This window comes from Synechococcus lacustris Maggiore-St4-Slac, from assembly GCF_024345595.1.
Lineage (GTDB): Bacteria > Cyanobacteriota > Cyanobacteriia > PCC-6307 > Cyanobiaceae > Synechococcus_D > Synechococcus_D lacustris.
Window position 1 is genome coordinate 1 of the sequence record NZ_JAGQBK010000015.1, and the last position, 44,787, is coordinate 44,787.

Here is a 44,787-nt window from a genome sequence, read left to right on the forward strand (position 1 = left end):
ATTGGCGCAACAAGAGTCCTTTCACTGCCTGCACTCCGGTACTATTACAGAGAAGCGGGGCGTGGCGCAGCTTGGTAGCGCGGGTGCTTTGGGAGCACTAGGTCGCAGGTTCGAATCCTGTCGCCCCGATTGATCAAAGTTTTAGTGGCATGCTTGCTGCTTTCAATAGTCTGAGGCCTATAAAAATAGTTGACAACGTTCAATTTTTTGTTAAGATAAATGAATTATGTAATCTCCCTTCCCATTGTGCGAAGAATTAACAAAATTCCAATAATTCCGATTGTTAATTTCACTAATAAAAGTAAGCACTCTGCCTCCCTTCAAACCTCTCAGAATGATTATACTCGCGAATTTTATTTTTTTAATATTGACCAATTTATATTCTTATGACGTATAATCCGTGGAATAAATATCAGGAGCGTTTTCCGATTAGTGAAGAAACTTCTTCGCGTATTGCTGCCCTAAATTCTAGTATCCAAAATCGTTCTGCCCATTACATCGGCTTTCCGAATAGTCGCATTTTGTCCAACCTTCCGTTGGTAGATTTCTTAAAGTATAATATAAATAATATTGGTGATCCCTTTCATCCGAATTCTGGCATCAATACCTGTGATTTCGAGCAGGAGGTTATATCTTTTTGGTCTGCTGCCCTTCATTTGGATCCAGCAAATGCCTGGGGGTACATAACCAATGGCAGCACCGAGGGAATAATGTATGGAATCTCTCAGGGCCGTAACCGCTATGAAGATGCTGTTCTGATTTTTACTGAACATTCCCATTATTGCCTGCTTAAAATAGCTAATCTTTTGAGGCTTCCATATAGGTTAGTGCCAAGTAGATCAGACGGAAACCTAGATCTTGAAGCGCTTGAAAGCATACTTATTGAACTTGGTGGTAAACCTTTTATAATTAACTTAACAGTTGGAACAACTTTTCACGGTGCGATCGAATATCCCCAAATTGTTCTTGAACTCCTAGAGAAACTCCACCTCAATGAGTTTCATATCCATGTTGATGCTGCCCTATACGGTCCTATGCACTGCTGGATTCCCGAGGCGCCCTTATTTGACTTTCGCCTTCCTATTCACACACTTTCATTTTCTGGCCATAAATTCCTAGGAGCACCAATTCCTTGTGGAATTGTTCTGGGATTCAAGAACCGTGTGGTGCCGTTCGCAGGAAGCGCAGAATACGTAAACAGCATGGATACAACATTGTCTGGATCTAGAGATGGCTTAAGTTCTATTTTATTGTGGTTAGTAATTCAACAAATTGGTGCTAAGGGCCTTGCTGAGCTTGCCTACGAATCATTGGATGCAGCATCCCTGCTTACATTGCGTCTGGAAAAGCTGGGGATATCAGCCTATTGCCATGATAAAAGTTGCATTGTGGTATTTACAAAACCAAATGAATTTCTTCAAAAGCGCTGGCACCTTGCAACCTTGGCAGATCTAGCCCATATTGTAACTGTTCCTGGTGTTTCATCTGAAATGACTGATCTGTTTATTGAAGAATACCTTGAAAGTAGATCCAGTACCCCAGAAGTTCAGGAAGGGATCCTGAATTTACAATTACCTACACCCACACTTCTGCATTGATATGTTAACTCCTTCTTCAAAACCTCGTAGAAATTGGAAGCCAGCGATTGAAGGTATCCTATTTACTCTTGCTTGGCTCACCCTAACCAATATCACCATCTACTTTATCTATGTTCGAGCAGTGGAGGCCGTTAAGGAACAGATTCGGGAGGGGCTTCTGCGCAATGTGAGCGCTGCAGCAACTATGATCGATGGTGATCAACATAAATTGTTTACCTCAAAAGCATTTAAAAATGATCAAGGATATGTAAATTTAATCACCCGCCTAGAGCGTGTCCGTAAGGCATCCAGCGACGTGAAGTATGCATATACAAATATAATTCAGGGAGATAAAGTGTATTTTATCGCCAACGGTAGCCCCCAGGGTGACAACGATAAAGATGGTCGTCCTGATGAAGCGCCCCAGTTGATGGATCCCTATCCAGACGCTGGTTTGGCGCTTAGGGATGCTTTACGTTTTCAAAAACCAGCAGTTGATAAAGAGCCTTATACGGATGCTTGGGGTACTTTCTACAGCGCCTATGCACCCTTCAAAGATTCAAGAGGGAAATTTGTAGGAACCCTCGGCATGGACCTTGAGCTAGTAACCCTAAAGGCAAGATTGGTACCTATTGGTGTAGCTGCACAACGGGCGGCCCTCACATCAGACATCTTAGCAATACTATTTGGAGCTGCTGTTTGGTTTTTCCGCAGCCGCAATCGTATCCTGGAAGAACAACGTATCTTAGCAATTGGTGAAAAGAGTAAGGTGGAGTTGGAGCGTATTCAGGAAAGATCTTCCTCCGCTATCCAGCTTGAGGCAATAGCAACCAAGATGGAAAATAAAACTAAAAACTATGCATCAGCCCTTATTCGCTATGCCCGTGCTCGCCAGGGAATTCGCTCATCCAGTGCTGAAAATTTTGACCCAGCCGTGTTGATTAAATCGGCAATTCCTCCAGATATTTCCATCCAAGTATCTTCCGAGCTGCCAACACTGATTTGGGGTGACTCCAAGGAGTTAGATCTAATCATTAAATCTTTATGCTATAGCACCACTACTGCAACAATTCTCCCATCCTTGGATGAGATTAAGCTTTCCGTAAAGAATGAACAATTGAATAATATTGGTTTGGCGGTGAATATTCGCTTTTCTGATTTTACTAGCGCTCAGGAATCAAGGGCTGTTCTTATAGCAGATAGAGATCATCCCGAACACGTCTTTGATGAAAATTCCTTGCAATTTGCCACTTGTGTTGAACTAGTTCGTGCCTTAGGTGGCACATTATCTCACGAGCAGATCACTGAAAATGTAGAAGTTGTTTCACTAATTCTTCCCTTTAATAAATTTAAGGAGGTCTAAACCATCAACCAATTTCAACAACAACCAATTGATCGGCGATCACTAAATGCCGTATTCATTCTCATTCTAGCTACCGCAGTGGTGCAGGCTGCTGTGGGATATAACACGGTGCTATTTCCTGTAAGCCTGGAGGCCTATGGGTTCAACAAATTCCTGATTGGCCTCTGCCTAGCATTCGAGATGGGAGCGGTTATTTCGATTATTAATTGTATCGACTGGATACTTGGCAAATTTGGCCTTGTGGGCACCTTTGCATTGGCCACTGGAGTGCGCTTGGTAGTTCTGCTGCTTCTAGCTAAAACGCAAAATCTTCCCCTTTGGTGCATGGGTGTGTTTTTCTTTGGTATCTGCACCTACATGTGTTTGATCTCCCTCCAAACATGGGTAAATGCCTTATCGGTTGGACGATTTCGTGGCTTGGTGAGCGGCTGCTACAGCTCTGCTTTATCACTTGGAACAGCAAGTGGTCCTATCCTATTCAACACGTTTGGATCAGCAGGAGGAGGCAAAGCATTTCAGGGAAACATGATCATTGTGATTGTTGCCTTGCTGGTAATTATTCCTTTGCTTACTCAACAGCCACGCTTTCTAAGTCAAGGTCGTTTGCGTATTGGCTACGCGATCCGCATGGCTAAAGTTCCTATGCTTTCATCTTTTGTTGGTGGAGTTACATTCTTTGGTCTTCCGGCATTTCTTACACTTTACGGAATGATGAACGGCTTGTCTGTTCAACGTGCTTCCCTTCTTCTTACAGCCTTTATGCTTGGTTCAGTTAGCTTGGGACTTCTGATTTCGAGTTTTTCAAACCGTAGCAATAGAACCTTCGTAACCATACTTTGCGTACTTGTTGGTGTGCTCTGTGCTGTTTTCTTACCCCTTGGAATATACAATTACGTTATAGCTTTGTGCCTTCTTTTTGTTTGGGGAGGTGCTGCTGGAGGAATTTATGCTACCGGATTGTCTGCAGTTGCAGAACTTTTTAGAAAAGAAGATCAAGTTTCCGCAAATGTTGCCTACTCTATCCTTGATAATGTTGGTGGAATTATTGCCGTACTTTCAATTGGCTTCTTGATGAGTTCAGGTATTTCTGATGGTATCGTTTATGTAATTGTTGCTACTGCCCTATGCTATTTTATTTACTGTTTAGCCCAATTAATTAATACAGAACATATGGCTTAATATCCTTTGCTCATTATTGCTCCTTAACTTTTTCATTCCATCTTCTATAACTTAATAAACAAGTTATGAATTCCCGCCAACCTAAATCAAAATTCCGTCTCCCCCCCACCCTTAGGAAGCCATGGAATATCTCAACGCTAGTAATGGCAGTTGTGGCTGTTTTGTTAATTCTTTTGGCAGTTTTATCCGTAGATAATATTAGCTATAAAACTGGCGACTATCTTGCATTCACAGGCAGTAATAAATCAGGCTTACTTGAGCAAAAAAGCCGGCTTACTAAGCTTTTGAAGCGCGACCATAAGGGCTATGAACGTAGTGATATTAAAACATCTGTAATCGCTCAGCCTGATCCAATGAAGATTAAAATGGGCTTTTATGCTATTAATAATTACAATATTAATCTTCAAAGTCCTTCATTTGAAAGTTCTGGTTATTGGTGGCTCAAATGGGGCGATGACCTTCAAGCATATTTAACAGAAAATAACCTAAAAATATGGAAGGTTTTAACACCTGTTAATTTGATTAATATACCGCAATATGCAGAATCAGTATTTATTCCCACCGGTAACAGTAAGCCTAAACTTATGGCGGATGGAAACTGGTATTTAACTGGTACCTACAGTGGTGAGTTTTTTATTGATCGGAGTGATTTTCGTCGCCACCCTTTTACTACCCTTAGCCTTCCGATCATGATCGAAGCAGATGATGTGGTGTTGAGCAGTAATAAATTAGAAATATTACCGGATGTACAAGGATCTGGAATCGGACAATTCATTGATTCCAACCTTGGTTGGATTAATCAAGGTTGGACATTAGCTTCCTATAGGCACCACTACAACACTGATTTTGGCTTTGGTGAAGGCGCTTCTGATTTTAGTCAATTAGTATTTGAGGTTAAATATAGTACAAGTTCATGGTTGTCCTTCTGGAAGGTATTAGTACCTCTTATGATTGTTGTGGCGATGATAGCCGGTGCTACTAAGCTTGAGACAACACACTACGATGTGCGCCTTACACTACCTGTTACTGTTCTACTTACTTTAGTTTTCTTGCAGCAAACCCATGATGCTAATTTGCCTCAACTCCCCTACCTTACCTTCTTAGATGAGGTTTATGTTGTTTCGTATATTTTAACGCTTGGATCATTTGTGATGATGTTATGGGCCTGCCGTAGATATTATCAGGCCCTAAAGATAGAAGATGTTGATGCACGGGAAATTGAACTGAAAAAGCTTGATAAATCAGACGATTATTGGCCTACTTATGTAATTGGGAGTGGAATGATTGCCCTTATGATCTGTTGGTTTACGGGCTGATTGGAATATTAATGAGCGGCTTGCATTCGTTTTACTGCGGAAGTAAGCACATCAAGGGAGATATCCTCCGCCGACATCGGATCACCATATCCAAATGGATTATCCAGATCAGAAATCAAGCTTATCAGGAATATCATCATCAAACTAATTACCACAATGAAAAATATTGCCTCATGCAGTCTTGTGTTTTCCATAAGTATTAATCCTCCACATAAAAGCCCAATTGCTGCATAGGCCAGCCAGTAAACTAATTTTACAAATGATGTTTCCCGAATTGTTTCAATTCGATTTACTAGCTTTAAGATAGCTGCCATTTCCCCTAGTAGTCTTGCTTTTAGAGGAGGGTCTGATTTGAGTAAAATAGCTGCTTTAACAACGGCCCTATGGCAAGGATAATAATGCTTTAACAAATCAGAGGTTGAAACCCGATTCAACAGCCATTCAACAATTGTTTCAGCAAAAAATGTTATCTCGGTAACTGCAAAATATCCATCGCTATCTGGATATTGTATTGAAATTGCCTTAATTTCCAAGCTTAGTACTTCCAATCCAGTTGCCAGTTCAGCTGGTAATTTCTCGCTCTCCTTGTAATCAGCAAGTACACCGTTAAGTAAAAAACCCAATAGGAAAACTGTTGACGCTACCAATGTTGTAAACAGTGGATTCAGCTGAATCACCTCCCACCCAAATCGATGGACTGCCACTTTGGCGGCAGCTATGAGTGCCACCAGTGAAAAAACGCGCAGTAGTAGTTTGATGCGTTGAAGGCGGGCCTTACGGAGGCGATTAGCGCCAAAACGTTCGAGATTTCCCAATGCAAACATGTGATGGCGTTTAAATTAACCTATAGATTAGAACCAAAAAGCCATTAAAAACTGCTTTCTACATTCATTATTTGCGCTTACTTCTGGCAGTCTTTTCTGTGACGCTTATGACCGAGGCCTAAGGATCTTGCTCCCGGCGCCGAAACTTCAATACACCTTGAGCTTATTCAAGGAAGAGTTGGATTACTTGAATAAGGGCTGGGCTGCTCACGTATCCCCGGTGAGCGGTAGCTGCTAAGAAGGATGTCACCTTTTGGAAGCGTTTTTTGCCTCCCTCGCAATGGTTACTTGGAGGCTTGTTTGCTGGGTTGCTATTAGTTCATTAATCCAAATCAAATCAGGCTGTTTCCAGCAACGAATTGATCTGCTCCAGCGTTTGGGATTTGCAATGCGGTGCTGCTGAATGGCAGTGTGGGGTAATCAGGCCGGTTTGAACCTTTGCTGGCAGAGGTGGAAGGCAAGCCAGACGTGCGAAACTTGGCTTATCCAGGTTGAACAGATGGAGATTGGTCTATGACCATGGCTCTCGCTCCCAACCAGCTCGCCGCAATCGCCGCTGCATGCAGTCAGCACCATGTGGCACTCCTGCATGCCTTCGGGTCTGTTCTAAGGCCCGATTACCGCCCCGGCAGCAGCGACATTGACTTACTGGTGGAGTTCGAAGATCTCCAGCCCACAGACCTTGTTGAGGCCTACTTCGGCCTTGAGCAACAACTCACCGAGAGCATGGGCACCGCCATTGATCTGGTGATGGCCACGGCCGTACTTAACCCGATTGTGCGCGCTGACATCGAAGCCTCGAAGCAGCTTATCTATGCGGCGTGATATCAAGGCATTTCTGATCGATGTAGTTGAGGCAACCGATGCCATCCTGGAAGCTGTCAACGGCATCAAATTGGATGATTACTGCAACAGTCGCCTCATTCGCTCCTCCGTCGAACGGGAGTTTATCATCATTGGTGAGGCGCTAACTAATCTTTCCCGCCTGAATAACGATTTATTCACCAGGATTCAAAACGCACAGCGCATCATCAGCTTTCGCAACAAACTCACGCACGAGTACGTCAAGGTCGACAACACCCTTGTTTGGGGTGTGATCCAGAGCTATCTCCAGCCCCTGCGATCAGCCTGTGTTGCCCTGGCCGCTGAATCAGATCCTGGAGCCGATTGACCGATAGCCAAAGCAGAAGCCATTGATGATGAACTGGTCAGCTATCGGTAACTGATGTTCGTAAAGCGTGAATTGCTTTTTTTGATCATGTGCCGTTTGGCGCCAGCGGTCTACCTGTTCTGCAAATAAGCCGCGTTCCCTGCAGCACTCCAGCTATCCGGTATCTATCAGCAAAGTTGTCCGCCTGTGATGCCGTGCGAGGCAACAAGTTGAATATAAACTGCTTCCTGCTCATGGCACAGCGATATCCACGTGAATAGACAATTAATGAATTATTTCTTATAATCATTTACTGGTTAGCTGTTTTCTTTGGCTTATTCAAGATGATTTAGTACTGTTTCAAACTTCGACTGATTTTGCTGGTTTTGGATGATTTATTTTTACAATTTCTGGTTGTTGCCATTTTCTTATATGTCTACTCCAGCGCTTGGGCTGCCTTCTTTTCGCTTCTTCATAGGTGTTATGTCTTATCTCGCAAATATCAACAGATTCGCTGGACTGCGTGTACTGCTAAACCAAAGTGCCTTTTCCTTTTTCTGTAGTTCCGATCCGCCATGCTTGGTGCATCTAATCCATTTGCATACTCTGCTGCTTGGCGCCATTGAGCAAGTTGCCCGTGGTAAAGACCTCTTTCTCTGCAATAGGCACCTAGATCAGCTGGCAGGTACTAATTCCCCTTCTCGTTTCCATAGGTGCCTCCAGCTTTAAAGCGTTTGACGGCTAATACCTGTAGCCCTTGAAAATTAAGTAATTGTTTTACAGCTAGCCGGACTCATCCGCTTGCGAATTTCACCACGAAATTTGGCGTCGTAAATCGGTCTCATTGTTCATCGGTTGTACCCTCTTGTTATTTCTTTGGTACAAGCGGACTTCTTTGCTGATATTGGGGGGGTGGCCACCAGCGGCAAACACACCATCCTGGATCGCAAGGACGCACCCGTGAGATAAAGCCCGCGCCGCAGCGGCTGCAGGGCTCCCTCCCGCAGCCATTCGCTCACCTTGTCGCTGGGGCGCCTGTAACCGCTGAGCACCTCATCCAACGTTTCGCGTGCCAGTGGCACGGCGCCAAATTCCTGCAGCGGATGGGACAAACCGCTGGATTTATACCGGGCCCTGCTTTTTTCTTGGGGCATAATCGGATTCTATCCGATTTTCTAACTTTTTTTGATCATGTGCCGTTTGGCGCCAGCAGCGTTGGACTGGGGCCTTAATCGTCCTAATCAGGCCACAGTGCCCTTGAGCTTGAAGTTAAAGCTCACGATGTTGTCATCGAAGTCTTGGTCACCGCCACCATTTAGATCCTCCAGACCAAGAACACCAGATCCCAACACCCGGAAGTGGTTGAGATTGTCGCTATTGGCGGAGCGGAAGGAGAAGAAGGTGTCGCCGGTTTGGGCGACGGTGGCATAGGGAGCTAGCAGGCCAGATTCGTTGAATTCCGCAATGGTGTCGGTGCGGGTGGCGCCGTTGGCCACCGCCAGGGTGCCAAAGCCATTGAACAGGTTGGTGCTGGTTAATGCGGCGGCCTTGTAACCGGCGGAGCCGGGGGTGATCAAGGTGTTTGTGACGGGATCGAGCACAGCGCCATCGGCCCGCTGGATGCGGTAGAAACCAATGGTGGTGTCGTAGTTGGCCTCCCGGGCGAGAGAAACGGTGGAACCTTCGAGGGTGCGACCTTGCAAGCCGGTGAAATCAAGGATGGGAGTGTCTGCCATCTGGCTGGAGATCAGATCGCCAAGGCCGGCGATGGCGCTCTCATTCAAAAGGCTGAGGGCAACGGTGTTGCCTCCCTTGGATGCCGTGGCAGCGGTGTCTGTTGATTTGCTGAGATCGAGGGTGCGGAAGCTGCTGCCAAAGCCCTGGAGGGTTGTGTTTTTAGCTAAGAGACTTTCCAGGGTGGTGTCTACCACTTCAAAGAAGACCAGCTTCTGGCCATTGATGAGGTTGATGTCCCGCTGGAATTTCATCCCCGTCACGTTGGGGGTGTCGCTGCTTTCCAGGTTGGCCAGCAGGATGGTGCCGCGATCGCGCACCAGCTCGTAGGTGAGGGTGTCGAATTTTTCATCGGCATTTAGGGCCACATAGCCGATTTGATTCACGGAAGCGGCCTTAGCGGTGAGGGTGGCGCGCACCGTTAATGCAGCAGGTGAGGTGCTGTCGGTGGGGTCTGCAACGGTGAGGCTATTAGCCGAGGCCGTGAAGATTGCATTGAGATCAACCACACCGGCGCTCGAAGAATCCACAACCACGCCATTTTTGTCGCCGTACTTGTCGCCATAGCCACCATCAACGAACTGAAGATCGGCCGTATCGGCGGAGCCATTGCCATCGAGGTCATAGAAGCGGGCACCGGCCTTTTTGGTGGGGTCGTAGGTGAAGGGCGTAGCCACGGGTGCTGCTTGGCCGATAGGGGTGCTGTACACAAAATAGGCCAGTCGTTTTTTGGTGGCTCCGGTGGTTAACTCCAGGCCATCTAAGAGCGGATCAAGATCAGTATTGGCGCGGGCCGTATTGGCCCCTGGCGAAGAGAAATCCACATTGAGGCTGAAGTCGAGTCCCGTTTGACCGATTTTCAGTTTTGCAGACTGGTTAACCAGGCTCGGAGGTGCCTGCATCCGGTTGAAGTTAACGTCTCCGCTGATTTGGCCCGAGCTCGGGCGCAATTGGGGCTTAATAACGGTGCGATCGGTTTTGGTGTACTCAACCGTGATAGCTGGAGCTGTTGGAAATGTTGTATCACCTGTAATCGTGAAATTACTTGTAGCAGCACTTGTATTACCTGCGCTATCAGTTTCTTTTACATTGAAATTATAAGTAGTAGCATTTGCAATTGTTGCTGTATATGTCCAATTGGTAGCAGTTACAGTTGCATTGCCAAGCAATGTAGATCCGTTATAATTGCAACGCTGCTACCTGATTCATTGGTGCCAGCAAGTACAAGACTGCTATCATCTGTTCTCGCACCAGATGCAAGTGCGCCTGCAATAGATCCAACGTTATCTGTTATCGATGTAATATTAGCTGTTGGCGCAACTGTATCACCTGTAATCGTGAAATTACTTGTAGCAGCACTTGTATTACCTGCGCTATCAGTTTCTATTACATTAAAGTTATAGGTAGCAGCATTTGCAATTGTTGCTGTATATGTCCAGTTGGTAGCAGTTACAGTTGCATTGCCAAGCAATGTAGATCCGTTATAAATTCCAACGCTGCTACCTGATTCATTGGTGCCAGCAAGTACAAGACTGCTATCATCTGTTCTCGCACCAGATGCAAGTGCGCCTGTAATAGATCCAATGTTATCTGTTATCGATGTGATATTAGCTGTTGGCGCAGTGCCATCAATCACCAGCTGTGCATTAGCCGCTAGTGATCCAGTGGCCCCAGGACTGGCAAGGGTGAGGACAGCATCATTGCCGGCAGCATCTTTTATTGTGCCGCCATTAAGAGTAAGTGCAGAACTGGAGAGTTGATCGAGATCAGCTGAAACATCACCGGCTTGAACGGTGTATTGGAAGGAGAGGGTATTGCTGCTGCTGCCGGAGATGTATGTGGCGTAGCGATCTGTAATACCGGTTTCCAGTTGGAGCTGTGGAGTGCCGTCAGTATTGTTAACCAACACCGCTTCTTGGAAGCCAACAGTGATGGTGATTACGGAACCGATCCCGTAGCTGCCTTCGCTGCTGCTGTTGTCAACTCCGGTAACAGCTGGCGCTTTGGTATCAACGCTGTAGTTGGCGGTGGTGGCGGTTACGCCTGTATTACCAGCGATATCGGTATAAGTACTAGCAAGGCTGAGGATATTTGTGGGATCTTGTATGGCTGCGGATGGCGTAAAAGTGCCAGTCCAAGTGATGTTATCGCTGGATGTCATCAGTGAGAGGACACCGTTTTGAGCGGTGATATCAGCGGCGCTGCTAAAGCCGGTTACCGCTTCTGAGAAGACGAGGGTAACGGTTGCGGTATCACCAATTGTGAGAGCGGAATCAGAGAGTGTGAAGGAGCTAACGGCTGGAGCAATGGTATCAACGGCGTAGTTGGCCGTTGTGGCGGTTACGCCTGTATTACCAGCGATATCGGTATAGGTATTAGCAAGGCTGAGGATATTGGTGGGATCTTGTATGGCTGCAGTTGGCGTAAAGATGCCGCTCCAAGTGATGTTATCGGCGGAAGTCATTGCCGAAAGTGAACCATTTTCAACGGTGATATCAGCGGCGCTGCTAAAGCCGGTTACCGCCTCTGAGAAGACGAGGGTAACGGTTGCGGTTTCACCAATTATGAGAGCGGAATCAGAGAGTGTGAATGATCTAACGGCTGGCGGGGTGAGATCGATGGTTGCGGTGTAGGGGGTGCCGGCGGGGGACTGGTTGGCGGCGGCATCGGCAACTCGGGCCGTATAGCTGAGGTTCTGGTTATTGGTGAGGGTACGGCTATCGACATAGCTCCAGCTGGTGCCGGAGACAGTGGCGGTGCCAAGGAACATGCTGCCGTCGTAGATCCGAACGGTTTCACCGGTGGCCAGGGCCGTGGAGAGGGTGCCGCTGATCGACAGGGAGGTGTCGTCGGTGGTGCTGCCTGGGTTGACGGTGCCGTTGGTAATGCCGACGTTGTCGGTAATGGCGCTAACTGCCGCGGTGGTTGTCGGAGCCGTTGAGATCAGTCCAGGCATGCCCGGATCGTCGATGATGCCATTGACGAGGCCGTCAATATCACCACCAGCGGGGTCGCCATCGGTATAGGTCAGGACGATCTGATCAATGAGTCGATCACCGTTGAGGTCGATCAGCTCTGCACCATTGTCGTAGGTGTAGGGATTGCCGTCGGCGAGGAATTCAAACCAACCCCCTGTGCCGTTATTGGCTGATGGGTTCCATTTGGTGTAGGTATTCATCGCAAGGCCATTGCCTGGCAGAAGGATCACCTGCCGTACCTGATCTCCCGGGTATGGATCACTGCCGTCGGCAAGTGCGGGAGCTAGATCGATAAACCTGTCGAGTCGTTCTTGGGTGCCGTTGTCGATGCTTTCCAGCCGGAATGCCAGGGGGTCGTAGGGATAGCTCACGACGACACTGCCGCTCTGACTGCTCCCGGCTGTTGTGCTGACGATCACGGATGGAACAGCTGATGAGCCATTCCCAGTTACGGCAAGCTCCTCTGGTTTAAGGACTTTGACATTGACGATCCGCACATCGCTGTCGGCCTGCAGCGACGTAAAGCTGTCGGGCAAAGCCTCTGTCGGATTAGAAGAGGCTGTTTGGAAGTTTCCTTTGCTGACCCACGGCACGGAGGCCACGTTGGGTTGCCAACTGTCAGGAATGCCGTCGTTGTTGAGATCTCCCGGGGGTGTGCTGCGGCCATTGGTGGCTGCATCCTCAACAGTTTGGGCAATTCCATCTTGGTCAAAGATATCCAGCGCCTGATCCGTGATGTTGATCACGGCCAGGGTTAATGGCTTCTTGGTTTGATTGCCGCGGGCATCGGTTGCTACCAGCGTGAAGGGAATTGAGAGATTGCCGAGGAGCTGGTTAGCAGCATCCCGGTCAGCGAGCTGGATGGGCTTGAAGAAAGAGAAGCTACCGCTCGTGGGGTTGATTTGAAGCTGGTTGGGATCTACATCTTGCAGGCTCCAAGTGACGGACTGATTGGCTTTGAACTGGGCGACCAGGAGTGCACCTTCATTGGCGCTGATGATCTGATTGGTGGGTAGATCAAGGATTACCGGTGGTGTGGTGTCTACTCCGGTGGCGTTAAAGGTCTGGTCGAGGATGGCTGTGTTGCCGGCGAGGTCAGTGGCTTTGAGCAGTAGCCTGTTGCCGGCTGCATAGAGTTTTTGCAGCACTTGGCGTCCAATGCTGAGGCTCCAATTGAGTGGGTTGCTGGCGTCACGGGTGGCCAACAATCTGTTGTTGTTGATTTCCACCGTGACCGCCTGGCCAGCCTCGAGGCCCGCCGTCGTGCCTGTCAGCGTGATCGGATTAGCATCGGGATTGGCAGCCGCCGAACCCCACTGCTCTTCGGTTGGAGTCGTAACGGCCAGCACGGGCGCTGCCGTATCCACCGTAAAGTCGCTCGTGCTGCTAGCACTATTGCCGGCTTGATTGGTCAACGCCAGGCCTACCGTATAGCGGCCATCAGTGGCGCCATAGGCCGCTAGCAAATCGGCCGGAACCGGCAGGCTCCAGGCTCCCCCCGACACAACGGCGCTCAAGCTGCGGCTGGCAAGCGATCCTGCTCCAGGCAGCGTCACCTGCACGATCTGGCCGTCCTCAACGTTGCTTACCAAGCCCGAGAGGATCGGCTCCAATCCACTGCTCAGCTCAGTAGCATTGATAAAGGAGTCCCCAGCCATGGCCGTGGACCTAAACACTGGCGGACCGGCGTTGATGACAAAAGACTGGCTGGCGGAAACCAAATTTCCGGCACCATCACGGACACTGGCACGCAGGCTGTAGTTGCCACTATCCAAGCTGCTGAGGTCCAGGGCCGGAGTCGTCCAGCTGTTCGTCGAGAGCAGAACTGAACTGCTGAATGTCGGCGTGGTGGCCTTCTCAGCCAGCACATCAATCACCACGCTGGCGCTGGGATCACTCAGCACATTGGCGACCGTTCCAGAAATCGTTACTGCTGCCGCCTCAGCAGGATTGAGCAGGTTATTACCACCAACCCCATCGACAGGCGAGCTGATCGTGATCGCTGCCGAACGATCAAGCGTGAGCGAGCCGCCGCCAGTGGCACGATTGCCAGCCTGATCAATCACGGTTGCCGAAACACTGAAGGCGCCCTCATTGGGCAGCAAGAAGCGTCCAGCATCCAGGGCCAAGCCCCAGCTGCTAGTGCCGTTGCTGCTGCTCGGCGCCACCAACTGGCTGACGCCATTGACGCTAACCAGCGTGGTAACGGCATCACTGCTGGCGCTGCTGCTGAGCAGTACACCGGCAGCCAACTCAGCGGCGTTGAGGGTGGCCGCGCTGTTGATTGCACCAGCGAACTGGCCCGCAAACGATGGATCGAGGAAACGCACAGCTGGCGCCGAACCAACGAACAACTGCAAATCAACGATCGGAGGCGTCCTATCGACCGACACCGTTTTGCTGGCAGAGAAGGGGTTGCCGGCCGCATCGCTGCCGCTCACGGTCACGTTGTAGGGGGTGCCATCGACCCAGCTCAACGCCGGCACGTTGAAACTGAAGGCTCCTTGGCTCACCGAGCCGGATGAACTGCTGTAAAGCGTTGACGTGCTGCTACCACTACTCGAGGTAATCGCCAAATTGACAGAAGCACCATCCTGCACATCCGCAGTCACGCCACTGATCGTCAGGGCTTGGCTGCTCTCGGCGAGGTTGATCCATGAATCAGTGGAGATCGTCGCCAGAGTCACCAGCGCTGTGGTATCCAGCGTGAGGCCGTAATTAGCAGTGCTGAGATTGCCAGCCAAATCACTCACCGCCAGGCCCAGGTTGATCGATCCATCGCGAAGGGTCCGCAACTGGCTATCGCTGAATTGCACCTGCCAATTGCCATTAGTCACTACGCTGGCGCCATTGAAGCCGCCGAGGCTCGCATCCACTTGCTGACCGTCTTCTGCATCAGTGGTTCCCTTGATCGTTAGGCCAGCAGCAACCTCTGCCTTGTTGAGCAGGCCACCACCGGAAAAGAAGGGGTTGTTACCGGAATCGGTAATCGGATTGCTGAGGGTGGGTGGATCCCGATCGATCGAAATATCCTTGGTTCCTAGGGTGCTGCTGCCCTGCTTCAGGGTCAGCGTGTAGGACCCCGTGCCATAGGCATCCAGGCTGGCTTTGGGCACCACTGCGCTCCAACTGCCATCGCCCTGGGCCGTGATCGTGGCCAACAACACAGGGTTATTGGACGACCCAGTATTGGACGACCCAGTATTGGAGGACCCAGTAGGCGAGATCAGTACCTCCAACTGTTGCCCCGCCACGGCCTGGGACACCGTGCCTTTGACCTGAATGCCGTTGGGGTTGGTGGCCTCCACCAGGCTGAGACGGTCATCACCGGCCACACGGCTAAAAGCACCGACCCGATCCACTTCAATACTGCCGCTCGCAACTGCCCCCACAGCAAGCGGATTACCAACGGCATCGGTAATGCCGGTGCCATTGCTCTTCAGTTGGAGCACCAGACGGCCCAGGCCACTGATCTCGCTCACTGTTACATCAAAAGTTGCAGTTACACCCTTAATGGGATTCACGGCCTGCACGTTGCTCAACGAGCCGATGGCCGTACCCGTTGCCGTGAGCCGGAAGTCGGTAGCATCGACATTGCTCACCGGCTCTGAGAAGGTGACGCGGAAGGTTTGCACCGCGCGGTTACTTTCACTGCCTGCAGCCACCTTGATGGTTGCCAGCCCCGGCAGCACACCATCGACCAACACAGCGGAGCTGCTGATGGGTGGCAGCGTACGGTCGACATCGACCCGCATGCCGTTGTCAATGTTGGTGAGGCTGCTGAACTCAGGCAAGTTCAAGCTGGTAGGCAGTCCGATGCCGCTGGAGCTACGCAGATCACCGTCAGCGACGGTATGAGCAAAGGAAAGTTGCTCACCTGCGGCGTAAGTGGTGATGGCATTGCCTGGCGCGCCCTCTAGACCAGCATTGACGCTGCGGTTGCCATCGAGCTGCAATGTCAGGCTCGGCAGACCGCCAGCGGGATCGAGGCTAATGGCCCGATCAAAGCTGATGGCGAACTTGAGCACGGAACCGCCTCCATAGCTGCCATTGGCCGGGAGCTGGACGCCAGTGATCCGGGCCACGTCCGCCACCGGATTGACATCCACCGTCACCGCCACCGGTGTGCTCGACACCAAACCGGAATTAGCACCGTTGTCGCGGGCCAGCACCGTGAACGCCGCCAAACCATTGCCATTGACATCCTGATCGGGTGTCCAGAACGCTTTGGTGTCGGCGTTGATGGTGTCATTGCTACCTGCCGCCCAGGCCGTGGCGGTTTCAACGCTGCTGCCCAGGCGCAGGCTGCCGCTGGTCACCGCTTTCACCACATAGGCATTCACCAGACCATCCACATCGCTGGCGTTGGAAACAGCCGCCAGGGTCTCAAAACTGATCTCAGCGGCGGTGTCTTCCTCGGTGCGGACAACACCGGTGCCCAGGATCGAGAAGGTGGGTGCATCGTTCACCGGCGTGATGGTGAACGTGCCCGCTGCCACGGCGCTCGTCGCCTGGCCGCTGTCGCTGACCTGCCACTCGATGGTGCGGCTGGTGCTGGTGGCGGTGGGGTTGTCGCTGCTGCTGGCGTAGGTGACCGCCCGCAGGGCCCTGAGCAGCTGGATCAGGGTTGGTTGCGGCGCGTTCTGATCGGTGCTCGGGGTGAGCGTGAGGGTGAAGTTATCGGCATTCCAGCTGCCCTGCACACCGGTATCGCCACTGACCTGAGTGCTCAGTGCCAGGACATCGCCGGTGGTGAAACCAGCGCTAATGCGCACCGTGGCCGAGCTGAAATTGGTGCTATCGGCATCGCTCAGGGTCAGATCAGGGTTGAGGAGTAGGGCGGAATCACCCTCGCGGTAGGCGAGTGGCAACGTCGCTGTTGAGCTGATCTCAGGGGCGTCGTTGATGCCATCGACGAGCAGACCAGTGGTGGAGGCAAAGCCCGGCAAGGTGAGGGTGCTGTTGACGGGTAGGCCGTCATCGATGCTGGTGATCTGGCCGCCATTGAGATTGAGGGCTGCTGCAAGGCTGATCCCGCTGCTATCGAAATCACCGCCTCGGACGATGTACTGGAACAGCAAGGTGTTGCTGCCAGTGCCGCTGAGGTAACTGGCGCTTGCGCCGCTGCCGGTATCGAGGGTGATCGGCAGCAATGGGGTGCCATTGCTGGTGTTATTGCTGATGTTGACCGTGACATCGACAGCACGATCAAATTCGACTGAGAAGACCAGATGATCGCCCGTGCTGTAAATCCCATTGGCAGGCAAGCTCACCTTGGTGATCACCGCAGCATCACTCTGGTCGGCGACCACGTTCACCAGCACGGTGCGCGGCGGCACCGACACAGCACCGCTGTTGTCGCGTGCCACCACGGTGAAGGCACTCAGGGCACTGTTGCCTGTGCCGTTGGCATTGGCGACAGGGGTCCAATAGGCTTTGGTGCTGGCATCGATCTGGGCATTGCTCGTGGCGTTGTAGGGCGTTGCTGTTGCCAGCGTGGCGCCGAGCAAGAGAGAACCACTGAGCAGTTCTCTGACCTCGAGAACCGTGACGGTGCCATCCGCATCAGCGACCTGGCCCTGGGCAGAACCGTTGCCAATCAGATCGCTATAGCCGATGGTGACGGTCTGATCTTCTAGGCCATTCACTACACCTGCAGCAAAGACGGTCAAGGTGGGGTTGTTATTCACCGCCGTCAGATTGACGGTGGTGGTCGTCAGCGTGCTGCTGGCTGGAGCGGGGGTGCCGACATCCGTCACCTGGAGGCTGATGGTGCGGGAGGAGCTGGTGGCGGTTGGGTTGGCGTTGGTTGTGCTGTAGCTCACGGCCCGCATGGCCTTCTGGTAATCGCCCAGCGATGCATTGCCGCTGAGGCTCAACACACCGGTTGCAGCGTTGTAAGTGGCGGTAATGCCGCTGACGTTGATCGGCAGGCTGAGGACATCGCCGGTGGTGAAACCAGCGGTGATGGCGATGGATGCGGCGCTGATCTGGGTGCTATCTCGATCCGTTAGGGTCAGATCAGGGTTGAGGAGTAGGGCGGGATCACCCTCGCGGTAGCTGAGGGGACCCCCAGACAAGGTGCCGATCTGGGGTGCCTGATTGACCGCCTGCACGGTGAGCGTTGTGGTCAACGCGGTACTGGAGGCCGTACCAGTGCTATCGGAATTGCCATCACTCACTACCCACTGGAAGCTCCGGGTCTCGCTGGCCGCACCACCGGTGGGATCGTTATTCGTGCTGGAGAACACGATGCTGCGCAGCGTCTGGTCGTAGTCCGCCAGCGATGCCGATCCCGTCAACCTGAGGACCCGGGTATCGCTGTTGTATTGCCCGCTGATCGACGATGTCGCTGCCGTGAAGGCCAGGGTATCGCCAATGCGACCAGTGCTGATCGTGACGGTCGCACTGCGCAACTGCAGATCATCGGCGTCGCTGATCGTCAGGCCAGGTGCCAGCGCGGTCGCAGTACCGGCCTCGTTGTAGGTCGGAGGGGCAGAGGGTGCACCACTGAGCAGCGGCGCATCCGTCGCCGCTGCAATCGTGATCGTGGTAGCGGAAGGAAGAGAATGGCCCAGGATGCCGCCGCTGGCACCGTCACTGTTGGCATCGGTGATGCTCCAACTAACGGATCGGGTGGCGCTCTGCAGGGTGGGATCGTCGGAGCTGGAGCTGTAGGTGACCGTGCGCAGGGCGGCCTGGAAATCAGCCAGCGATGCTGTGGCGTTCGAATTCGCCGGGGTGAGCAGCAGAACACCTTGGTTGCTGTTGTATTGAGCGCTGATCGTCGACGGTGCCGCGCCACCAAGGGCCAGCACGTCACCGGCCGTGGCGGGAGAGATCTGAACACTGGCGCGGATCAGTGCCGTGTCGTCGGCATCACTGAGGCTGATACCAGCGTTGAGAACCACCGCAGTGCCGCCTTCGCTGTAGGCAACGCTTGTGTTGCCCGATCCGATCGTGATCAGGGGGGCACTGTTCACCGCTTGGATCGACAAGGTGCTCGTTGCCGTCCCGGTGGCGGCGCCAGCCGCATCGGAATTGGCATCGACCACACTCCAACTGATGGTGCGATTGGGCGCAGCGCCATTGGCGGTGAGCTCGATGTTGCTGCTTGAGAAGGTCACCGCGCGCAGGGCCTCCTGATAGGCCGACAGCTCAGCTATCCCGGTGAGGCTCAACACACCGGTGTTGGTGTTGAAGCTTGTAGTGAGACCTAAATCACTCGCCAGGGCGGCATTGAGGCTGAGGGTGTCACCGGATTGGCGGTTGGCACTGATGGTGACTGTGGCACTAGCGAGCTCGGTGTCATCGACATCGGCGAGGCGGAGAGTGGGGGCGACAATAACGGCGTTACCGCTTTCCGTGAAGGAGGCGATGGTGCCTGGGGTGATCCCTGCTGCATCGGCAACAGCGGTGATCGTGAGGCTGCGGTATGCCGAGCTGGTGTTGTAATTGGTGCTGTTGCTATCGGCCTCAAGGAACCAGCCGATCGTGCGGGACGGGGTGATTGCCGTGGGGTCATCACCGCTGCGGAACTGTACCGATTGGAGGGCGCTCTGGTAATCAGCAACGGAGGCCGTGCCACTGAGGGTGAGGGTGGCATTTTCACTGTCCCACTGCGCCGTGATGCCGGCGCTATTGGATGGAAGAAGTAACTGATCACCACTGCTGTAGCCCTTCGAGATTTGAATGCGTGCCGTACTGAGGCTGCCGAATCCGCTGAGGCTGAGGCCACTTCCTAGGGCCTGATCGCTATTTTCCGTAGCAGTGATCGCGTTGAGATTGCCCTGCAGGGTGACGCCGTTGACAAGCAGGGTGGCGTTGCGCGTTGCGCTGCTGAAGGCCGTCGTGCCCCCATTGCCAGTGGTGTCAGCCGTGCTGCCATCGCTGCCGCTGGTGGTATCCCAGGCGCGAAATGTCAGGCTACTAATCACATTGCCGACGGTGGTTGCATCCGGCAGATAGCGCAATTGGGCGTTGGCATTCAGCAGGCGCGCCGCGCTATCGCTGGGTGTGGTGATGTCGCTCCAGGTGGTGCCGGAGTTAGTGCTGAACTGCCACTTGCCGCTGTCGGTGAGGGCGCCATTACTGCTGTTGGTTTTGCTAATCCCCGTGATGGCAATTCCAGCGGCGCCGCCGCTGTCAACATCGGCGACGGAGCCGGCCAGCAGATCGGCGACGCTGATCACATCGCTTGCTTGTGAACGCACGGCGGAAGGGAGCTTGATCGTCGTGGACTCCAGCCAGCTGGGGGCATCATTCACCGCAGTCACACTGATGTTGGCCGTGTTGCTGTCGCCGCTAGAGAAGGCCGTGCTAAATCCTGTTTCAGATGTATCAACGAGGGAGCCAGCTGTACCACTGCTCCGGTCCCAGGCGCGGTAGGTAAAACTGGCGCTGGTGGCGTTCTCGCCATCCGGGAGGAAACGAACCTTATCGGTGGAGCGCAGCAGTAGGGACTGCTTGGTAGACAAGCCACCCATCGCAGACCAGCTTGACCAGTTGTTGTTGTCATTAAGACTGTATTGCCATGTGCCGTTGCCGCTGCTAAGGCTGGTGATGGCAACACCTTGAGGTGCTGAGCCGCTATCGGGATCACTGATCGTGCTGCTTAGAATGAAGCTCGAAATCAGCTGACCTGCATTGCTCGCCGCATCTTCGGTGATTGAGGTCAGGCTTGGCGTGGCGCTGCTGAGAGTGGGCGCGTCATTGCCTGCCTGGATGGAGAGATTAAAGGTCTTGCTGAAGGTGATATCTGTAACTGTGGGACTGCTGTATTCAACGAGGTAAGCTCCAGGGGAGTTTGTGTTTTCAAGGTCATTCCATTGTCCATCAGCAGACCTAATCTGAGCGTAATCCTCCTGTTGATATCCCGTTAGCACTTGAGTATAGATTCGATTTCTGTCCCAGAACTCGTCCCACCCGTTTGCGTATGAGATGTCTGTTCGATATATTCCTGCGCCCCGATTATTGGGCTCTCCGCTATCCCAGTTGGCGTAGCTGCCCCCCACGGGGCTGCCGTTGCTGGCGCCACTCCAGAAGCTTGTCCCCGCTTCTGGGCCTGTTTCCCATTTCCAAGCCCCCTCGGAGGTGGCATCAGAAGCGCCAATCCAGGCATTGGCAGGAATCAGATTGTAGAGGTACGTGTTTTCCGCGCCGCTGGTGATCGTGGCCAGGTATCCGGTGATGCCGTTGTAGATCCGGGCCGCTGCTGCCGCTTTGGCTGAGGTCCAACTGATGCCGGAGCTGCTCACATACTCATAGAAGTGCGGCAGGCCATTGGCATCGCGCCGCACGAACATATTGTCTGCAAGCATCTCAACCTGAACCACCCTGGGCTGACCGTTAAGCGTGGTGGTGGGGTTATTGATGGCATTGCGATAACCCACATTGCGCAGCACCTCTTGCCAGAAGGCCTCCGATTTGGCCGAGGTGGTGGACAGGTCGAGAACTCCGACAGTTTGGTTGTACTTGACGGTGACCGTTGCCGTCGTTCCATCCGCAGTGATGCTGCGGGTGCTGGTGAGGATTGTGTCGCCACTAACCACAGACGAGCTGGGAGTGGAGGAGCCCTGCAATTCGAGCCGATCTTCCGCCGAAACCAGGCCACTGTTGATCAATAGCTTGACGGCGCTGCGGGTCTGGGCGCTGTCAGGGTCGTTGAGGGTGAGGCCGGCATCGAGTAGCTGCAGGTCGTTACCAGTTACACCATCCAGATCCAACTCCTGATAGGTGATTGCGGCGGCGGTGATGTTGGTGCTGGTGGTGGTTGCGCGCGACAGGCTCAGGGTGAGGGGATCATTGACCGCAGTCACACTCACCGAGGCCGTATTGGTTGAACTCGAAAAGGCAGAGGCTCCCCCCGTGCTGGTGGTATCCACCGTGCTACCCACCGTGCTGCCATCGCTGCCGTCCCAGGCGCGGAAGCTGAGGGTTGCGCTTTCGCCATTGGTGCCATCGGGCACATAGCGCACCTGGGTCGTGTTGGCGAGAAGTAAGGCGTTGGTGGTGGCCAGGGTGCCAAAGGCCGTCCAACTGGTGCCGTTGTTGGTGGAGTACTGCCAGGTTCCGAGGCCCGTGGCCGTCTGAATGGCGATGCCGATGTTGGCGTTGACTGTTTCCTGGTCGCTGGCACGGTTGCTATTGCCACCCAGCAAATTGGCAACGGTGACCCCGCTGGTGGCGGTGTCTTCATCCACCCCGGTGTAAGTGTAGGTCCCGTTAATCGTGCTGAGAACAGGGGAATCATTAACCGCCGTTACGATGATCGAAACAGGAACGGCTGTGGGCGATGTCAACCCAGCGTCGTCGAGGGCTTTGACCTGGAAGGCTCCGGTGACGGGGTTGCCGTTCAAGTTGGCGAAAGGTGTCCACACCGCCTTGCGGTCAGCATCAATGCGGTTGTTGGTTGCTTGATGCCAGGCGCTGCCGTTAATCGAGAGAGTGCCTTTGCTGGTGTCGACAGTGGTGACGACAAAACCGACCACACCACCGCCGGCATCCGTTTCATTGGCGGCGCCAAGCAGATCAGCGAGGCTGAACTGGAAGGTCTGATCCTCGCTTGCACCGCTCAGCGCGTTCACCAAGGTGAGAGTTGGTGCCGCATTACTGGCGGTGACGCTGTAGATGGCCGTCACCGGCGTGCTGACAACACCGTCGCCCAGACTGGCGTTGATGGTCGCTGAGCCATCGGCAGTGGCGACAAAGGAACCGGCTGCCAGTGCTGTATTGATCGCACTAACGCTGCCGCTCAGTTGGATGCCGGTTGTACTGGGATCGGCATCGGTGAGGCCGCGGAAGTTGCCGCTGCTTGCACTCAGGCTAAGCGTGAGGGTCTGATCAGTGTCAGCGTCATTGACGCTGATGTAACTCAGGCCATCGGCCACACCCGTGGTGAGAGCACGGCTAGTGCCTGGCGTGCTCAGCGTGGGTGCGCTGTTGAGCTTGGTGGCCAGGAAGCTGTAGGTGGCTGTGGCAGCTTGCGTGCCGCCATCCTCCAGGGTCAGGTTGATGCTGGCACTGCCGGCAATGGCTGCTGAGAAGGTGGCATTCACCAGGGCCGTATTGATCTGGGCGGCTATGCCAGTGAGCTGAATGCCAGCTCGGTTGGAATCGGCGTCACTGAGGCCAGCGATGGTTCCATTGACAGGCGATAGGGTCAGCGTCAACGCATTGAGGTCGATATCAGCAACGGTGAAATCAACGAGAGCGGTGCTGACGCCGGTATTGACGGCGGCTGCAGTCGTAGGCACACCGCTGATCGTGGGCGCGTCATTCTCCGCCGCCACGATGATCGAAACAGGTACATCCGTGCTTGATGTCAAGCCAGCGTCGTCGAGGGCTTTGATCTGGAAGGCAGCGGAGACGGGGTTGCCGTTGCTGTTGGCAGCTGGTGTCCACACCGCCTTGCGGTCAGCATCAATGCGGTTGTTGGTTGCCGCATCCCAGGCGCTGCCATTAATCGAAAGAGTGCCTTTGCTGGTGTCGACGCTGGTGACGACAAACCCGACCACGCCACCGCCGGCATCCGTTTCATTGGCAGCGCCAAGCAGATCAGCGAGGCTGAACTGGAAGGTCTGATCCTCGCTTGCACCGCTCAGCGCGTTCACCAAGGTGAGAGTTGGTGCCGCATTACTGGCGGTGACGCTGTAGATGGCCGTCACCGGCGTGGTGATAACACCGTCGCCCAGACTGGCGTTGATGGTCGCTGAGCCATCGGCAGTGGCGACAAAGGAACCGGCTGACAGGGCCGCATTGATCGCGCTAACGGTGCCGCTCAGTTGGATGCCGCCCGCGCTGGGATCGGCATCGGTGAGGCCGCGGAAGTTGCCGCTGCTTGCACTCAGGCTAAGCGTGAGGGTCTGATCAGTGTCAGTGTCATTGACGCTGATGTAACTAAGGCCATCGGCCAGCCCCGTGGTGAGAGCACGGCTAGAGCCAGGCGTGCTGAGGGTGGGTGCGGTGTTGGCCTTGGTGGCCAGGAAGCTGTAGGTGGCTTTCGTCACCTCATCGCCACCATCCGCCAGTTGCAAGCCAATGCTCGCTTCGCCACCGGTGCTAGCCGTGAAGGTGGCATTAGCCACAGCTGCATTAATCTGCGCGGCTGTGCCAGTGAGCTGAATGCCAGCTCGGTTGGAATCGGCATCCGTGAGGTTGCCGATGGTTCCATTGACAGGCGATAGCGTCAGGGTCAAGTCACTGCTGTCGAGATCAGCCACGCTGAAATCCACCAGGTCGCTGCTCACACCCGTGTAAACAGCGGTAGAAACGGTGGGCAGGCCGCTGATCGTGGGCGCATCATTCACCGGATCCACGTTGACCTTCACCACCACGGGGGTGATCGACTCGCCATTGCTGTTGTCTAGGGCGACCACCGTGAAGGCGCTGAGGGCATTGCTATCCATGCCATTGGCATTGGCGGCCGCAGTCCAGTAGGCATTCAGGGTTGGGGTGATCCGGTCATTGCTGCCGGCTAGCCAAGGCTGGGCACCCTGCTCCGAGGTGCCCAGCTTGAGCGTGCCGCTACTGATCGCCTTCACCACAAAGCCTTCGACGCTGCCACCTTTGTCGGCCTCATCGGCGACAGCCGTGAGATCAGCGAAGGAGATCGCATACGGCTGATCTTCCTTGGCTCCGCTGAGGGTATTGATCAGGGTGAGGGTGGGTGGTGCATTGGTGGCGGAGAAATTGGCGGTGCTGCTGATCAGCGGTGCCAGGCCATTGCTGAGGCTCAGCTGCAGGTTGGAACTGCCCGAGGCCGCTGCCTTGTAGCGGGCATCGTTGAGTTGGCTGTTGATCTCAGCTGCGGTTCCCTTGAGCTGAATACCACTGGCAAGGCTGTCGCCGTCAGTCACGCCGTAAAGGGCGATGCCAGCAGCTGGATCACTGATCGTCAGCGTGAAGGTCTGGGGATTGCTGTTGGCATCGGGATCGGTGATCGATAGGAAGCCCAGGCTTTCGCCAAAACCGGCACTGATCGAGCGGGCCGAACTGCTGGCGGGGTTGGTGAGAACCGGATCACTAACCGCACGGAATAAAAAGGCGCCTTTGCCTGTCCATGGTCCAGTCTGGGAGCCATTGACTCTGGAGCCATCATCCAGAAACAGTCTCACTGGGACCATACCGGGGGCAGTCGATTGCAGCGTGATCGCTGGATCGGCCAAGAGGGCATTGAGCTGGGCCAGTGTGCCCGTCGCCAACCAGGAACTGGTGCTGTTGATCACGAGCGTGGCGCCGCCGCTATGGGCGCCAGCGCTGAGGCCAGCCAGGCTGGCCTTGAGCACCTGGAGACTCAGCTGGGTGGAGGTGCCGTAATCGGCCAGATCCAAATCAGCAACGCTAATCGGCGTGCTGCCCAGCAGGCTCTGCAGGCTTGTGGCCACACCGTGGCGTAAGCGCCCAATCGTGCCGACTGGCGGAACACCACTGAATACGGCTGGATCATTCACCGCCGCCACGCTGATCGTGGTGCTGCCGAGGCTCGAGCTGGTGCTGCCCGTAGCCAGATCAAAGCTCAACCCATAATTGCCATTGCTATTGCTGGCGGCGGTGAAGTTGAGAACCTCACTGGTTTGCAGATAGTTATTAAGGGCACTGATAGTGCCCACCAGGGTCAGTTGGGCGCTATTGCTGCCACTAACCGTGACCCCCGGGCCATTGCTGGCGCTGAGGCTGCCGCTGAGGCTGGTGCCTTGGCGCACCGAGAGGGTCAGGGTTTGCAGCGCCTCGCCGCTATCGGGATCGGCCAACACCAGGGCGCCCAGGTTGAGCGGCGCCGTGGTGTCCTCCGTGGCGGCGATCGAAGTGGGCAGGTTGCTGATGGTGGTGGCGTCATCGCTGGCGACCACCGCAACGCTGAAGCTGGCCGTGGCCGTGGCATTGGCCAAACCGCTGCCGTCGTTGGCCGTGACACTGATCTGGCGCGGCGTGGTGTCGGGGTTATCGGAGCTGTTGGAGTAGCGCACCGCCAACAGGGCGGCCTGGAAATCGGCAAGGGTGGGCGTGGCGTTAGCAGCGGCCTTAATCAACAGCGAACCACTGGAGGCGTCGTAGGCCGCGGTTAACCCGCTCGGCGTGTTGGCCAAAGCCAGCAGATCACCGGCTTGCCCGTTGGTGATCGCCACCTCGAGCGATTGCAGGCTGTTGTCCGCGTCGCTGACGCTGGCGCCAGGCCCCACGATCGCCATGGGGCTGCCGTTTTCGGTATACGAATTGGGGGCATTCGTGGGATCCAGATTCAGCTGGGGGGCAGCGTTGGCCGCAACCGTGCTGCTGCTCGTGAGGGTTGGTGAGAGGGCAGCCCTCAGCGCGGGGCCAGTTGGACCCAGCCGCTCGGCCTTCAGGGCCAAAGCCAACGTGGGGCTGGCGCTGGGGTTGGTGGCGGTGAGCTGCAGGGCACCGAGATCGATGCTGCCGTCGCTGCCAATGGCGTTGCTGTCCAGGGTGATCGTGGTGGCGCTGCTGTCGCTGTCGACCAGGCTGCTGCCACTGGCGAGCGCCAGCGCGCTCACGACCCCACCCAGGGGGACATCGCCCGCGCCGGTGAGACTGAGTTGCACGCTTCCAGCGGCCAACCACTGCTTGTCGATCACGCCCGAGGCATCCACACCCACCAGGCGCAGACCACTCAGGCTGCTTGCCACGCCCGACTTCAGGGTTGTGGTGCTGGGGCTGCCCTGGATCTCGAGTTTGGTCGCTACGACATCGGCCAAGATTGGCTGGGTGGCTGGGCTGCTGAGGCTGCCGGCGGTGGCTTTTAACGTGAACGATTCACCATCGGCAGCGGCCTGATAGACCAGGCCCGTGAAGGTGGCAACGCCATTGGTGAAGCTGGCGGTGAGGTCACCGGTGCTGCCAGCTTTTTCCAAGCTGCCCGAACCGGTAGCCACCAGCGTTACCAGGCCGGTGGCGGTGGTGTCGACGTTGCCGGAGGCATCAACCGCTTGCACCTCATAGCGATTACCACTGCCGCTCACCACTGCAGATGGGGCCAAGATCTTTAAGGCCGTGGCGGGCAAGGCGCCAAGGGTCAGCGTGAAGGCCTTGCTGGCCTCGGAAATGCCGTTGGTGGCCGTCACGGTGAACGGATAAACGCCACCGCTGCCCACCGCCGGGGTGCCGCTGAGCAGGCCGGTTGCGGCGTTGAGGCTGACACCTTCGGGCAGTTTCCCCGAGCTGACGGAGAAGCTTGGGGCGGGATAGCCGCTGGCAGTGAAGCTGAAGCTGCCGGCGCTGCCGGGATTGAAGCTGCCGCTGGCGGCGCTGGTGATCACGGGGGGCGCGCCCACATTGGCCCTGAAGGTCTGGGTGGTGCTGCCGGCGCCGTTGCTGGCTTCGAGGGTGACGGTATAAGCGCCGCCGTCCGCCGTGGGGGTGCCGCTGAGCACGCCGGTGCTGCTGTTAAGCGTCACGCCGGCGGGGAGGGGGTTGCTGCCGGAAGCCAGCCCGTAGGTGACTGCCGTGGGGTAGCCGCTCGCGGCAACGGTGAAGGTGCCCTCAGTTCCCGCGACGTAGCTGGCACTGTTGACGCTGGTGAACGTAGGCAGGGCGTTAACGGTGAGAGTGTAGCTCTGGCTGGCATTGACACCGGAGCCGTTGCCCGCCGTAACGGTGAAGTTATAAACACCACCGCTGCCTGCTGCCGGAGTGCCACTCAACTCACCAGTGCTTGTCAGGGTCACACCGGTGGGCAGGGGGCCATTGGTGCTGAATCTGGGGGCGGGGTAGCCGCTGGCGGTGAAGTTGAAGCTGCCGGAAGTGCCTGTTTGTACGGTTTTGCTGGCCACGCTCGTGATGGCGGGTGCCTGATTCAACGTCAGCTTGAAGTCCTGGTTGGTGCTTCCGGCGCTATTGGTAGCGGTGATGATTAGGTTGCTGACGCCGCCGGTGCCCGCCACGGGTGTGCCGCTGATCACTCCGGTGGTGGCGTTGAGGGTTAGGCCGCTGGGGAGGGGAGTAGTCCCAGACACGGCGTAGGTGGGCGCGGGGTCCCCGGTCGCAACGACGGTGAAGGGCTTCGCCGTGCCCACGGTGAAGGTGCTAGCGGCGCCGCTAGTGAACGAGGGCGCCGAGCTCCCTTCCACCACCAGGTTGAAGGTCTGCGAGGCGGTGCCCGCCGGGCTGGAGGCCGACAGAATGAACGGGAAGGTGCCCTTGCTGGTGGGGGAGCCGCTCAGCACGCCGGTGGTGGCATCGAGGGTCATCCCCGCAGGCAAACTGCCCACCGTTAGTTCATAGCGGGCGCCCACAGCCTGGGCGCCGAGGTTGGCAAAGAAGGGCAGATTCGCCTTAGCCGAAAATGCCGAATTGGCCGGGAAAGCGGCAAACGCCGGGTCGCTCACCAGGGCCGATTGCACGGTGGCAAAGCTGCCGGTGGGGGCGCCGGTGCCGCCAGCATTTGTGCTGCCCCAGGCACTGATCGAACCGTCGGCCTTCAGCGCCGCAAAGGCAGTGTTAGTGGAAAAGACCTGCGTGAAACCGGTGCCGGTGGGTGCGTTGCTGCCACCGTAGGCAGAACTGCCCCAGGCGCTGATCGAACCGTCGTCCTTCAACGCCGTGAATGCGTTTTTGTTGGAGAAGACCTGCGTGAAACCGGTGCCGGTGGGTGCGTTGCTGCCACCAGCACCAGCGTTGCCCCAGGCACTGATCGAACCGTCGGCCTTCAGCGCCGCAAAGGCTGCGAAATTACTTGCAGACTGGCCGGACCCCGCGCTGTACACAGCCCCGCTGCCCACCCTCTGGTTGGGCAAAATCACCGAAAGTGGCTGTTTCACCTCCAGCGCATACGCCTGGGCCGTAGACCCCACCGCGCTGGTGCTGGTGACGGTGAACGAATAGGTGCCCGCCAGGCCGGAGGGCGTGCCGAACAGGAAACCGGTGGCCGGGTCGAGGGACAAGCCACCCGGCAGGGCGCCGGCGGTGATGCGGTAATAGGCTCCCTGGCTGATGGCGCCCACCTGATAGGCCGCCGGGCCGGCGCCACCGTCGGGGCCGATCGGTGTGCGAAGGTAGGCCGTGGGCAGGTCGCCGGTGGTGCCGGATTGCTGGTACGGGATCGCTGCCCGTGCCGAGCTGACCGTCAGGCCCGTGACTGTGCTTATTGGCGCGCCGGCGCCGCCGTTTACGGTGTTACCCCAGGCCCTCACGCTGCCATCGATTCTTTGGGCCACGAACGAAGTATTGGTCGAGTAAACCGAGGTGAAGCCGGTGCTCATTGACCCCTTACCCCTGCCGCCAAAGTTGGAATTGCCCCACGAGACGAGCGTGCCATCGTTCCTAAGGGCGGTGAACGCCTGTTCGTTGGAATAGATCTGGGTGTAGCCGGTGGCCGATGGCGAGCCCTCAAAGCTGGCGACGTTACCCCAAGATTCAATGGTGCCATTTTTTCTTAGGGCCGCGAAAGCGCTTTTGTTGGAATAGATGGCGGTGAAGTTGATGCCCTTGGGGAAGTTGGTCGCGCCGCCGTTGCTGGTATTACCCCAGGCCGTGAGGGTGCCATCAGATGTCAGCGCGGCGAATGCCGACCCGGTGGCCGCAACGCTGATGAAGTTGCTGCCGCCGGTGAACGGATTATCGCCGGTGTTCGTGGAGCCCCAGGTGGCGATGGTGCCATCGGCGCGCAGCGCCGCAAAGGCGTTGGGGTTGGCATAGATGGCGGTGTAGCTGTTGTTGGTGGGCGCACCGGTGCCGCCAGTGGTGCTGTTGCCCCAGGCGGTGATCGAACCGTCCGACTTCAGCGCCGCGAAAGCGCTGGCGTTGGAAGTGATGGTGACATAGCCGGTGCCGGTGGGCGCGCCGGTGCCGCCATTGCCGGTGGCGCCCCAGGCGACCAGGCTGCCATCGCTCTTCATGGCCACCATGGCTTGGCTGTTGGTGAAGATCTGCGTGTAACCGGTTCCTGTGGGTTCGCCGGTGCCGCCCGCTAGGTCAGCTCCCCAGGTGATGATGCTGCCATCGGCCTTCATGGCGGCGACGGCTGAGCCATTGGAACACAAGCGGGTGAAGCCGGTGCCGGTGGGCGCGCCCAGTGCGCCGTAATCGGTGTTGCCCCACGCCTTGATGGAACCATCGAAACGCAGCGCGGCGAAGGCGCGTGAAGTCTGGGCGATCAGCACATAGCCAGCCTCGGTAGGCACGCCACTCGCCCCGAAGCCGCCATAGGTGCGGTCACCCCAGGTGGTGATCGTGCCATCGGGCCTGAGGGCGGCGAAGGCGCTCTCGTTCAACCCCTGGGTTCCGCTGCTCAGGGTATCGATGCTGGAATACTGGCCAGTGCGCTGGTTGGGCAGCGTGTTGTCGCTCACCTTGATGGTGAAGGTTTGGGCCGCCACGCCCTTGCTATCGCTGGCGGCCAGGGTGAACTGGTAGTTGCCGGGGGTGGTGGGCGTGCCAGTCACACTGCCCTTGATATCAAGATTCATACCGGTGGGCAGGGCACCGGCGATCAGCGCGTAATTCACCGTACCGGGCACAGTCGAAGTCGCGCTCAGGTCGTAGGTGGCGGCTTGGCCGACGGCGTAGTTGGCGTAGCCGATCGGTTTGGTTGGGTTGAAAGTGGGGGCCGCGGCGGAGGTGCTGGCAGCCATAACCGTCAAGGAATAGGCCTGGCTCGATTCGCCGCTGGCGTTGTAGGTGGTAACGGTGAAGTTGGAGGTGCCGGTTTTGGTGGGCGTGCCTTCCAAAAAGCCGGTGGCGACATTGAGGCTGAGTCCGTCAGGCAGACTGCCGCTGGTGATGGCGCTACCCAGGCCAAGGCCCATGTTGGCGCCCACCTGGTAGCCCGCCACGCCATTGATTCCAGCGGCCTGGGTGGCCAGCGGGGTGCCGATTCGGGCAGCCGGCAGGTTGCCGGTCACGCCGAACTGGCGGGCGGGAACCACTGCGGTGGCGTTTTGAATGGATGCGTACGCCACCAGAGACGAGCCGCCATCCATACCTGTACCCCAAAGAGAAACAGTGCCATCGGCCTTCATGGCAACGAAGCCCGCTTGGCGGCTGAAGATCTGGGTGTGGCCGGTGCCGGTGGGCGAGAGACTGCTGGTGGGGCTGTAGTAGCCACCCGAGGAGGCTTTACCCCAAACGGTGATGCTGCCGTCGGCCTTCATGGCGGCGAAGGCATCTCTGTTGGAGTAGATGGTGGTGAAGCCGGTGCCCGTGGGCACGCCGGTGCCACCGCTATCGGTGGTGCCCCACGAGACGATGGATCCGTCGGCCTTCAGCGCCGCGAAAGATCCGAAGGTGGAAAAGACCTGGGTAAAGCCGGTGTCTGTGGGTGTGGCGAAGCCAATGGTACCCGAGGCGCCCCACGAGACGAGGGAGCCATCGGTTTTCATGGCGGCAAAACCTTTCTCGGTGGACCAGACATCGACAAAGCCGATCCCTGTTGGCCCGTTGGTTCCGCCATGGTTGCTGTTGCCCCACACGGCAATGCTGCTATCGATTTTGAGCGCCGCGTAGGAGCCATTATTGGCAAAGATCCTGGTGTAGCCGGTGCCCGTGGGCGCGTTGCTACCGCCGGAATTGGTGTTGCCCCAGGCGGTGATGCTGCCGTCGGCTTTGAGCGCCGCATAGGCACCGCCGTTGGGAGTAATGCTGGTATAGCCGCTGCCAGTAGGAGTACCCACCACACCCAGCGAACTGCCCCAGCTGGAGATACTGCCGTCGGCCTTGAGGGCGGCAAACCCATTTTGTGTCGAATATATTTTGGTATGGCCGGTGCCCGTGGGCGCGTTGCTATTGCCGGAATTGGTGTTGCCCCAGGCGGTGATGCTGCCGTCGGCCTTGAGGGCGGCGAACGAATATTGTGAAGCGTAGATCTTGGTGTAACCGCTGCCAGTGGGCTCGCCAGTGCCACCGTTACTGCTACCCCAAGCTTCGATGCTGCCATCATATTTAAGGGCGGCATAGGCATCCAAGTTGGAGGTGATCTGGGTGTAGCCGGTGCCGGTGGGTTCGCCTGTGCCGCCAAAAATACCTTGGCCCCAGGAGTGGACGCCGCCGTTGGCAGTAAGGCCGGCAAAGGCCCCCCCGTTGGCGTATTCCGCGCCCGAGCCGATGCTGTAAACGGCACCCGCGCCCTGGCGCTGGTTGGGCAGCAGCGAACTTTCCACCCTGAGGTTGAAGTTTTGGGTGATGCTGCCGGCAGCGCTGGTGGCGTTAATCGTGAGCGGGAAGCTGCCCGGTTCGGCCGGGTTGCCGTAGATCCAGCCGGTGGCAGCATCGAGCTTCAAGCCGACGGGCAGGGTGCCGCTGGTGATGGTGAAGTTGAGGCCATCGCCCTGAATGCCCAGGAACACCTGCGATTGCTGTGTCTGATTGACACTGAGGCTGACTGGCGCGCCGGCGGATTGCGGGAAGTAAGGCGCTGACAGCGTGGGCGACTGCACGGTGAGGAAGTTGCCGGTGGGTGCGCCGGTGCCGCCAGCCAGGGATGAGCCCCACGAATAGAGCGTGCCATCGCTCTTGCGGGCGGTAAAGGCTGTGCCCGAGCTGGTGATTTCCACCCAGCCGGTGCCGGCAGGCCCGTTGGTGCCACCTGCGAGGGTGCTGCCCCACACGGTGACGGTGCCGTCGGCCTTGATGGCGGCAAAGGCGCCTTGGCTGCTGAAAATGTTGGTGTAGCCGATGCCCGCAGGGGCTAAAGAGGTGTTACCTTCGCCGGTATTGCCCCACACCTTGATGGAGCCATCGGCCTTCATGGCCGCGAACGAGTTGAGGGTGCTATAGACCTGCACAAAGCCGGTGCCGGTGGGCGCGTTGGAGCCGCCAAAGTTCGAGTTGCCCCAGGAGGCAAGCGAGCCGTCCTGTCGGATCGCCACGAATGCGGAGGAGTTGCCGTAGATCTGGCGGTAGCCGCTGTCGGTGGGGGCCTTCAGGTAGGCCGGGGCGGTAGCCAAGGTGGCGCCGCCGAAGGCCGAATCGCCCCAGGCATAGATGTTGCCATTGGCGTCGATCGCCGCCATGGCCCGGCTGGTGTTGACAATATCCACTAAGCCAGAGCTCGTGGGTCTGCCTGTACCGCCGGTATTGGTAGCAGTACCAGTCGAACCCCAGGCGGTGATTTCGCCCTTTGAGTCGGTGGTCGCGAATGCGCCGTAGGAGGCGGTGCCTGACTGGTTATCGTTGACGGTGACGCGGGGAGCGAACGCCGTGGTGGCAGAAAGGGCGCTTGTGCCGATGCTGTTGGCGTTGCCCCAGGACCTGATCGTGCCATCGATCTTTTGCGCCGCGAAGCCGCCACCGTTGGCGTAAATGCGGATGTAGCCGGTGCCTGTGGGTGAGGCAGCGCTGGTGGCGCTAAAGGTGCCACCGTTGGCGGTGTTGCCCCAGGCGGTGATGCTGCCATCATTTTTGATGGCAGCAAAGGCGTCTCGGCTGGCCGAAATCATCTGGTAGCCGGTGCCCGTCGGCTCGCCGGTACCGCCGTTGCCTGTAAAGCCCCACGAGAAAATCGAGCCGTCGTTTTTGAGCGCGGCGAAGGCCTTCTCGTTGGACGTAATGACGGTGTAGCCGGTGCCGGTGGGCGCATCGGCTTGCTTGCCGCCGTTGGCGGTGTTGCCCCACACCGACACCGAGCCGTCCTTGGTGAGCGCCGCGAAAGCGCTGAGGTTGCGGAACTGCTCGCCGGTGGCACCAAGGGCATTGGGGCCGCCGAGGCTGGTGCCCGTGCCCGGGCGCTGGCCGGGCAGGGTGTTGCTGGGGCTCCCATCCAGCTTGAGAAGCTGCATGGTGATGCCCGCGGCGTTGCTGGCCGTGACATTGACGTATTGGTCCACCGCGGTGCCGATGCCCACCTTGCCGCTAATCTCGCCGGTGGTGGTATCGAAGCTCAGGCCCGGCGGCAACACCCCATTGGTGCCAATCACCAGATTCTTAATGGTGTGGAAGTTGTTATTGCTGGCGCCGGTGGTGCCCGTGAGGCTGAAGGCCCACAACGACTTATCGGTGGTTTGCCAATTGGTAAAAGTTCCGGCGTCGGACACCAATACATTGTTGATCCACACCTGCACGCGCCCCTCGGCGCTCATTGCCAACCTGACGGGTAAGTAGGGACTGCTACTTGCATACAGAGTGGCGGTGAAAGGGTTGGGGATGGTGGCGGCGGGACTTAATAAAGTGTCACCTGCATAAACAGCCACCTGCAAGTTGGCATTGCTGGTGCCAACGAGTTCAGTGAGGTTGACCCGCAGGCCCCTGGTGGTGTCGCCAGGGGCGCCGTAGTTGAAGCTGATGCCGCCGCCGCCAACCGTGGTGGTGCCGCCGCCCACCTTGTAGTCGAAGCTGGCGGAAAACGCCGTGGGGTTCTGGGTGCCCTGGACCAGGAATTGAACCATGCCGGTCTGGCTAGCTATATTTTGCGACAGCTCCAAGGTGCCTGCATTGAACCTGGAAGAGCCGTTGATACCGGACCCGTCTGCCAGGGTGCCGGCGTTGGCCAGCGTGGTGCTGATGAAGGTCTGGGGCGCCACGCTGTAGGTGGTCGCGCCTAGGGCGCCGGGGGCCGCGATCGCAATGGTGGTGGGCACCCCGGGCAGCACCGGATTGCTGGCCGGGCTGGTGAAGTTGGGCCCGCCGGAGGCGAGGTTCAGCTTGATTTGTTGGGAGGTGGCGCCATCGGCATTGGTGGCCACCACGTTGAACACCTGGGTGCCGGCGAGAGCGGTGGTGGCGGGGGTGCCGCTGATGGTGCCGCTGGAATCGAGGCTTAGGCCCGTGGGCAGCACGCCATTGGAAACGATCGATAGGTTGTCGATCGTGTGGCTACTTTGGTTGCTGGAGCCGTTGCTGGCACCCATGGCGAACTGCCAATTGGACCGGTCGGCGGCATTCACCTTGCCGGCCAGGTTCATATAGAGGAGCCGGGTGCCGTCGTAGCTGACGGTGAGGAAGTTGGCGCCGTCGAGCTTGATTTCTACCGGCTTGGCCCCGTTGCCCAAGGTGATGGGTGCCGCGCCGATGAATATGCCGTTCCAGCGCACCTCGATTTGTGCGGGTGCTGTGTTGCCACCTGTCCTAAGGTAGGGATCTAACAGGCTGACCACGAGGCCGTTGCTGGTGATCATGCCGATTGGGCTGCCTGTATTGGCGCTGAGCACGCCGTAGTTGAAGCTGGTTCCGAATCCGGTGTTACCAGTGGCGGTGACATTGGCAGCGGTGTAGTCGAAAGATGCGGTGAAGGAGCCGGGGCTACTGGCGCCCAGCATGGGCAGAACGATCGAGCCGGCAGTATTGGCGGTGGCCGGGTTGAGTACGCACGCGCCGCCATTGGTTGAGGCCGAGCCTCTGGTGATCCACTCCGAGGGAAGGGTTGCGAAATCAGAGGCAAAAAAGGTCTTTTGAGCAATCGAATAGGTTGTCGATCCGGTAGCCCCCAGAGCAAACGATCCCTTCACACCCGTGATGAAATCGGCGCTGTCAGAGCTGGTGAACACCGGTGCCGCCAAGATCAGGCCCGATTGGTCCCAGGCCTGGCAGAAGCGTTCGCTGGTTGCCGCAATCGGCCCGCTCCGATAGGCCAGCGTTAAATCACCGCCCAGGGCGGCCGAACCGGTGGGGGTGACACTGGCGGCCACCGCGGCCCCCGTGAGTGCCGCGAGCCCATCAACCAAACTGCGCCCCTCGCTCGAGGCCGCCACGCAGCAGCCGTAAAGCAGGATCTCGGCCCCGGAAGCCAGGTGCTGGCGCCAGCCGGCCAGGTCATCCGCCCGCTCCGCCAGGGTGGTAGTGCTGTTCCGCTGTCCCGCCAAGAGCAGCGCGCCCGGTTCGCCGTGGCTGATGACGCGAACGACCGCGGCGCCCGGATGGGCGGCCAGGGCAGCGCCGATCTGGCCAATCCCATCGCGGCCCGCCTCCAGCACCACCACCCGCGCGCCGGCGAGCTCCTCTGGCGGCACGGAACCGGCTAGCTCGGCGCTGAGCAGTACTAGGTCGAAGGGGGCGCCGGCTGGCGGCGGCGCAGCGGCCGTACCGCCAGTTTTGGCGGCATAGAGGTCAGAAGCCCCTTTACCCTGGCTGGAGGGCAAGGCGGTAACGGCTTCGGACATCATACAATTTAATTAGTTATTTATAGCTGGTCATCACTGCAGGCTGGTGGCCCTAGCCATTAGCCATGGTTATCGTTCGGACAGCAATTTGCCGAATTGCTTTATATGCACATTTGCATTCACATTCAATTAAATATAATAGTTTGCCGTATAAATATGATCTATTTTGTGTTGTAAATGCACAACTTCTGTTAGGATTTTAAAATTGTCTGTCACTAGTCCCCCATGGTCGACGTCGTGACACAGCAGAGACGGGTCCTGAATGTGGGCGGCCAGTCCCACGGCATCCCCCTACCTGCCCCCTACGCATCGTTCGAGCAGGTTCTGCTTGATCTCGATCCCGGGGTCGGCGCCGACATCGTGCTCGACGTGAGAGAGCTCACCAGCCTGGAGCCGCAGCAATTTGATGCCATCTATTGCTCCCACAACCTCGAGCATGTGCGCCAGCACGAAGTGCCCGTGGTGCTGGCCGGCTTTCGCCATGTGCTCAAGCCCGGCGGCCTGGCCCACATCATCGTGCCCGATCTCCAGGAGCTGATGCTCGCCTGCGTCCAGCAAGGCATCGACCTCGATGGCCTGCTCTACGAATCGCCCATGGGTCCGATCACCCCGCTCGATGTGCTATTCGGCCACGGCGGCATGATCGCCCAAAGCGGCCAGGATTATTACGCCCATCGCACCGGCTTCAGCAGCCGCACCCTCGCCAATGTGGTGGAAGCCAGTGGCTTCAGCCCGATGTTCTGCCAGCAGGGCAACCTGGAGCTCAACCTGATCACCTTCAACGGCGATCCGGACCCCGAACTCGCGGCCCTATTTAATCTGCCCCTCGACAGCCCAGAGCCGTCAGCAGGCTTCTAGGGAATCGGCGATGGCTTCCGTGCCAAACGGCCCTCTGGCCGCAGCGATTGCCCTGCATCAGCAGGGTCAGTTGGAGCAGGCGCGCCAAGGCTATGGAGCGATTCTGGCCCGCGATCCCCATAGCGCTGCGGCCCATCACTACCTGGGGTTGCTGGAGCACCAGAGGGGCAACCCCGGGCCCGCGCTCGAGCACCTGCAAACAGCGGTGCAAAGCGAAGCGGCTGAGCCCTTCTACTGGGTGAACCTGGGCAACCTGCTCAAGGATCTGCAACGGCCCCAGGAGGCCGAGGCGGCCTACCAGCGCGCCCTGGCCCAGGAACCCGGCGACGCCCTGGCCCTCTATAACTTGGGCCATCTCTACCAGCTCTATGGCCGCTGGAGTGAGGCGGCCGCCAGCTTTGGCCAGGCCACAGCCGCCCAGGCCAACTTCGTGCTCGCCTGGCAAAAGCTCGCCGCCATGGAGCTGCGCGCTAACCGGCGCGACCAGGCCCTGGCGGCGGCCGAACGGGCCATGGCCCTGGCGCCCGATGACGCGGCGAGCTGGTTTCACTTAGCGGATGCCCAGGGGCGCTTCGCGCGTTGGCCCGAGTCCATCCAGGCCCTAGAGCGCTGCCTGGCCCTGCAACCGCAGTTTGCCGAGGCGTGGAACAACCTCGGTCTGGCGCGCAAGAACCAAGGGGACCTAGCCGGGGCAGCGGCCGCCCTGAAAACCGCCCTGGAGCTGGCCCCGCCCAGCGATCCGGCCAATGCCTCGCTGGCGGCCGAAACCTGTTCCAACCTGGCCCAGGTCGAGCTCGACGGCCACCAGCTCCAGGCCGCCCAGCAGTGGAGTGGGCGGGCGCTGGCCTTGGATCCCCAAAACGCCCAGGTGCAGTTCACCAAGGGCAACGTGCTCAATGCCCTGGGCCAGTACGAGCTGGCAGCTTCGGCGTTGCGCCGGGCCCTAGAGCTCCAGAGCGATTTTCCCGAGGCCCTCAACAATCTCGGCAACATCCTGCTCAACCTGCGGCGCCACAGCGAGAGCATTGCCACCTTTGAACGGGCCATTTCCCAGCGCAGCGATTACGCCGAGGCCCTCGCCAACCTGGCCAATGCCCAGCGGGAAGCCAGCTTTCCCGACCTGGCCGAAAAGGCCCTGCTGGAAGCGATTCGGATCAATCCCGAGTTCGCCGCTGCCCACTCCAACCTGGGCAATGCCTATTTCGACCAGGGCGAGGTGGATCTGGCCCTGGAGAGCTACCACCGTGGCATCGACCTGGGCCAGGACGACCGCGATTTTGTGCCCAACTATCTGTTCGCCCTCAACTACAGCCCCAGCGCCAGCGATGCCCACCTGGCCGCCGAGGCCCGGCGCCTGGCCCAGGCCAAATTCGACGCCTTAGGCAGCGGGGCCCTTGCCCTGGCACCAGCTCCAATCGGCGCGCGCCGGCTGAGGCTGGGCTATGTGTCGCCCGATTTCTGGATGCATCCGGTGGCGCGCTTCCTGCTGCCGGTGCTGGAGCACCACGACCAGAGCCAATTTGAGATCTTCGCCTACTCATCGCGCTATCTCAAGGATGGCTTCACCAGCGAGATTGCCAAGCACATCGAGCACTGGCGCGATGTCCACCCGCTCGATGATGCATCCCTGGCCGATCTCATCCGCGCCGATGGCATCGACCTGCTGATCGACCTCACCATGTATGCCCGCGATTGCCGCCCGGGCCTGTTCGCCCGCAAGCCGGCACCGGTGCAGATCACCTACCTGGCCTATGTGGGCACCACCGGCCTGGCCGCCATGGATTACCGCATCACCGATGCAGTGCTCGATCCACCCGAGGGCGGGCCGCTGCCCTTCAGCGAGCAGCCCCTGCGGCTGCCGCGCTGCTGGTGGAGTTTTGCCGTGCCGCCGCCGATGGTGCCGATCCCGGCGGTGGTGCCACCCCCCTCCCTGGTCAGCGGCGTGGTCAGCTTCGGCAGCCTGAATAACTTCGTGAAGGTGAACGAAGGGTTGCGGGAGCTGTGGGCCCAGCTGGTGGCCAGCGTGCCCGGCTCGCGGCTGCTGCTGCACATCAAGGAAACCCGGGCCCGCCTGGGCTTGCTGGAGTTCTTCGCCGAGCGCGGGGTTTCGAGCGATCGAATCAGCCTGATCGGCTATCAGAACGGGCCCGATTACATGGCCACCTACGGCCAGATCGATATCGCCCTCGATACCTCCCCCTTTGCCGGTGGCACCACCAGCTTCGATGCCCTCTGGATGGGGCTGCCCCTGGTGACCCTGGCGGGCGAACGCAGCTCCAGCCGCGGCGGCGCCAGCATCCTCACCAGCCTGGGCCGGCCCGACTGGATCGCCCGCAGCCCCGAGCAGTACATCGCCATCGCCCAACGCCTCGCCGCCGATCCCCAAGCGCTGGCGACAATTCGCAGCGGCCTGCGCGCCAAACTGCAGGCCTCGCCCCTGATGGATAACGCCGGCTTTACCCGGGAGCTCGAAGCGCTCTACCGGCAGGCGTGGGACAAGCGGAGTGGGGCCGCGTGAGCTTTCAGGAGCATCAATTCAGAACAAAACTCCGCAACGAATTGGCATCAGCCGCAATCTTTCTCCAGTTGATTGCAGTTGTTTGAATCAGCGAAGGCTCAAAGACAATCCAAGAACTTCCCGCACATCAACTTGAGCCTGCTGCAGCTAACCAGACAGGTGCGGCAGCTTAGGCATGGGCAGCCACGCTGAACAGGGTCACCAGGGGATGGCCCTTCACACCAGCAGGGAACTCCTCGAGGTAGAGCGAGGTGGCTTCGCGCAGGTTGGCGAGGGCCTCCTCGATGGACTCTCCCTCCGTTGTCGTGCCCGTCTCGGGATTAAAGGCCACATACCCGCCTTCCTCAGCGGGGGTGAGCACAGCAGTGAGTTCCATCGGCTCTGGGGAGATGCTCTCAGTCTGGGGTTGGCCGGATCAGTTTGGTTGGAGCACTGCGGATCCCAGCACCCCCAAGCGGCGCAGCAGCGGCAGGCAGCGGCGGCGAAAGTCGTCGGCCTGACTAGACGTAGTTCATCTTGACGTGACCACCACCCTGCTTAACGTGGCCAGCCTGCTGATCGCAGCGTCCTTGTTACCCGTGCGGGTGTTGCGGCGATGAAGATTCAGAGCAGGGGTCTGGTCAAGTCAGGGAAGGCCTTGAGCAGGTCGCGATCGGCTGTAACGAGAAGGGAATCGAGTTGTTGCGCCGCTGCGACAAATTCACAGTCGTAGGCACTGCAACCGCTGCTGGCTGCCAACCACAGCACGGCCTCGGATTGCACCGGCTCCTCATGGCCAATCACCAGGGTTTCGGCCTGCTCTTGCAGGGCAATCACCTGCTCAAGGCTGAGGCTGCCGCGTCGCAGGTAACCACACAGCACATTGCGCCATTCACTCCGCCACAACGGCGGAGCCGCCCAGGAGGGATGCGCTTCCAGCAAGGCTTCTGCGGCAGCGGTTTGGGGTCCCTGTAGTAGCAAATAGGCCACCACATTGGTGTCGACCACGATCACGGGCGGCCCTCCGCCATGAAGGCCTCGATTGTGGTCGGCTCAAAATCGCTAGTCCCTAGCGTTTGCCGTAACGCCCGGATCTCACGCAAGCGGTCCTGCACTGGAGCGGATCCAGCGGCAAGACCAGCCTCCAGGCAGACGATGGCTTCGTTGTTGAGGCTGCGGCGATGGTGCCTGGCAGCGGCGCTGAGGCGCGCATGCAGGGCTTCGGGCAGGTTTTTGAGCGTGAGGCTTTTGGCCATCCCAGCAGCCGGCAGTTGGGTATGGAACCATTATGGATCCATTCTGGTTGCGCACTCCTGGGCCAGCTCCTCAAGCCTGCCGCTCCAGCACCCCCAGGCGGCGCAGCAAAGGCAGGCAGCGGCGGCGAAAGTCGTCGGCCACGCGCTCCAGATCGGCTGGGCGCTGGCTCTCCGGCACGGGCTGCCCATCGCGCAGCAGAGGTTGGTCCAGGGCCCGCAGTCGGGCATCGATCGCCCCAGCTAGGCCTGCTTCGCTGCAGCCCTGGTTGAGGGCGTTGAGGGCAAGGAGCTCCATCGCCGTCAGCCTGTGGAGGTTGCCGCTCAGCGGGCAGGCCAGGGCGCTGTAGTTGGCACCGGCGGCGACACTGGCGGCGATGTGGGCGTTGAAGCGTTGGCTGGGGACCCGATCCCGCTCAGCCGGCACCAGCGCCACCGCATTGCGGCCCAGCAAGAGGGACACGGTCGGCACAAGCGAGAGCTGGGGCGTGCCAGGGGGAATCAAGCGACCGAGCTCGACCAGGGAGCGGGGCCCATCCTGCAGGCCCGCAAGCAGGGCCCGAATCCAGTCGCGGTTGGCCTGGATCTCGCCCCAGGCAAGGGGAAAGCGATGGCTGGTCTCGTCGACTAGGGCCTCTGGATCCAACAGGCTGCACAGCCGCACCTGCTCGAGGGCGGCCGAAGCCTCCAGGGGCCAAAGGGGGTCCAGCCCCTTGACATACACATCGCGGCGGAACGCCTGGTTGGTGAGCAGGTCGCGCACCAGCTCCCGCAGGGCTGGATCGCTCTGGCGTTGGATCTGCTGCTGGCCGGGCACCGGCAGCAGCCCCTCAAAGTTCTCGCCCAGGTTGGCGCTGCCGAGGTAGCCCAAGCCCAACTCGCGCAGGGGCTCGATCACCTGGTTGGCATAGAGCGGCTGCCAGTGGCTGTTGTTGTATTCGTGCAGCAGGTAGGTGGGATCCAGCTTGCCCAAACCATCGAGGCGCAGCGCCAGATCCCGCTGGGTGCCAAAAACCTGGGCATTGGCCTGGCGAAGACCTTGAAACAGGTCCCGGGCGCCCTCGAGCGCCGGCATGCCATCCCCGAGCGTGGCCTGCAAACTGCTGACGCAGTGCTGGAACGGCAGCATCGGCAGCCAGCCGGGCAGGGTGTTGTACGAGAGAAAAAAGAGGCCGCCGGGACGCAGGGCCCGTTCAGCCAGACGCATCAAGCTGAGGCGGACCTCCGGGGCGACCCAACTCAGGATCCCGTGGGCCACGGTGAAATCGAAGTCGCCCCAAGCAATCACGCCATCTGCGGCCTGCTCCAGCTCGAGGAAATCGGCCTGCTCAAAACGCACGTTGCCCAGGCCGCTCGCCGCCGCCAGGGAGCGGGCGTGGGCGATGTGCTGGGCGTTGAAGTCGATACCGAGGAAGCGGGCCTGGGGATAGTTCGCCGCTTGCAGGCAGAGGTTGTAGCCCTGGCCGCAGCCGAGCTCGAGCAGTTGGAAGGGGCCAGAGATCTCCGGAGGCCGGTGCCGGTTCAGCAGGGCCAGGAACGCCAGTCGTTCCGGCGAGGGTTCGCTTTGGGCGTCATAGGTGTAGCCGGCTCCCGTGAAATAGCCGTGGCGAAGGGTCATGGGCTGTGGGGGACTGCTGGGCTCGGTTCAGCCCACTGTGGGGCTCCCTACTGGTCGTTCTATTTGACGGAGCCCATGGGGATCCACTCGAACGGGAGCGTTACCGAGACCTCCCCCAGCACCAGGCGTAACGATGCGCGGTGAGGAGTGGCGTCAGCGCCGTCAGTGTTGTTCAACCGCGACGCCATTTGATTCAAGTCATTCTCTACGAGATCAGGTTGGGGGTAGTGGCGGCCGACCTGGCGGCAGGCCTGGCCCAGGCTGCTGGCCCGTTGCCAGAGATCCGCTGGTGTGGCCAGGCAGGGCAAGGTTGCAAACTAGGCCTCCAGCAGGCGGGCCTCCTGCAGCCTGGCTGAACGCAGCAACTCGAATCGCACGGGCTCAGCCAAGTGGCAGGCCGGATCCAGCACAAAGGGGGCGATGCATTGCTTCAGGGGCAAGGGGCTGCGGGCCCGGGTGAAGTCGATCCAGAGGCTTGTATCGAGCAGCAGGGTCACAGGACCAACTCCTGGTCCCGTTGGCGGTCTCGCTGCTGATCGGCTTCAAAGCTCTCCAGCTCCACGCCCCACTCGCCGCTGAGGAAGCGCTGGGCAATTTGAGCCCGCCGCCGCTGCTGCAAAGCCTCTGCCATCAAACGCCGAATGGCAGGATGAGCTTCCCCCGCTTTTGTGGACAGTCCTTCAGGCCGCCATCTCATACATTATACGGTCTTTACGAGTCCGTTCTTCGTACTAAACGGGCTGAGATAGTTAATGCTTGAATGACGGCGTTCTCGATTGTAATAACCCTCAATCCAATAGGCGGTTTCACGCTGCAGCTCCCAGGTGTTGAGCAATATTTTGCTGTTGTCATCAAGGTCATTTTCTAGTTTATAAGTAGAGAAGAAGCTCTCCATTGCTGCATTATCCCAGCAGTTACCCTTGCCAGACATACTGCAGCTGATCTTTTTTGCCTTCAGTAGCTCCTGGTATTTCCCTCCGGTATATTGACTTCCTTGGTCGGTATGTATAAGCAATTGGTCGGGATTTATCTTTCGTAAACCCAGGGCGCGGTTGAGGGCTTCTGTTACCAGTTTGGCCTCCATACTGCTGCCAAGTATCCAGCCGACTATGCGTCTGGAATACAAATCCATCCACACCGCCAAGTAACGCCAGCCTTCGCAGGTGCGCACATAGGTGATATCACCACACCAATAGCGGTTTGGTTCTGATGGGTTGAACTGGCGATCAAGCAGGTTCTCGGCGACTTTACTATCAATTTCTGGCTTAGAGCAGGCCCGAAACCGCTTGCGGCATCTGGCTTGCATACCCTGCCTCTTCATGAGCCTCTCGACCCGTTTACGGCTGATATGCCGGCCATTTTCACGCAGTTCCTGGTGGATCCGAGGGGAGCCATAACGGCGGCGATGGGTTTTGAATACCAGCTCAATATCCGCAGCAATCTCCTAATCCTGCTGGGCTCTTTTGCCTGGGTTACTTTGCCGCTGTAGCCAGCTGTAGTAACCACTACGGGCCACGTTTAGCTTCTTGACCATCCACAGAATCGGGAACTGATCCTGCAATTGCTGGATCAACCGAAACCTTTCTGCGGCAACTGCTCCCGGGCAAAGTGTGCTGCCGCCAGCTTGAAAAAATCTTTTTCTCTCCTCAGTTCACGATTCTCCTTGCGGAGCCTGCTTAGTTCTTCTCGTTCGGCGCTATTAAGCAAACCATGATCAACAGGCAGGGCCTCCCCACGGTCTATGCGGGCCTGTCGCACCCAGCGGGAAAGGATGCTGGGATGAAGGTCAAGCCGTTTGGCTACTTGGCTGCAAGGAAGGTTCTCCTTGATGCAGAGTTCAACGGCCTCAGCCCTCTGCTCATCGGTGTAACGGCGCCGGGGCCGCGTGGTCATTGGGTTCATGATGTTTTGGTCGGTCAGTGTAGTGGAGACTCTTGACTGACTGTCCTTGAAAACGGGGGAGGTTCAATACCAAATCAGGTTGTTTCCAGCAACGAATTGATCTGCTCCAGCGTTTTGGATATGAAGCTGAATGGCGGAGTGGGGTAATCAGGCCTGTATTTAACGGTGCTAAATAACGATTCGTAATAGCGATTCGCAATAGGGATTGTTGTTTGAAACCCTTGGCCTAGAGAACTCCCCCTTTCCGCATTAAAAAGAGGTCATCTTTGTTGGACTTGTGCCTGGGTTTGCCGTGGCCGTTGGAATAAACCATTTAGGTAGTGCTGTACTACTGCTGGTTCCTTGCTGCCCTGTTGAAATAGGAATGCTGCCACCGACGCTTGGACCAGGCGGTATTGATCCCATTCAGGGTGTTGTTGGATAAAAACTGCCATTGCATTGAATAAATCTTCTGGAAATTCGTTTTCCACACTCACATGGGCTTGCATCAAATC

The 44,787-nt window shown here is 57.7% G+C and carries 21 protein-coding genes and 1 tRNA gene; 10 read left to right on the forward strand and 12 right to left on the reverse strand.

Annotated features, from left to right (window positions below; genetic code table 11):
• The first annotated feature begins 55 nt into the window (after positions 1-55).
• The 5 genes from KBY68_RS10025 (at position 56) to KBY68_RS10045 (ending at position 5,435) form a co-directional block, all read left to right on the forward strand.
• Positions 56-129: transfer RNA gene (locus KBY68_RS10025), tRNA-Pro, on the forward strand.
• Positions 130-386: 257 nt separating this feature from the next.
• Positions 387-1,598 (forward strand): histidine decarboxylase, encoded by a 1,212-nt coding sequence (locus KBY68_RS10030; RefSeq protein WP_255097041.1) that lies wholly within the window; start codon positions 387-389, stop codon positions 1,596-1,598.
• Position 1,599: 1 nt separating this feature from the next.
• Positions 1,600-2,940 (forward strand): hypothetical protein, encoded by a 1,341-nt coding sequence (locus KBY68_RS10035; RefSeq protein WP_255097042.1) that lies wholly within the window; start codon positions 1,600-1,602, stop codon positions 2,938-2,940.
• 63 nt (positions 2,941-3,003) lie between these two features.
• On the forward strand, positions 3,004-4,119 hold the full coding sequence (locus KBY68_RS10040) for an MFS transporter (RefSeq protein ID WP_255097057.1): 1,116 nt from the start codon (positions 3,004-3,006) through the stop codon (positions 4,117-4,119).
• Between the two features lie 65 nt (positions 4,120-4,184).
• Positions 4,185-5,435: a ligand-gated ion channel gene (locus KBY68_RS10045; protein ID WP_255097043.1), complete on the forward strand. Its 1,251-nt coding sequence runs from the start codon at positions 4,185-4,187 to the stop codon at positions 5,433-5,435.
• 8 nt (positions 5,436-5,443) lie between these two features.
• Here KBY68_RS10045 and KBY68_RS10050 read toward each other — a convergent pair whose 3' ends face one another.
• The gene (locus tag KBY68_RS10050; protein WP_255097044.1) at positions 5,444-6,250 is read right to left on the reverse strand and encodes a hypothetical protein; all 807 of its coding nucleotides are present in this window, start codon (positions 6,248-6,250) and stop codon (positions 5,444-5,446) included.
• 522 nt (positions 6,251-6,772) lie between these two features.
• On the opposite strand from KBY68_RS10050, the gene KBY68_RS10055 reads away from it, so the two are divergent.
• Both KBY68_RS10055 and KBY68_RS10060 read left to right on the forward strand, forming a co-directional pair.
• The gene (locus tag KBY68_RS10055) at positions 6,773-7,084 is read left to right on the forward strand and encodes a nucleotidyltransferase family protein (protein WP_255097045.1); all 312 of its coding nucleotides are present in this window, start codon (positions 6,773-6,775) and stop codon (positions 7,082-7,084) included.
• Positions 7,074-7,430 carry a HepT-like ribonuclease domain-containing protein gene (locus KBY68_RS10060; RefSeq protein WP_106501012.1) on the forward strand — a complete coding sequence of 119 codons (357 nt, stop codon included), beginning with the start codon at positions 7,074-7,076 and terminating at the stop codon, positions 7,428-7,430. Before KBY68_RS10055 ends, KBY68_RS10060 begins: the two co-directional genes overlap by 11 nt.
• A 1,220-nt stretch (positions 7,431-8,650) precedes the next feature.
• Here KBY68_RS10060 and KBY68_RS10065 read toward each other — a convergent pair.
• Both KBY68_RS10065 and KBY68_RS10070 read right to left on the reverse strand, forming a co-directional pair.
• On the reverse strand, positions 8,651-10,312 hold the full coding sequence (locus KBY68_RS10065) for a DUF4114 domain-containing protein (RefSeq protein WP_255097046.1): 1,662 nt from the start codon (positions 10,310-10,312) through the stop codon (positions 8,651-8,653).
• Complete coding sequence (locus tag KBY68_RS10070) at positions 10,291-36,165, reverse strand: putative Ig domain-containing protein (protein ID WP_255097047.1); 25,875 nt, start codon at positions 36,163-36,165, stop codon at positions 10,291-10,293. The genes KBY68_RS10065 and KBY68_RS10070 overlap by 22 nt, the downstream gene beginning before the upstream one ends.
• 225 nt (positions 36,166-36,390) lie before the next feature.
• Here KBY68_RS10070 and KBY68_RS10075 point away from each other — a divergent pair, with 225 nt between their 5' ends.
• Both KBY68_RS10075 and KBY68_RS10080 read left to right on the forward strand, forming a co-directional pair.
• Positions 36,391-37,023, forward strand: coding sequence for a class I SAM-dependent methyltransferase (locus KBY68_RS10075; RefSeq protein WP_255097048.1), 633 nt, complete (start codon positions 36,391-36,393; stop codon positions 37,021-37,023).
• Positions 37,024-37,033: 10 nt separating this feature from the next.
• Complete coding sequence (locus KBY68_RS10080; RefSeq protein WP_255097049.1) at positions 37,034-39,541, forward strand: tetratricopeptide repeat protein; 2,508 nt, start codon at positions 37,034-37,036, stop codon at positions 39,539-39,541.
• Between the two features lie 169 nt (positions 39,542-39,710).
• On the opposite strand, the gene KBY68_RS10085 is transcribed toward KBY68_RS10080, so the two are convergent.
• The 7 genes from KBY68_RS10085 to KBY68_RS10115 all read right to left on the reverse strand — a co-directional run bounded on the left by KBY68_RS10085 (position 39,711) and on the right by KBY68_RS10115 (position 43,772).
• Entirely contained in the window at positions 39,711-39,917 is a 207-nt protein-coding gene (locus tag KBY68_RS10085; RefSeq protein WP_255097050.1) for a type II toxin-antitoxin system HicB family antitoxin, read from the reverse strand.
• 227 nt (positions 39,918-40,144) lie between these two features.
• Complete coding sequence (locus tag KBY68_RS10090; RefSeq protein WP_255097051.1) at positions 40,145-40,534, reverse strand: type II toxin-antitoxin system VapC family toxin; 390 nt, start codon at positions 40,532-40,534, stop codon at positions 40,145-40,147.
• Entirely contained in the window at positions 40,531-40,776 is a 246-nt protein-coding gene (locus KBY68_RS10095; RefSeq protein WP_255097052.1) for a FitA-like ribbon-helix-helix domain-containing protein, read from the reverse strand. The genes KBY68_RS10090 and KBY68_RS10095 overlap by 4 nt, the downstream gene beginning before the upstream one ends.
• 70 nt (positions 40,777-40,846) lie before the next feature.
• Entirely contained in the window at positions 40,847-42,391 is a 1,545-nt protein-coding gene (locus KBY68_RS10100; protein ID WP_255097053.1) for a class I SAM-dependent methyltransferase, read from the reverse strand.
• Positions 42,392-42,708: 317 nt separating this feature from the next.
• The gene (locus KBY68_RS10105) at positions 42,709-42,888 is read right to left on the reverse strand and encodes a PIN domain-containing protein (RefSeq protein WP_255097054.1); all 180 of its coding nucleotides are present in this window, start codon (positions 42,886-42,888) and stop codon (positions 42,709-42,711) included.
• Positions 42,885-43,088, reverse strand: coding sequence for a hypothetical protein (locus KBY68_RS10110; RefSeq protein ID WP_255097055.1), 204 nt, complete (start codon positions 43,086-43,088; stop codon positions 42,885-42,887). The genes KBY68_RS10105 and KBY68_RS10110 overlap by 4 nt, the downstream gene beginning before the upstream one ends.
• A gap of 3 nt (positions 43,089-43,091) precedes the next feature.
• Positions 43,092-43,772, reverse strand: coding sequence for an IS3 family transposase (locus KBY68_RS10115; protein ID WP_255097058.1), 681 nt, complete (start codon positions 43,770-43,772; stop codon positions 43,092-43,094).
• Here KBY68_RS10115 and KBY68_RS12325 point away from each other — a divergent pair.
• On the forward strand, positions 43,692-43,880 hold the full coding sequence (locus KBY68_RS12325; RefSeq protein WP_255097056.1) for a hypothetical protein: 189 nt from the start codon (positions 43,692-43,694) through the stop codon (positions 43,878-43,880). The genes KBY68_RS10115 and KBY68_RS12325 overlap by 81 nt on opposite strands.
• Positions 43,881-43,960: 80 nt before the next feature.
• Here KBY68_RS12325 and KBY68_RS10125 read toward each other — a convergent pair whose 3' ends face one another.
• Both KBY68_RS10125 and KBY68_RS10130 read right to left on the reverse strand, forming a co-directional pair.
• Complete coding sequence (locus KBY68_RS10125; RefSeq protein WP_181926349.1) at positions 43,961-44,284, reverse strand: transposase; 324 nt, start codon at positions 44,282-44,284, stop codon at positions 43,961-43,963.
• A gap of 269 nt (positions 44,285-44,553) precedes the next feature.
• Positions 44,554-44,787: DUF2811 domain-containing protein (locus KBY68_RS10130; RefSeq protein ID WP_390634988.1), on the reverse strand; the 234-nt coding region annotated here is incomplete at its 5' end.

Bases quoted from the DNA above. Each gene is read 5' to 3' on its own strand.
- KBY68_RS10070 (WP_255097047.1), bottom strand. From the start codon at position 36,165: ATGTCCGAAGCCGTTACCGCCTTGCCCTCCAGCCAGGGTAAAGGGGCT.
- KBY68_RS10110 (WP_255097055.1), bottom strand. From the start codon at position 43,088: ATGAGATGGCGGCCTGAAGGACTGTCCACAAAAGCGGGGGAAGCTCAT.
- KBY68_RS10100 (WP_255097053.1), bottom strand. From the start codon at position 42,391: ATGACCCTTCGCCACGGCTATTTCACGGGAGCCGGCTACACCTATGAC.
- KBY68_RS10030 (WP_255097041.1), top strand. From the start codon at position 387: ATGACGTATAATCCGTGGAATAAATATCAGGAGCGTTTTCCGATTAGT.
- KBY68_RS10055 (WP_255097045.1), top strand. From the start codon at position 6,773: ATGACCATGGCTCTCGCTCCCAACCAGCTCGCCGCAATCGCCGCTGCA.
- KBY68_RS10125 (WP_181926349.1), bottom strand. From the start codon at position 44,284: ATGACCACGCGGCCCCGGCGCCGTTACACCGATGAGCAGAGGGCTGAG.
- KBY68_RS10075 (WP_255097048.1), top strand. From the start codon at position 36,391: ATGGTCGACGTCGTGACACAGCAGAGACGGGTCCTGAATGTGGGCGGC.
- KBY68_RS10035 (WP_255097042.1), top strand. From the start codon at position 1,600: ATGTTAACTCCTTCTTCAAAACCTCGTAGAAATTGGAAGCCAGCGATT.
- KBY68_RS10060 (WP_106501012.1), top strand. From the start codon at position 7,074: ATGCGGCGTGATATCAAGGCATTTCTGATCGATGTAGTTGAGGCAACC.
- KBY68_RS10080 (WP_255097049.1), top strand. From the start codon at position 37,034: ATGGCTTCCGTGCCAAACGGCCCTCTGGCCGCAGCGATTGCCCTGCAT.
- KBY68_RS10045 (WP_255097043.1), top strand. From the start codon at position 4,185: ATGAATTCCCGCCAACCTAAATCAAAATTCCGTCTCCCCCCCACCCTT.
- KBY68_RS10095 (WP_255097052.1), bottom strand. From the start codon at position 40,776: ATGGCCAAAAGCCTCACGCTCAAAAACCTGCCCGAAGCCCTGCATGCG.
- KBY68_RS10085 (WP_255097050.1), bottom strand. From the start codon at position 39,917: ATGGAACTCACTGCTGTGCTCACCCCCGCTGAGGAAGGCGGGTATGTG.